The organism is Janthinobacterium goodfellowi (assembly GCF_051380695.1).
In the GTDB taxonomy this organism is placed as follows: Bacteria; Pseudomonadota; Gammaproteobacteria; order Burkholderiales; family Burkholderiaceae_D; genus Janthinobacterium.
The window spans coordinates 1,301,047-1,357,733 of sequence record NZ_JBNYXN010000001.1 but is presented as its reverse complement, the minus strand read 5'-3'; the positions used below and the strand labels follow the sequence as shown (position 1 = coordinate 1,357,733).

The 56,687-nt window shown below is 63.6% G+C and carries 49 protein-coding genes (1 of these 49 running past the window's edge); 18 read left to right on the top strand and 31 right to left on the bottom strand.

Annotation, left to right across the window (positions count from 1 at the left end; genetic code table 11):
• Window positions 1–51: 51 nt before the first annotated feature.
• From ACQ4WQ_RS06170 to ACQ4WQ_RS06110, 13 genes are all read right to left on the bottom strand, one after another.
• Window positions 52–1,332, bottom strand: coding sequence for a hypothetical protein (locus ACQ4WQ_RS06170; protein ID WP_436495394.1), 1,281 nt, complete (start codon window positions 1,330–1,332; stop codon window positions 52–54).
• Between the two features lie 3 nt (window positions 1,333–1,335).
• Window positions 1,336–2,190, bottom strand: coding sequence for a hypothetical protein (locus tag ACQ4WQ_RS06165; protein WP_436495392.1), 855 nt, complete (start codon window positions 2,188–2,190; stop codon window positions 1,336–1,338).
• Window positions 2,187–2,831 (bottom strand): DUF4376 domain-containing protein, encoded by a 645-nt coding sequence (locus tag ACQ4WQ_RS06160; RefSeq protein WP_436495390.1) that lies wholly within the window; start codon window positions 2,829–2,831, stop codon window positions 2,187–2,189. Before ACQ4WQ_RS06160 ends, ACQ4WQ_RS06165 begins: the two co-directional genes overlap by 4 nt.
• A gap of 8 nt (window positions 2,832–2,839) precedes the next feature.
• Entirely contained in the window at window positions 2,840–3,631 is a 792-nt protein-coding gene (locus ACQ4WQ_RS06155) for a hypothetical protein (RefSeq protein WP_436495388.1), read from the bottom strand.
• Entirely contained in the window at window positions 3,628–3,870 is a 243-nt protein-coding gene (locus ACQ4WQ_RS06150) for a hypothetical protein (RefSeq protein WP_436495386.1), read from the bottom strand. The genes ACQ4WQ_RS06155 and ACQ4WQ_RS06150 overlap by 4 nt, the downstream gene beginning before the upstream one ends.
• 38 nt (window positions 3,871–3,908) lie before the next feature.
• The gene (locus ACQ4WQ_RS06145) at window positions 3,909–5,900 is read right to left on the bottom strand and encodes a hypothetical protein (protein ID WP_436495384.1); all 1,992 of its coding nucleotides are present in this window, start codon (window positions 5,898–5,900) and stop codon (window positions 3,909–3,911) included.
• A complete protein-coding gene (locus tag ACQ4WQ_RS06140) occupies window positions 5,897–7,366 on the bottom strand; it encodes a hypothetical protein (protein WP_436495382.1) in 1,470 nt (489 codons plus the stop codon). Before ACQ4WQ_RS06140 ends, ACQ4WQ_RS06145 begins: the two co-directional genes overlap by 4 nt.
• Window positions 7,363–11,928: a tape measure protein gene (locus tag ACQ4WQ_RS06135; protein WP_436495380.1), complete on the bottom strand. Its 4,566-nt coding sequence runs from the start codon at window positions 11,926–11,928 to the stop codon at window positions 7,363–7,365. The genes ACQ4WQ_RS06140 and ACQ4WQ_RS06135 overlap by 4 nt, the downstream gene beginning before the upstream one ends.
• Window positions 11,929–12,043: 115 nt before the next feature.
• On the bottom strand, window positions 12,044–12,379 hold the full coding sequence (locus tag ACQ4WQ_RS06130) for a phage tail assembly chaperone (RefSeq protein WP_436495378.1): 336 nt from the start codon (window positions 12,377–12,379) through the stop codon (window positions 12,044–12,046).
• A gap of 8 nt (window positions 12,380–12,387) precedes the next feature.
• On the bottom strand, window positions 12,388–12,888 hold the full coding sequence (locus ACQ4WQ_RS06125) for a hypothetical protein (protein ID WP_436495376.1): 501 nt from the start codon (window positions 12,886–12,888) through the stop codon (window positions 12,388–12,390).
• Between the two features lie 27 nt (window positions 12,889–12,915).
• The gene (locus ACQ4WQ_RS06120) at window positions 12,916–14,121 is read right to left on the bottom strand and encodes a phage tail tube protein (RefSeq protein WP_326456949.1); all 1,206 of its coding nucleotides are present in this window, start codon (window positions 14,119–14,121) and stop codon (window positions 12,916–12,918) included.
• Window positions 14,122–14,489: 368 nt separating this feature from the next.
• Window positions 14,490–15,032: a DnaJ-like cysteine-rich domain-containing protein gene (locus ACQ4WQ_RS06115; RefSeq protein WP_070280380.1), complete on the bottom strand. Its 543-nt coding sequence runs from the start codon at window positions 15,030–15,032 to the stop codon at window positions 14,490–14,492.
• 25 nt (window positions 15,033–15,057) lie between these two features.
• Window positions 15,058–15,471: a FeoC-like transcriptional regulator gene (locus ACQ4WQ_RS06110; RefSeq protein ID WP_326456950.1), complete on the bottom strand. Its 414-nt coding sequence runs from the start codon at window positions 15,469–15,471 to the stop codon at window positions 15,058–15,060.
• A gap of 149 nt (window positions 15,472–15,620) precedes the next feature.
• Between ACQ4WQ_RS06110 and ACQ4WQ_RS06105 the strand changes: the two genes are divergently transcribed.
• Complete coding sequence (locus ACQ4WQ_RS06105) at window positions 15,621–16,334, top strand: S24 family peptidase (protein WP_326456951.1); 714 nt, start codon at window positions 15,621–15,623, stop codon at window positions 16,332–16,334.
• Window positions 16,335–16,369: 35 nt separating this feature from the next.
• Here ACQ4WQ_RS06105 and ACQ4WQ_RS06100 read toward each other — a convergent pair whose 3' ends face one another.
• The 7 genes from ACQ4WQ_RS06100 to prpB form a co-directional block, all read right to left on the bottom strand.
• The gene (locus ACQ4WQ_RS06100) at window positions 16,370–18,265 is read right to left on the bottom strand and encodes a propionate--CoA ligase (RefSeq protein WP_436495373.1); all 1,896 of its coding nucleotides are present in this window, start codon (window positions 18,263–18,265) and stop codon (window positions 16,370–16,372) included.
• A gap of 93 nt (window positions 18,266–18,358) precedes the next feature.
• Window positions 18,359–19,510, bottom strand: a complete 1,152-nt coding sequence (locus tag ACQ4WQ_RS06095) for a hypothetical protein (protein ID WP_436495371.1) — start codon at window positions 19,508–19,510, stop codon at window positions 18,359–18,361.
• Window positions 19,511–19,606: 96 nt separating this feature from the next.
• The gene (locus ACQ4WQ_RS06090; RefSeq protein WP_436495369.1) at window positions 19,607–21,160 is read right to left on the bottom strand and encodes an MBOAT family O-acyltransferase; all 1,554 of its coding nucleotides are present in this window, start codon (window positions 21,158–21,160) and stop codon (window positions 19,607–19,609) included.
• A 144-nt stretch (window positions 21,161–21,304) separates the two neighbouring features.
• A complete protein-coding gene (gene prpF / locus ACQ4WQ_RS06085; RefSeq protein WP_436495367.1) occupies window positions 21,305–22,495 on the bottom strand; it encodes a 2-methylaconitate cis-trans isomerase PrpF in 1,191 nt (396 codons plus the stop codon).
• A gap of 121 nt (window positions 22,496–22,616) precedes the next feature.
• Window positions 22,617–25,211, bottom strand: a complete 2,595-nt coding sequence (acnD, locus tag ACQ4WQ_RS06080) for a Fe/S-dependent 2-methylisocitrate dehydratase AcnD (RefSeq protein ID WP_436495970.1) — start codon at window positions 25,209–25,211, stop codon at window positions 22,617–22,619.
• A gap of 11 nt (window positions 25,212–25,222) precedes the next feature.
• Window positions 25,223–26,377, bottom strand: coding sequence for a bifunctional 2-methylcitrate synthase/citrate synthase (gene prpC, locus ACQ4WQ_RS06075; RefSeq protein ID WP_326456956.1), 1,155 nt, complete (start codon window positions 26,375–26,377; stop codon window positions 25,223–25,225).
• An 88-nt stretch (window positions 26,378–26,465) separates the two neighbouring features.
• Window positions 26,466–27,353, bottom strand: coding sequence for a methylisocitrate lyase (gene prpB / locus ACQ4WQ_RS06070; RefSeq protein WP_326456957.1), 888 nt, complete (start codon window positions 27,351–27,353; stop codon window positions 26,466–26,468).
• A gap of 50 nt (window positions 27,354–27,403) precedes the next feature.
• Between prpB and ACQ4WQ_RS06065 the strand changes: the two genes are divergently transcribed.
• Window positions 27,404–27,616, top strand: a complete 213-nt coding sequence (locus ACQ4WQ_RS06065; RefSeq protein ID WP_436495364.1) for a hypothetical protein — start codon at window positions 27,404–27,406, stop codon at window positions 27,614–27,616.
• A gap of 97 nt (window positions 27,617–27,713) precedes the next feature.
• Here the strand turns inward: ACQ4WQ_RS06065 and ACQ4WQ_RS06060 are convergent, their stop codons facing one another.
• Together ACQ4WQ_RS06060 and ACQ4WQ_RS06055 are read right to left on the bottom strand one after the other, a co-directional pair.
• Window positions 27,714–27,962 carry a hypothetical protein gene (locus ACQ4WQ_RS06060; protein WP_034751890.1) on the bottom strand — a complete coding sequence of 83 codons (249 nt, stop codon included), beginning with the start codon at window positions 27,960–27,962 and terminating at the stop codon, window positions 27,714–27,716.
• Between the two features lie 122 nt (window positions 27,963–28,084).
• Window positions 28,085–28,321, bottom strand: a complete 237-nt coding sequence (locus ACQ4WQ_RS06055) for a hypothetical protein (RefSeq protein ID WP_070257673.1) — start codon at window positions 28,319–28,321, stop codon at window positions 28,085–28,087.
• Between the two features lie 188 nt (window positions 28,322–28,509).
• Here ACQ4WQ_RS06055 and ACQ4WQ_RS06050 point away from each other — a divergent pair, with 188 nt between their 5' ends.
• Window positions 28,510–29,367 carry an MBL fold metallo-hydrolase gene (locus ACQ4WQ_RS06050; protein WP_436495362.1) on the top strand — a complete coding sequence of 286 codons (858 nt, stop codon included), beginning with the start codon at window positions 28,510–28,512 and terminating at the stop codon, window positions 29,365–29,367.
• 123 nt (window positions 29,368–29,490) lie between these two features.
• Here the strand turns inward: ACQ4WQ_RS06050 and ACQ4WQ_RS06045 are convergent, their stop codons facing one another.
• Entirely contained in the window at window positions 29,491–30,939 is a 1,449-nt protein-coding gene (locus ACQ4WQ_RS06045; RefSeq protein WP_436495360.1) for a M20/M25/M40 family metallo-hydrolase, read from the bottom strand.
• Window positions 30,940–31,113: 174 nt separating this feature from the next.
• Between ACQ4WQ_RS06045 and ACQ4WQ_RS06040 the strand changes: the two genes are divergently transcribed.
• The 4 genes from ACQ4WQ_RS06040 (at window position 31,114) to ACQ4WQ_RS06025 (ending at window position 34,955) form a co-directional block, all read left to right on the top strand.
• Window positions 31,114–31,644: a GNAT family N-acetyltransferase gene (locus ACQ4WQ_RS06040; protein ID WP_046684115.1), complete on the top strand. Its 531-nt coding sequence runs from the start codon at window positions 31,114–31,116 to the stop codon at window positions 31,642–31,644.
• A gap of 120 nt (window positions 31,645–31,764) precedes the next feature.
• Window positions 31,765–32,211 (top strand): glycine zipper 2TM domain-containing protein, encoded by a 447-nt coding sequence (locus ACQ4WQ_RS06035; protein ID WP_086136619.1) that lies wholly within the window; start codon window positions 31,765–31,767, stop codon window positions 32,209–32,211.
• A 267-nt stretch (window positions 32,212–32,478) separates the two neighbouring features.
• Complete coding sequence (locus ACQ4WQ_RS06030) at window positions 32,479–33,825, top strand: hypothetical protein (RefSeq protein WP_436495357.1); 1,347 nt, start codon at window positions 32,479–32,481, stop codon at window positions 33,823–33,825.
• 179 nt (window positions 33,826–34,004) lie between these two features.
• On the top strand, window positions 34,005–34,955 hold the full coding sequence (locus ACQ4WQ_RS06025; RefSeq protein ID WP_436495355.1) for a PP2C family protein-serine/threonine phosphatase: 951 nt from the start codon (window positions 34,005–34,007) through the stop codon (window positions 34,953–34,955).
• Here the strand turns inward: ACQ4WQ_RS06025 and ACQ4WQ_RS06020 are convergent.
• A complete protein-coding gene (locus ACQ4WQ_RS06020) occupies window positions 34,936–35,355 on the bottom strand; it encodes a DUF2177 family protein (RefSeq protein WP_436495353.1) in 420 nt (139 codons plus the stop codon). The genes ACQ4WQ_RS06025 and ACQ4WQ_RS06020 overlap by 20 nt on opposite strands.
• Before the next feature lie 165 nt (window positions 35,356–35,520).
• Here ACQ4WQ_RS06020 and ACQ4WQ_RS06015 point away from each other — a divergent pair, with 165 nt between their 5' ends.
• The 6 genes from ACQ4WQ_RS06015 (at window position 35,521) to ACQ4WQ_RS05990 (ending at window position 43,471) form a co-directional block, all read left to right on the top strand.
• On the top strand, window positions 35,521–36,372 hold the full coding sequence (locus ACQ4WQ_RS06015; protein ID WP_436495351.1) for a class I SAM-dependent methyltransferase: 852 nt from the start codon (window positions 35,521–35,523) through the stop codon (window positions 36,370–36,372).
• A gap of 216 nt (window positions 36,373–36,588) precedes the next feature.
• Window positions 36,589–38,193 (top strand): FHA domain-containing protein, encoded by a 1,605-nt coding sequence (locus tag ACQ4WQ_RS06010; RefSeq protein ID WP_436495349.1) that lies wholly within the window; start codon window positions 36,589–36,591, stop codon window positions 38,191–38,193.
• A 485-nt stretch (window positions 38,194–38,678) separates the two neighbouring features.
• Window positions 38,679–39,272, top strand: a complete 594-nt coding sequence (locus ACQ4WQ_RS06005) for a metal-dependent hydrolase (RefSeq protein ID WP_436495347.1) — start codon at window positions 38,679–38,681, stop codon at window positions 39,270–39,272.
• Between the two features lie 115 nt (window positions 39,273–39,387).
• The gene (locus ACQ4WQ_RS06000) at window positions 39,388–39,906 is read left to right on the top strand and encodes a sigma-70 family RNA polymerase sigma factor (protein WP_326456971.1); all 519 of its coding nucleotides are present in this window, start codon (window positions 39,388–39,390) and stop codon (window positions 39,904–39,906) included.
• Entirely contained in the window at window positions 39,906–40,874 is a 969-nt protein-coding gene (locus tag ACQ4WQ_RS05995) for a FecR domain-containing protein (protein ID WP_436495344.1), read from the top strand. Before ACQ4WQ_RS06000 ends, ACQ4WQ_RS05995 begins: the two co-directional genes overlap by 1 nt.
• Before the next feature lie 113 nt (window positions 40,875–40,987).
• A complete protein-coding gene (locus ACQ4WQ_RS05990) occupies window positions 40,988–43,471 on the top strand; it encodes a TonB-dependent siderophore receptor (RefSeq protein ID WP_436495342.1) in 2,484 nt (827 codons plus the stop codon).
• A 6-nt stretch (window positions 43,472–43,477) separates the two neighbouring features.
• Here ACQ4WQ_RS05990 and ACQ4WQ_RS05985 read toward each other — a convergent pair whose 3' ends face one another.
• The 4 genes from ACQ4WQ_RS05985 to ACQ4WQ_RS05970 all read right to left on the bottom strand — a co-directional run bounded on the left by ACQ4WQ_RS05985 (window position 43,478) and on the right by ACQ4WQ_RS05970 (window position 49,486).
• On the bottom strand, window positions 43,478–44,365 hold the full coding sequence (locus tag ACQ4WQ_RS05985) for a pirin family protein (RefSeq protein WP_436495340.1): 888 nt from the start codon (window positions 44,363–44,365) through the stop codon (window positions 43,478–43,480).
• Window positions 44,362–44,760, bottom strand: coding sequence for an OsmC family protein (locus ACQ4WQ_RS05980; protein ID WP_436495338.1), 399 nt, complete (start codon window positions 44,758–44,760; stop codon window positions 44,362–44,364). The genes ACQ4WQ_RS05985 and ACQ4WQ_RS05980 overlap by 4 nt, the downstream gene beginning before the upstream one ends.
• 78 nt (window positions 44,761–44,838) lie before the next feature.
• Window positions 44,839–47,151 (bottom strand): SUMF1/EgtB/PvdO family nonheme iron enzyme, encoded by a 2,313-nt coding sequence (locus ACQ4WQ_RS05975; protein WP_436495336.1) that lies wholly within the window; start codon window positions 47,149–47,151, stop codon window positions 44,839–44,841.
• 19 nt (window positions 47,152–47,170) lie between these two features.
• The gene (locus ACQ4WQ_RS05970; RefSeq protein WP_436495334.1) at window positions 47,171–49,486 is read right to left on the bottom strand and encodes a coiled-coil domain-containing protein; all 2,316 of its coding nucleotides are present in this window, start codon (window positions 49,484–49,486) and stop codon (window positions 47,171–47,173) included.
• A 311-nt stretch (window positions 49,487–49,797) separates the two neighbouring features.
• Here ACQ4WQ_RS05970 and ACQ4WQ_RS05965 point away from each other — a divergent pair, with 311 nt between their 5' ends.
• From ACQ4WQ_RS05965 to ACQ4WQ_RS05955, 3 genes are all read left to right on the top strand, one after another.
• Window positions 49,798–50,034 (top strand): hypothetical protein, encoded by a 237-nt coding sequence (locus ACQ4WQ_RS05965; protein WP_326456978.1) that lies wholly within the window; start codon window positions 49,798–49,800, stop codon window positions 50,032–50,034.
• Window positions 50,035–50,222: 188 nt separating this feature from the next.
• Entirely contained in the window at window positions 50,223–50,945 is a 723-nt protein-coding gene (locus ACQ4WQ_RS05960; RefSeq protein WP_436495332.1) for a YXWGXW repeat-containing protein, read from the top strand.
• A 112-nt stretch (window positions 50,946–51,057) separates the two neighbouring features.
• Window positions 51,058–52,086 carry a transporter gene (locus ACQ4WQ_RS05955; protein ID WP_436495330.1) on the top strand — a complete coding sequence of 343 codons (1,029 nt, stop codon included), beginning with the start codon at window positions 51,058–51,060 and terminating at the stop codon, window positions 52,084–52,086.
• Between the two features lie 54 nt (window positions 52,087–52,140).
• Here ACQ4WQ_RS05955 and rnk read toward each other — a convergent pair whose 3' ends face one another.
• Together rnk and ACQ4WQ_RS05945 are read right to left on the bottom strand one after the other, a co-directional pair.
• The gene (gene rnk / locus ACQ4WQ_RS05950) at window positions 52,141–52,548 is read right to left on the bottom strand and encodes a nucleoside diphosphate kinase regulator (RefSeq protein WP_162835757.1); all 408 of its coding nucleotides are present in this window, start codon (window positions 52,546–52,548) and stop codon (window positions 52,141–52,143) included.
• A gap of 10 nt (window positions 52,549–52,558) precedes the next feature.
• Entirely contained in the window at window positions 52,559–52,684 is a 126-nt protein-coding gene (locus ACQ4WQ_RS05945) for a hypothetical protein (protein ID WP_264372674.1), read from the bottom strand.
• 48 nt (window positions 52,685–52,732) lie between these two features.
• Between ACQ4WQ_RS05945 and ACQ4WQ_RS05940 the strand changes: the two genes are divergently transcribed.
• Window positions 52,733–52,861: a hypothetical protein gene (locus ACQ4WQ_RS05940; protein ID WP_436495328.1), complete on the top strand. Its 129-nt coding sequence runs from the start codon at window positions 52,733–52,735 to the stop codon at window positions 52,859–52,861.
• A 267-nt stretch (window positions 52,862–53,128) separates the two neighbouring features.
• Window positions 53,129–55,021, top strand: coding sequence for a putative bifunctional diguanylate cyclase/phosphodiesterase (locus ACQ4WQ_RS05935; protein ID WP_436495326.1), 1,893 nt, complete (start codon window positions 53,129–53,131; stop codon window positions 55,019–55,021).
• Window positions 55,022–55,130: 109 nt separating this feature from the next.
• Here ACQ4WQ_RS05935 and ACQ4WQ_RS05930 read toward each other — a convergent pair whose 3' ends face one another.
• Window positions 55,131–56,687, bottom strand: partial view of a peptide chain release factor 3 gene (locus ACQ4WQ_RS05930; RefSeq protein WP_326457758.1) — the 3' portion only. 120 nt of this gene lie beyond the right edge of the window; 1,557 of the gene's 1,677 nt are visible here — the last part of the coding sequence; the start codon falls outside the window, past its right edge; its stop codon occupies window positions 55,131–55,133.

The window sequence follows — 56,687 nt, the reverse complement described above, 5'->3', positions numbered from 1 at the left end:
GTGGAAATGAAAAAACCCGCCGAGGCGGGTTGGAGGTGAATTGCTGGTCTGCTACACGGCCTTGACCATCACGTAGGCGCGACCGTCCGGCTCGATCGAAATGACGCGGCCGACGGCATGCAGGTACTGCTTCATGGTGAGGTCATCTTCACGCACGGCGATACCCTTGATGCCTGCGCCGTCCTGCACCGGCACGATATAGTCGCCCGGCTGGGCGCCCAGCACGTTCACCGGCACGCGGCCGGCGATGGCAATGCGGTCGACCTTCTGGCGTTCGGCTTCGAGCGCGGCGTCAAAGGCGGCCATGGCTTCGGCATCCTGCTGCGTGGCGGCATCGTGTGCGGCCAGCGCTACAGCGTAGGCAGCCTGTTTGGCAGCCCATTCGGCGTCGGTGTCGCCAGGCGTCACCACGTCCTGATATTCCGGGGGATTTGTGCCGGGCAGAGGCTGCTGCACGATTACATCGACCAGACGCGGTGGCTGCTTGGGAGCTTGTCCTGCCTTAGCTATAGGGCGTGGCCCAACGCAGCTCGCCCAAGTGTCGCCACCGACAAACGAGGGTGCCGTAGATTTGATGGCGAACAAGACGGCATCGCCCCACTGGTCGGTAACAGTATTGCTGGAAGTGATGCCGATAATCTGGCCCTTGGCGACTGTATCGCACATGGCAGATTTGACAATGTACTCAGCATAATCGTTGCCTGGGGTATTAACAGTGCCGAGCGTCGTGATACTGCTGTTCGTAGTTGAATTTTTCCCCACATACATTACCGAGGGGGCTACCGGCAGTAGAGCGCCATTGCCTGCACGTAGCACCATCGTCTCAACAGCGCCTGAAAGGCCTGCTCGCAGCAGCGCCGTCCCCTGCGTACCGGCAGGAGCAAAACCACCTGACCCGGCCAACTGCAGTAGATCGACGTCATTGTCAGTCGTTGTCCCGACCAGCATGGAACCTCGCTCAGTAAACCGAGCAACCTCCCGCCATTTCCCAAGGCCTTCTCCCGTCTCGAATGCGGTGTATCCGGCATAGCGCTTCGCGGGATCACCAGCACCAACGATTCGAGTGCCGTACCCATCACCACCAGGATAGCCAAACAGGATTGCCGTACCGGCAATACCTGGCACACTAGTATTCGTGAGCAATGCTAATTGTTCAATGATGCCGAGTTGACCCAAACGAACGGCTGTTATGGTCGAGTTCGTCGTCACCGGCCCAGTCAAAGCCCCCCCCGTCAGCGGCAACGCATTATACGGCCCTGCCGCAAACGCATCCGACATCTGGTTCAGTACTTCGACGACGTTTTTCATGCCTGCGTAAAATTTTGATGCCATTTTTCAAATCCCTTCGATTTGCAGTGGTGCGGAATAGGTTTCGTAATACGGCGCGGACACCGCATCGAGGTTGCTTGCCTTGCCATACAGCATGTGGTCCTGCTCCAGGAGCGGGTCGGGGTTTTCCGGATATAAGCTAAACAGCACTGCACGCTCCTTGCCGTTCTCGCGCAGAATGCGCATGAACCGGGCGCGGTCTGCCGGCGTGAGGTGCGCCAACTGGATGCTCAGCTTGTCGCTGGACGTGCCCACGGCGGTTTTCAAGTCGCCCGCAGCCGTGCGGTAATCCTCGCTGCTGTCCTGCAACTGCAGCTGGGCGCCGTAATCTGCGTTGTATTCAGGCGACCAGTAATTGCCCGCCACCAGGCGCGATAGCTCGATGTAGCCATCCGCCGTATCGGGGCAAAACACGTCGATCACCATCCGGCGTACGAAGACTGGAGCGAACCATGCCACCGCATCGGCGCCACCGCCGCGTGCCCAGCTGTTCACGCTGCCCCACCGGTAGGCGTTCCAGCCCAGCGGCAGTTCACCGAACGGATAGGATTCCAGCGGCGCCTCGGGGCAAGGCATCGTCCAAGCGGAATCCAATACCGGCACAGCATCGCCCGGCTGGGCAAAGGCCCGCACGCGCATGCGCGCGCTGCTGGTCAGGTTGGTAAAGATCAGCGCCACACAAGCGATGGCCTCTTGCGTCGGCCAGGTGGCCGTGATGGTCTGCACCGTACCGGTGGCGCGCAGCACGGCCGATTTACTGTCGCGCTGCAGGTTGGCCGGGCCCAGCGCGCCGGCCTGGCTCGATGCCGTCAGCACGGCGCGGTCGGCGGCATTGTCGTAGAGGATGCGCAAGTTACTCATGCGCCCTCCGGCACCGGCCACACGATGGCGTCCAGCGCCTCGGTGGATGTGGCGACGGCAATGCGCGCGCGCAAGTCACGTCCGATGGCAAAGACCGCGGCGATATGTGCCCCCAGCGCGGCGCCCACGGCGACCATGCCGGCCGCATCGAGCGTCACCTGCGTGTTGTCCGACAAGGTCCAGTCGATGCTGTACGGCTGGCCGGCGGCTTGCGCCAGCAGGGCCTGCTGCGTGGCGCCAGTGATGCGGTCCTTGTCTGCCTGGTACAGGGCGCCGTCCCACGCGAAATCCGCAGTCTCGGCAAGCGCGCGCGCCTGCTTGATGCGCGCCCATGCGCGGGTCCGGGCCGTATCGAGCGTGCCGCTGCGGTCCGCGACAATGCTGCCGCCGGCAAACGGACTGGCCGCGTCAGTGGTCAGCCACCGCTCGGCAATGCCGCCCAGCTCTCCTTGCAATTGCAATAATGGCATCTGCAGCGGGGTGTTCCAGGCCAGGCCGGAACCGGCCAGATAAGCCGCTTCGCTGGCGTAGCTATGCACGGAAAGCTGCGCAGTATCGAATGGCGCATTGATTTCAATTCGCTTGAGCAGATGAACGCTGACCGCCACGCCATTTGGCGTGGTGAAATTTTTGAGAATCATCAGTTTTCCTAGTCGTAAAGAGATGCATTTATGATGGGCATGCTCAGATCTGAAGTATTTCCCGAATGCGAGCTGGTATCCCGGTCATATTCGGCGCCCCTGAAATAGTAGGCAGCCACATTGGCCATAGCAGTGGAAAAAGTCGCCCCATTTCTGCGCACCCCGCCCCGGTTCTCGTAGAACTGGGAATTGCCCGACCCGGGATATCCCGGCGCATCGCCCACCGACACGTCGCTGAGTTGGTAGGCATCAGGCAGCAGGATGGCGGCACTGGATGCGGCGGGAATAACGTAATCGCTTATTTGGTAGCCAAAGGATATGGACAAGAATGACTCTATCTTCAGAGACAAATTGCCGCTATCGAATATCAGCTTTCCCGCAGCATCCCACGAACGCATGCCAAAGGTATTGGGGGAGGCAATGGCGCGTCCGATGGCAAAGCAATAGCCAATTGGCAAGGTGGGCAACACGCCTGCGCTGCGCCGGTAGATATTCATGCCAGACATGCTGCCGTTGCCTGGAGTGTCCACGGAGAAAGTGGGATAAAACCAGATATCCTCCCCATTGGCATCCGGATAACGCCAGAACGTCATGACGGCGCGGCCGCCCGAATCCGGCATCGAAGTAACTTGATGGGAATTCGTATAGTAAGGTTTGGCGCCGACATCCCCGCTGGTAAACAGGCCGGAAATATGCGGCGCGGGATTCAAGGTCACCTTGCCAATAAACTCCGGCACCATGAATTCTTCATCGATGACCCGGCTTCCCTTTTCCGTATTAAACAGTATGCCGTTCGTCATGATGCAAATACCAGCAAGATCAGATCGCCGCCATAGGCATCCTTGTATTCAAACGAGAAAGTAATCGTGGGGTTGCCATGGCCATCCTGCCCGACCACCCAGGCAAAGACGCCGCCCATTACCTGAAATACCCGCAAGGACATGCCGCGCAATCCGGAATACACGCGTACCGCAGGTTGCTCGGGGCCTTGCCGCCACGTTTCCACATAGATGCCGCCTGCGCCATCGGGGGTGATCATGGGCGTGCCATTGGCTTTATAGGTCGTAATACCCATGCTCATCGTGTCAGGTCTCCTATCTGTACGCGCAGCATGTTGTTGCTGTCGTACACCTTAATCACGTTGTCCCAGATTTCCGTGCGGGCTCCCCAGGTAGCGTTGCGCAAGGTACCGATGACGGCTGACATCGCCGACAAGGAATTGATACTGGCGGTATTGATCAGTGCCAGATCGATCGCCGCGCCCTGGATATATGTGCCGATGTTGGCCCGGCTCATCTGTCCGCCGATATTCACGCCAAAGGTAGCGCCTGCTGTCGCATTCGCCGGGGGCTTGGCGCCGATCACCTTGCTGTAATCGATGCCGCTGGCACCTGCGGCAAGAATCACGCTGTCATTTGCGCCATAGATCGTGACCGCCTTCATCACCGCCTGGCCCGCCGCATTGACGGACCAGTTGCCAGCAGCGTCACTGATGGTGCCGGTCACGAGCAGCCTGCCTGTCTTCGTATTGACCGCTTCCAGGCTGGTGACGTTCAAGGCCTTGGCCGCCACCGTGCCCTCCACCAGCAGATTGCCGTTCAACACGGTGCCGAGATCCAGCCAGGTATTGTCCACAAAGAACTTTGTCACCGCATGCGTGGCGTCGTACAAGGTCACGACGTCGCGGTTGATCGGCGCGCCATAGCCGGCGCGTCCCAGTTCGTACACGGCAGAAGCATCGGACCATGCGGAATAGCCCGGCGCGGTGATGGTGACGGTACCGCGCTGGCCCGACGCGCCCGGCACGCCCTGCCCTCCCCGGAATTTCGACCAGGCGTAATCGGCCTTGTTGCTGCTTGCCGCCAGGCTGGTCTTGTTGACAGCCAGGCCCAGATACAGGGTGCTGTCACGGGGAACGTCGTACATTCCCGTGCCATCGGCAGCATCCGCATACTTGATCCAGGTATAAGTGCTTTTGCCATCCGCGCCCGGCGTACCGCTGACGCCATCCGCGCCCTTGATCAGCGACCAGCTGTAGTCGCCCGGATTATTGCTTTCTTCCGGCGTGGGCTTGTTATACGCAAGACCGATATAGCTCATGCCTGCCGGCGCATCCGACAGTCCCCCGCCTGCCGCGGAAGCGGCATATTTCACCCAGGTGTAGGTAGTCTCGCCGTCGGCAGCCAGACGGGCCGCCGAAGCCCACTCGCCAGGGGCGATATCGTCGACGGCAGTGCGCGAGGCTGCCGTCGCCCCGGACGTGAACAGATAAGCGCCGCCGTTTGCAGGCACCTGGCTTGACCAGCCGTTGTTCAGGCCCGCCAACTCGCCCGTGGCAAACGTGAACGTGCATGTGGCGCTGGGCAGTGCCGGCGCGATACTGCTCGGGCCCCGCTGGTAGATCCGCACCGATGCCACATTCAAGCCGTCGGCGCCATTCTGCGCCAGCTGTACGGGCGCCGTCCATTCGCCTGCGGCGATGCCATCCGTCGCATTGCGCGAACTGGCGGCGGCCACGCGCACGTACAACGGCGCCGTGCCGGCCGGGATATTCTTCGACCAGCCATTGGCCAGGTCGTTGCCGGCCGGCGTCGTGATGGCGGCAGTGGCGAAGGTAAAGATAATGTCGCCCGGAGAATCGCCAGGTGCCGCAGCGGCGCGCTTGTAGGCGAAAGCCTGGCCCGTATTCAAACCGGCCAGGCCCGTCTCGCCAGCGGCGCCGTCGAAGACCTTGCTGACCATGTAATTGGCGATGTAATCGACGCCAAACTCACTGATGCGCGCCTGCACCAGCGCCGTGTCGGTCGTCATGCTGGCAAAATCGACCGTGGCCACGTTGCCGTTGACCCGCAAGGTCGTGCCGGACGATACCGAAAACACGATATCGCCCACCACGTTCACGGGCTTGGCCGTGATGGCGATCGAACCAGGCGCACCCTCGCCCGCGCTATTGACGCGAAACACGGGCGTGCTGGCGGCCATCAGGATCGCCTTGCCATCGGCAACGGTACTGAAACGCTCCGCCGTCGCCTGCAGCAGCCTGTCGCGTTCCCCCACTATGGCGCTCATACGAGCACCCCCACCGTCACTCTGCCCGTCAGCCAGAAGCGCGACAGCATCACCACCACGCCCGGCACGCCATCCTGCAAGCCGAAGCGTTCGGCGCGCAGCCGCACGGGCTGTCCCAGTTCCAGCATCATCATCTCGGGTTCTCCATCGAATTCATAAATGGTGCGCGGCACCTTGTTCAGGGCCAGGCGCCGCTGCGCTTCCGCGCGGGCGTCGGCCCGCGTCTTCAGGCAGGTATCGATCTGCACCGGGTCGTCGCTCAGGCGATAGCGTGTGCGCACCGCCTCATCGACAACCGTCTCCGTCAGCCATTCCGTGGCGTACAAATCCGCATGCGCGGGCGGAATGCTCGTCGTCAGGCCTGCCTGCAGCGTCCAGTTGCGGTCGAAGCCGATCTTCACGGCCGCCGTCACGGGCACGCGCTGCGCGGGACGCAGCGAGCGTTCGCGCATCTGTTCCGGACCGATCTCCACCGGCACGCCGGCGGCCGGCAGCGCAATCTGCACCAGGCGCAGCTGGCCGGTGCGCGACATGAGCGCCTGGGCGCCCACGCTGGCCGCCAGCTGCTGGATGGCCTGCGCCTGGTTCGTGCGGTCCGCAACATACAGCCCCACCGGCTGCGGGTGGGCCGCATCGAAGGCGGCCAGGTTGACCAGGTCCAGGTCGTCCGGGGTAAAACGGTCGGCCGCCTTGCCGTAGGCGGTGGCGATGCGCTGCACCAGCGGGGCGATGCGCGGCGCATAACCGCCGCCCTTGTCGCCCTGCACGCTGGCCGTGATCGTGGTGGAAAACGGATCGGTCGTCAGGTTGAAGCGTCCCGCCTGGTCATTGAGCGCCACGGCGATCGGCTTGCCGTTGGTGCGCACCTCGAACGTCGATTCGATCGCGCCGAGAAAACCGTATTCCAGGGTGGCAGGATTGGTCAGCAAGGGCGCCACGTTGTGGCACTCGCCAAACGGTATCGGCAGGATGGCGTCCTTGTTCGGCGTCGCCCCACCCAGCTTGGCTTCGGAAATTGGCGTATTCAGGCGCTGCAGCTTGTCGCGCAGTACCAGGTTGACCGACTCGCGACCCGCACTGGCCACGTCGGCGATGATGCCGTCGAAGACCAGCCGGAAGTCGGCGCGCGGCCACGATGCATCGCCGGCCCAGGCCTTGATCGGCCGGTTCATCCAGACGTCATCCAGCCAGCCATCGAGCGCCCCGTCGGCGTTATCGAGTTCGATATCGCCGCCCGACAGCCCCGCCTCGCCGGACAGGCTGACCTGCTCCGTGAAAGCCAGGCCGCCCTTGGCCAGCGGCTGGTACGCGGTATTCGCCGGCACCTCAACCGGCCCGGTGACGTAGGGCCGCGAGGCGATATACCGCGTCACCTCGCTGCCGGCCACGTTCACCTGCGCCTCGATCAGCACCATGCGGATGGCCGACGGGCTTTGCAGCCAATCCTGAAATTGCGCATCGGTCATGCGTATTCTCCTTTCACTGCATTGGCCCAGGCGGATGCCCGGGACGATTTATCCACGCCATCGACCACCGTCCTGGCGGCGTTGGCATTCGATTCAAAGGTGGCCTGGATGGTGGCGCCCGTTTGCGCCCGCTGGTCGGCGCGCAAGCCTTCCAGTTCGACACGCATGGCCTGGTTGTCTTCGCGCAGGCCGCGGATTTCGGCCACCAGCACCTCGGAGCCGACGTTCGCCACCGACGAGTAGCGCATGGGGTCGAAGACTGCTGGTGCTTCCACCGCGGCTTCTCCGAAAGAGGCGGCGACAGACATGCCGGCGGCAGGCGAAAACCGCATGCCGCCCGTGATATCGGTCTGCCCGCCTGCCCGCAACGCCGCACCCAGCGCAGCGACCGCTTGCTCGATACCGACCGCCGTCTTGTTCAGGTTAATCAACTGCCCCACCTGCGTATCGAGTGCCGTCAGCTGCTTTTGCGCATCATTCAACTGCGTGCCCGTGATCGCCGCCAGCGCCGCCAGCTCGGACTGGACCCTGGCCGCATCGGCGGCATAGCTCGCGCTTGCAGCGTTCACGACCTGGCTGGCCGTCAAATACGCGGTGGCAGTACCTGTCAGCGCCGACTGCGCCGCCGCATCGCCCGTCTTCGCCTTGGCCAGCGTCTCTTCATACTGACGCTGCGCCTCTACCATCTTCTGCATCGGCGTCAAGGTCGACAGGTTGCCCAGCAACAGAGAATCCTTGAAGGTGCGGATGCCGTCGCCAAACGATTTCAGACGCTCGATGGTGGACTTGAGGGCCGAAGACTCCGTTTCATAGGCAGTTGCAATATCCTGCCGCGCCTGCAACTGGTCATACAAGGCCAGGTTAGCGGCATCGACCGCTGTACGCTCCCTGGCACGCAATTGCGCCGTAGTCATCGTCATCTGGTCAAGCTTTTCCTGGATACCCTTGCGCTCGTCGGCAATACTCTGTTCCGACCTGGTCAGGCTTTCCGTCGCCGCATGCGTCTTCGCGAACGCATCGGCCAATGCCATCAGGCCCGCATACTGGTCGGCCCCCGTCTTGGTAGCCAATGCGCCAGAATTGACCAATTGCAATACCGTGTCCTTGAACTGCGCTCGCGTAGTCACACTGGCATAGCCCAGGGCCGCCATCTGTTCCGTCACGTGTTTTTGCACGGGCGCCAGACGCTCGGCTTCGGTCAGATAGTTTTCGGCAAAGAATGCAGTCCGATTGCCCAGTGCTTCCACGCCGCCGGCAGCCTTGACCAGCTGCTCGCGTGCCGCCAGGGACGCCACGCCAACGGCGCCGAATGCCTGCTGCGATGTGCTGCCCAGGGTAGCCAGCACGCCATCGACAACCGCGTAGTTGCCCGCCAGGCGCTGCAGCGCAGCGCTGGCCGATTCGCCCTTCTGGCTCAGTTGCGACAGCGATGGCACCAGTTCCTTTGCCATCGCATCGCCGACGCCGGTAAAGAAATCGGCAATGGCTTTCTGGTTCGCGGCGTCATCCTTGGTCATGACGATATTGAGCGACTGCGTGCGCGTGGCCAGGCTATCCGTGTTGACGCCCAAGGTGCTGGCGAAAGCGCCCGTCACCGCCTTCATCTGCGCATACGTATCGCCAAGCGAGGCCGCCAGCTCGGCATCGACTTCAGAGCGGTCGGTACCTTTTTTATTCTTGCGGAAAAGGCCGCCCTTCTGGGTCCAGTTCGAATAACTCTCACCCGTAAAGCCATCGGCACCGAGGCTGCCGGAAATACCGGCACTGCTGACCTTTTTTTCGCCCATGCCGAACAGGCGGTTCGCTGCTCCCCCCAGCAAGCCGCCCACCAGCGCGCCCACGGCAGTACCTACCACCGGGAAAACGCTGCCAACGACAGCCCCGATCGCCGTGCCAGCATTGACGATGCCATTACGGCCGTACTCCCCTGAAATCATCTTGCCGCCATATACTCCGCCCATGACGCCGGCGGCAACGCTTGCCGCCGCACCCGCACCGGTGGCGAATGCGCCATTGGCCCCGGCCGTGTAAGGAGTGCCTTGCAGCATGCTCATGCCACGCTGCACGCCATTGGCCACTGATGTACCAATACCGGAAAGTCCGCTGGATAGTGAATCGTAGATGCCCTTCGCCGAACTCAGGAACGACTGGATGCCCCCGCCGTTGGCCACACTGCCCTGCGCTTGCGCCGCGCCCGGATTCAGGAATGAGGCAAAGCCGGCCGCGATGGGCGACATGATCGGTTGCAGCACGAGGTTGTTGAACATGTTCTTCAACTTGTCCTTGAACATGGTCGCCAGGTTCTTGCCGCCTTCGAAGCCGTTCATGAACGCGTCAGTCAGTGACTTTTCGATGTCCTTGGCGCTGGCGGCCCAGTCATCGGAAGCCTTCTTGGCCGCCGCCGCAGACGCTTCCTTGGCGGCCAGTTCTTCCGTCGCCGTCATGCTGCGCTGCTTGGCATCGATCAATGCATTCAAATACTCGATCTGGGCCGCGTTTTCCTTGCCCACTGCCAGCGCCGCGCGCTGCTCCTTCAACAGCGCCATTTCATTCTGCGCGATGGCGGTCTTGCTCATGCCATACACCGCCACCAGCTTTTCGCCAGCCTCGGCTTCCTTGACGGCATCGGCAACGGCCTGCGTCCGCGTCTCGGACAGCGCTTTCGCGTCTGCCAGCGTCTGCTCGGTCACAGCCTTGGCTTGCTTGCCCACCTCGATCTCATCGACGCGGGCCTGAATTACCTTACGCGCAACCTCGAATCCCGCCTGCTGCGACGCAGTCACTTTGTTCGTCCGATCCGCCAGGAGTTCCTTCAACTGATAATCGAACTTTTGCGCCTCGTTCATCTCGGCATAGCCGGCAGCTTCGCGCTTCAGGTCGCGGGCCTTGCCGCGCATCTCATTCATCATGGACTCAAAAGGCGTGGGGGGAGCGGGAAGCGCCGGCATGCCGGTAGCAGGCCCGTTCTTCGGTTTGCCGGGCGCTTCTTGTTGCTCAAGCTGCTTGAGCTTGCCCTGCACCATATCCAATTCGCCCTGCAGCCTTGCCAGGTTGCTGTCCACCCCGGCCTTGTCCAGGGACTTGTATTTTCCCGTGCGATTGCGCACGGCATCCATTTCCGTCGAAATCTCCAGCATGCGCTCGCCAGCCGGGGTATTCAGTCCTTTCTCCGACACGCCCAGCTTTGCCAGCTCATTGCGCTTTGCAAGCTGGACCATCTGCTTGTCGAGTTCAGCCACGATTTCCTTGGTACTCTTGCGCATGGGTTCTACGGCTTTCTCCGCATTGTCCTTCGCTGAACTCCCCCACATGGACCAGGCGGTTGCACCCAAGCCCAGCACCGTGACAATCAATCCGATCGGACCGCCTAGGAAGGCCAACGCACCGCGCAAAACGCCAGCGGTAACAGACGCGGCACGCATTGCCGCTGTCTGCGCCACCAAGGCTCCGGCATGGGCTTCGGCGGCAACTGCAGCACGGGCCTGGGCCGGGATCAAGCCATTGGTGGTCAACGCCAGCGCCACGTCGGCCTGGCTGGCGCGTATCGTCGCTTGCAATTCAGCCACACGCGCGGTCGCCAGTGCCGAGGTGGCGGCGGTCGCCGTCACGTCGGCATTCGCCGCCGCCAAAGTGGAGGCAAGCAAGGCCCGGTTAGCCGCGACCTTGCTATACGTAGCCACGACGACGCCGGCGGCCCAGGTGCCAAATTTCGCGGTGGTCAGCGTTTCGAGCACGCCAACGACGAGAGTCAGGTTATTTGACAAAAATTCGAGACCGCTCGTCATCAGGCGCACGGCGCCGGTAGACTCCGCCTGTCTCGCCGTGAATTCCATCACGTTATTGCTCAAGACGGTAAAGCTGCCACCGATGGTTTCGAACTGCACAGCTTCCTTGCGCAACTCGCCCAGCGCGTTCGGCAGTGCGACGGCCATCACGTCGGCAGTAATCAATCCAGCGCCGGCAAGCCCGGCGAGCGCTTCTTTCGACACGCCCAGGCCGGCGGCCATGGCTGCCATGACTTCAGGGGCGGCTTGGCTGATATCGTTAAATTGCTGGCTGCTCAGGGCGCCATCGGCGAAGGCATTGGACAGCCCCTTGAAGGCGGTAGCGGAATCGGCCGCCGAGGCGCCGCTAATCTTGACGCCAAGATTGAGCGCCTCGGTGATGCCGGCCACTTCGGTCTGGCTGATGCCCAGTTTTTTGGTCGCATCGTTCATTTGGGCATACAGACCCGCCGTGGCGGCAAGGTCCGTCTGCCCCGAGGCGGCAATGCGCTTGACGTTGTCGTACGCCTCGCCATATTCCTGCGTCGAGCTGGTCGACATGCGCAGTTGCGCTGTCAGTTTGGTATATTCATCTGACAGTTTGACGATCTGGCCGATATTGTTGGAAATACCCAGGTTGGAGAGTATCTCCGTGTATTTTTTCGTGACATCTTCGAGTTTGAAAGTCGACTTGGCAGCCCGCTCGCTGGCCTCGCGCATGCGTTCCAGATCATCTGCCGCGATGCGCACATTGAGCGTATCGATGCGTATCTGTAATGTTTCAATTTCAACGGTCATAATTTACCCATAAAAAAAGCCACCGCAAAGGTGACTGTGCAATCGAGGCCACCTTCACGACGGCTGTTGTGTTTTCCGTGTCACCTCTGCTGTAAAAATCAGGGCAAAACCAGGGCTAAGGCGAACTGTTTTGATGGGAGATATACGCTGCGTCAAGCTGATCGACCAGCTCCTCTTCCCAAACCGCCAAACGGATACGATGCCGCAGTTGCCATGCCAGGATATCCAGGCTGCTCAAGGGATTGACCGCCATGCCGTTTTGCCGCTTGCGACTCATCTGCACGAAAAACTGCCACACATGCGCCAGTTCAAACGGCAGTTGCGCGCGAACGAGAGCCTGCGGCTCCCGGTAGAGTGGATGGCGCTTGGCGGCATCCAGGTGGTCGCCTTTCGCATTACCATCAGCCGCCTTTGCCGAACGCTCGAACTGTTCCTCGGCAAAAAGCAGCAAGGCGGCGGCTAGACCGTCAAAAAATTGCCGTCCGCCTCGAGTGCGGCCAGCACTTTTTCCTGCCAGGACGGCATTTTTTCAAAAATCGCCTTCAGCAAAGCCGGGGAAGGCTGTACCGGGACGCCCTTGTCGACGAAACCAGGCATGCCCACCACCACCGCGATGGCGATCTTCATGTTGCGGTTTTCCGCCAGGTCATACAGTTCCGCGGCGCCTTCGTCGGTCTTCGCGTCGATTTGCTTGCTTTTTTGCACCGAGCGCTTGATCGCCACCACCGACGTTTCGCGAATCACGGCACGGTACTGGTCGGAATTTTTGCTGACGATGTCAAAGCCCGCCTTGTGTGCCCCGTCTTCGTCAAACAACACCGACACCAGGTGCACCTGATCCACCGATTTGTTGCCATCATTCAACAGGGAAATATCAAAACCAGCCGAGGCGATCATTTGTGCGTTGTTCATATGTATTTGCTTTCTTGATTGAGGTAAAAGTAAAAAGGCCGCCATCAAGGCGGCCCCGGTACAGACGCTAGTCGCTTACAGCGCGCTGTCCTGGATGGTCAGGGTGGTCGCTTCATGCTGCGCATCGGCGCCCTTGTAGCGCAGGACGTCGAAGGCGCAGGTGACGATCTTGTTTTTCTCGCCGTCGTCGATCTTGGCCGAGGTGATCTTGATGCGGCCCATGGCCAGCGCCAGCACGTCGGCTGCCGGCGCCGTGCCCGATGCCATGGCGTAGGCGAGCGGGATTTCCGTCTCGGACTTGAAGTAGTCGAGGTAAGTGGTGTCCTGCAGCAGCACCGTGAACTGGCCCGAGCCCATGACCTTGCCGCGCGAGGCGGCCGTGGCGTACTTCGAACCGATCACCGGGTCGACCTTGACCTGGCCGTCGAGCGAGACGGACATGCCGGTGCAGATCTGCGACGGGATGCCGTTCACGGACAGCATCGCCGTGGCGCCCGAAAACTTGCCGGTGCCCGGCGCGGCCAGCGGCGTGGGGAAGTACGGCACGGCCGTGGTCGGGCCTTCCGCCTTGCCCATCAGCGTGAAGTCCAGGCTGGTGATGCCGTTCGGCTGCACGGCGATATCCATCTTGCTGACCAGCTGGTCGACGAAGCTGCGGTGCACGCCGATCTTCGGGTCCTGCACTTCGGCCGTGAACCAGTCGGTGGTGTGGCCGCTCAAGGGGGTGAAGCTGCGCTTGCCCACCGCCGCCACGCCGACCGAGTCGCCGGCCGCCTTGACGATCATGGCGGAACCGTCCATGAACTGGCCGTTCAGGTTGGTCGCCGTCACCGACGTGACGAAGAAGTTCTTCGCGTTGTTGGCGGCGGCCGGCGCCGTCATGCCGGTGATGCGCACCACGCTGCCGGCGCGGAAACCTTCCGCCAGCCAGGAACCGGCGCTGCGCGTCAGGCCGGAGGCGGCGGCAGCGATGGTGGTTTGCGCGGCAGCGACGCCGCCGGCCGTGAAGTCGCGGCGCAGCAGCGCTGCCATCAGCGGCGCATAGGTGCCGCACGCCGCTTCGGCCTTGATGGCGCCCGTGGTGCGGAAATTGCCCAGGCGGGTATCGCCCTGCTGCTGGCTGGCGTCGATTTCGGCGCTCGCATATTTGTCCGCTTCCGTGTCGAAGGTGGCCGTGACGCGGGGATAAATCTGGCCGCCGCCGGCGGCGGCCTTGCTGCCTTCGGCGCTTTGTTTGCTGATAACGATCAAGCTGTCGATGCCGTTTGCTGTCGATGCCATAAGTAATACCTTTCGTGGGATGAAAACCGCCGGAGCGGCCTTGTGGAAAAAACTGGAAAATGGGAGATGAAACGAAAAAGCCCGCGCGCGGTGAGGCGGCGGGCTGGCGTCCGGATGGCACGGGGCCGTGCCGGACGAAAGATGGGCGAAGGAGCCATGAAGGCCGTTCGCTGCGCTGATTTCCCCTATCGGTGTCGCGCCAGAGACGCGTCTATTACGAGTGGAGAAGCATGTGGTCCTGCGGTGTTGCGGTGTTGCGGTGTTGCGGTGTTGCGGTGTTGCGGTGTTGCGGTGTTGCTGTTGCTGCGTGATCGAAACTCTATTGTAGGGGCGTTTTTTTCAGCGCCAGGCATATTGCAAAAAACTTTTCAGTGACCCAGGCGGCGCATGGCGCGGGCCCCGTGCGACTGGAAGATACCTTCCAGCTCGCTGACCATATCCTTGATGCGTTCGAGCTCGAAGCCGCCGGAGCAGCTGATGGCCGCTTCGCCGGCACCGTGGCACGCCTTGCAGACGACCGGTGCGCCCGCCTGCATGGCGGCGACGACGCCCGTACCGTGGCAAACCTTGCATTTGCTGTCGAGCCAATGCGCGAGCGACGCTTCGGCCACGCGGCGGTACAGGGTATTGGCGGCCTGCGCATCCCAGGCCGTCTGCGCCTTGACCCAGCGCCGCGCGCGGCCCTTCTGCGTCACGGCCGCCGTCCAGGCGCGCAGCAGCTGCGCCAGGTTGCCGGCATTGCCCTCGAACAGGCGGCTGATGGTGCCGTCCGCGTATTTGACGCGGCACAGCAAGGCGCCCATGTCGCCGGCCAGCGCGGCCGCCGCGATCACGTCCAGGTCGTGGTGGACGGCATCGTCGCGCAGGTTCTGCGACGACAGCGATGCGATGAATTTTTCTGCAAACCCCATGATTTTCTCCTCGTTGATACTTGTCTTAGTTGTCCTGCGCCGGCCCGAACAGGGCCGCCACCAGCGGATCGCGGCGCGCCGCACCGCGTGGCCAGCTGGCCGTGCGGCGCACCTGCGGCGGCAGTTCGGCCCAACCGTCGACCTCGTCGTCCTGCTCGCCCAGCGCGTACAGGGCGGGCCGCTGGCGTCCCGGCTCCGTGCAATGGCGCTGCGCCAGGTGGATCTGTCCCATGCCGCACATGTGGCGCAGATAGCGGCTCATGGTGCCCGCATCGAGTCCCAGCAAGGCGGACAACTGCGCCGCGCTGGCCTGGCCCTGCTCGCGAATGTACTGCGCGATGCGGGCGATATGCAGCTGCGACTTCTTGCTGCGTCCCTGTAACTGGCGCCCCTGCCGCGGCACCGCCCTGCTTTCAACCGACTGACTGCTGTTCAACATCTGCCTGACCTCCCGTGGTGTCGCCAACCGGCAAACGCTGTAGTACGTTTGCGACAGGCAACAAGTAGACTTTATCAATCGATAATGTTAAAGTCAAGCATTTGGTAATTTATCAAACGGTAAATTTCAGGTTTAATGTGGAGATGGATATGTATCAATACAGACGCGACCGCCTGCTGGCCCTGATCCGCGAGCACTACGACAACACGCGCAAGAAAATTTCCGACGTCAGCGGCTGGAGCGAGGCGCGCATCTCGCAAATCCTCTCGCCCACCTACCGCGAGGGACGCGCCTTCAGCGAAAAGATCGCGCGCAAGCTGGAAGCGGACCTGCAGCTGGGCAGCATGTACTTCGACCAGGGCGCGGCACCCGACCAGGCGGCCATGGCCGCGCGCGCACTGGCCGGCGTACGGCCCGTGGTCGTGGAAGATGGCGAGGATGAACGTTTCTACCCGATCCGCAAGGTAAAACTGCGCCTGTCGGCCGGCATCACGGGCTTTGCCATCGAGCCGGAAACGCACGACGGCAGCACCATCAGCGTGCCGCGCAGCTGGGTCGAGCGCAATGGCTACCACCCTGAAAAACTGGTGGCGATCAAGGTCAAGGGCGAGAGCATGGAGCCGGCCCTGTACGAGGACGACGTGGTGATCATCAATACGGCCGACAACCGGCCGGCCGACGGCATTGTGTTTGCCATCAATTACGAAGGCGAGCCGGTGGTCAAGCGCATGGCGCGCGATATCGGCGAATGGTGGCTGACCTCGGACAACCCCGACCAGCGCAAATATCACCGCAAGCTGTGCCGCGGCAATGAATGCCTGATCGTGGGCAGGGTCGTACGCAAGGAAAGCGACCGCATTTGAAAATGAAGTTTATCGATTGATAAACTTCGTTCCCGTCATGGCGCTGACGCCAATGCTGCCTGGATCTGCTGCAGCGATGCCGGATCGTCCATCGACGTCAGGTCGCCCGGACTGCGTCCTTCGCAGATGGCCTGGATCGAACGGCGCAGCAGCTTGCCCGAGCGCGTCTTCGGCAGCTGCGCCACGAACAGCACGCGCGCGGGCCGCGCCACGGCGCCCAGCTGGCGGTCGACGACGGCCATCACTTCGCGTTCCAGCGCCGTTTTCGCCTCAATGCTGTCAAAACCCCGCGGGTCCTTGAGGATCACGAAAGCCATCGCCACCTGACCTTTGAGCTTGTCTTCCACGCCCACCACGGCCACTTCCGACACGTTCGGATGGCTGGTGATGCTTTCCTCGATTTCGCGCGTGCCCAGGCGGTGGCCGGCCACGTTGATCACGTCGTCGGTGCGGCCCAAAATAAAATAATAGCCATCCGCGTCGCGCACGCCCCAGTCGAACGTGGAATACACTTGCCGCCCGCTGAAGGTGGACCAGTAGGTGTCGACGAAACGCGCGTCGTCGCCGTACACCGTCTGCATGCAGCCGGGCGGCAGCGGGCCTTCCAGCACCAGCACGCCCTTCTCGTTGGCACCGCACTCCTCGCCCGTCGCCTCGTTGAGCAGCCTGACCTGGTAGCCGTACATGGCCAGGCCCGGGCTGCCCAGGCGCGTCGGCGTGTCGGCGATACCCTTGGCCACCGAGAGAATGGGCCAGCCCGTCTCCGTCTGCCAGTAGTTGTCGATGATGTCCACCTTCAGTTCGTCGGCGATCCACTGCGACGTCGTTTCATCGAGCGGCTCGCCCGCCAGGTACAGCGCTTTCAAGGAAGACAAGTCATATTTGCGCATCAGTTCCACCGGGTGCTTGCGCAGCACGCGGATGGCCGTCGGCGCCGAGAACATGCGCGTGACCTTGTATTTTTCAACGATGCTCCACCAGATGCCCGCATCGGGACAGATGGGCAAGCCTTCGTACAGGATGGTGGCCATGCCGGCGATCAGCGGGCCGTACACGATGTAGGAGTGTCCCACCACCCAGCCGATATCCGAGGTGGCAAAGAAGGTTTCGCCGGGCTTGCCGCAGAAGTTGTACTGCATCGACGACGCCAGCGCCACCGCATAGCCGCCCACGTCGCGCTGCACGCCCTTCGGTTTACCCGTCGTGCCCGAGGTGTACAGCACGTACGACGGCGCGTTCGATTCGAGCCAGGCGACGGGTACCCGCGCGTCGATGTGCCGCTCGCGCAGCGCCGCATAATCGACGTCGCGGCCCGGCGCCAGTTCCATCGGCACCAGTTGGCGGTCGACCAGCAGCACGTGCTGCGGCTTGTGCGCGGCGATGCGGATGGCTTCGTCGAGCAGCGGCTTGTAGGCAATCGCCTTGCCATTGCGCGAACCGGCATCGGCGGAGAATACCAGCTTGGGTTGCGCATCGTCGATGCGGCTGGCTAGGCTGTTGGCGGCAAAGCCGCCGAACACCACGGAATGCACGGCGCCGATGCGGGCGCACGCGAGCATGGCAAACGCCGCCTCGGCGATCATCGGCATGTAGATCAATACGCGGTCGCCCTCGACCACGCCCAGCGACAGCAGCATGGCGGCGCAGCGCTCTACTTCGCGCTGCAGCTCGCGAAAGCTGTAGCTGCGCTCCGTGTTCGTTTCGGTGGAAATGGCGATCAGCGCGGCGGCATCACCCTGGCTGTCCACCCAGCGGTCGACGGCGTTGTGGCACAAATTCGTGGTCCCGCCGACGAACCATTTGGCGAACGGCGGGCGGGAATAATCGAGCACTTGCGAAAACGGGGTGTTCCAGTCGATCTTGTCCGCTTCCTCGCGCCAGAAAGCGTCAGGCGTGTCGATCGAACGTTGATAAAATGCTGCGAAATTCATGTCTCCTCCGGTATGCGTGCAATCTGTATCGGGCCTGGGCGAACGGGTCTGGCCACTTTATGTGTAGAGCATCTGCCTGCGTATTTCTGTCGTTTATCTGCGTATGCGTGCATCCTCCAACGATTTTTCAAACAGTTTTTTCGAGAACTCGAACATCTCCGGCTGCGCCGCCACGCAGGCGCGGCGCTCGGCGGCGATCCTGTCGCGATTCGCCGCCAGGGTGGCGCCGGTCAGCGGCATGCCGAACTGGCCATCGTCCGGCGCGCCCCCCTTTTGCGTCATGACGCGCTGCATGACGACATCGCCCAGCGCCTTCTTGAAATGTCCTGCTTCCCAGTACCAGCGTGTGCTGGCTTGGCGCTGTTGTTGAGTGGGTATCGGCTCGCAGTTGTAGCGGCCGAAACCGCTGAAATCGGTCACGCTGATGCTGGCCGACGGATTCTCCTTTTTCACTGCCGCCACTTGCTGCACGACCTGCTGTTTCCACTGCTCGAACAGGGGCCACAGGCCTGCTTCTTCGAACAAGGTGAGCATCTGCGCGTGATAGGGATAGATCACCAGCTTGATATCAGCTTGCGTGGCGGACATCGCCAGCAAGAAGTCGTGCAGCGATTGAAAATCGCCGTCGGCAAAATCGGTCTTCGACATTTTGACAAATCGAGCGGTGCTTTTCTGCGCCCGATGCTTGAATACCTTGTAATAGCCATCGCGGGCCGCTTGCGCCCCAAGCTCCTGCGCGGGATTGTGGCCATCGGGCGCCATGATGAATGCTGCCCTGTCATGCTGGATGAGCGGGGTCTTCACGGCGTCCTTGACCGAGGCCAGCGAAAACAAGGTGTCAAAACGCCAGAATCCCGGAGCATGGGCGCGCGGCGCTTCTGCTTCCGCAGGTGCCGACGGCGCGACTGCCGGGGTCAGGAAGTCGAGAAATTCAAGGCCCACGATCACCACTCCGGGCTTGATACCTGCCTGTGTCAGTTGCTTGAACTGACTGATGGCCGTGGCCATCCCAGTGCCGGGAATTCCCATATTGTAGCCAGCACCCTGCATCGCGCTAAATGCAGCGGTATGCGGATCGAAACCGATCTCCGCGCGCGAGTTGCCCAGGATGATGAACCGCGGCTGCAGCCGCAGCGCGTGTTCGTGCTTGATCTGGCTCTGGTAGCGCTCCAGGCCAGGCTTGACGGCATTGAAGTTTTCGCGCCTGGCCACGCCATACAAGCTGTATGGATCGACGATGTACACAATGACGCATAGCAGGCATGCGCAGGACAGCAGCACCAGCGTGAGGATGGACAGATAACGGCCATAAGATAGTCGGGTCATTTTCAGCGCTCTCCGTCAGAACTGGAAATACAAGAAATCGGCGGGCCGGTTCAGACCGAGGATGCTCGCCAACGCCAGCAACGCGATGGCTGCGGCCCATGCGGTCGAAGCGCGCCACGTCAGCAGGCGCGTCATGTTCAGGCCTGCCGCACCTGCAATGCGGGCACGCTGAAAATCCAGTGCCGGTGCGCAGCGGCGCATGATCTGCTGCGTGTTCGGAAAGGCGAAGGCGAGCAGCGCCGCTATGCTTATCCACGTCCAGGTCTTGACGAACTGGACACCTTCACCCAGGTAAAACGTCACGCCCATCGTCTCCAGCAAGCGCTGCAGCGATGGCACGCGGCTGGCCAGCGCGTCGGGGATGGCAATGCCGTTACCGCCGGCCATGCCCTGCAGTATCGACCATGACGTCGCCATGTCCGGTGCACGGAAAAAGACCCAGGCAACGCAAACGGCGGCAAAGGTGATGAAAATAGCGGTGATCTTCCACGCCCGATTGTCGAGCGGCAGATGCAAGCGCCGAGCTAGCCCGCTCCAGCCCTTGTGGACGCCCAGGTAAGCGCCATGCAGCGCCCCCCATACGATGAAATTCCACCCGGCGCCATGCCACAGGCCGCCCAGCACCATGGTGATCATCAGATTCAGGTAGCGCCGCACGGGCCCGTAGCGGTTGCCGCCCAGCGGGATATACAGGTAATCGCGCAGGAAGCGCGACAAGGTCATGTGCCAGCGGCGCCAGAATTGCGCGATATTGCGCGCTTTATAGGGCGAATCGAAGTTCAAAGGCAGGCGCACGCCGAACAGGCGCGACAAGCCGATGGCCATGTCGGAATAGCCGGAGAAATCGAAATACAACTGGAACGCGTACGCCAGTACCCCGCCCCAGGCGACCAGCAGCGATGGCGCGGCCGGATCGCTGAACAGCGGCGCCGCATACGGGCCGATGTTATCGGCGACCAGCACTTTCTTCGCCAACCCGATGATGAAAATGGTCGCGCCGATGGCCACATTCCTGGCCGACAGGCGGAAAATCCGCTTGTCGGCAAACTGCGGCATCATTTCCTTGTGGTGCAATACGGGGCCGGCGATCAGGTGCGGAAAATACGTGACGAACAGCAGGTAGTGGACAAAGCGGCTTTCCTGCGCCTTGCCCTGGTAGGTGTCGACCAGGAAGGCGATCTGGGTAAACGTGAAAAACGAAATCCCGATGGGCAGCACCACATGCAGGACGGGCAGCGGCTGCGCCAACAATTGCGACAGGCTGGCAACAAAGAAACCCGCATACTTGTAGTACGCAAGCAGGGCCAGATTGGCGGCGATGGCCGCGATCAACAGGCCCTTGCGGTGGCGGATACGCCCAGGCCCCAGCCGACCCGCGCACGTGTAGTTGAAGACGACGGAGCCGAGCAGCAGCGGCAGGTAGCGGTAATCCCACCAGCCATAGAAAAACAGCGAGGCGCCGGCCAGCCAGGCGGCGGCCCATAACTGGCTGCGCCGTCCCAGGATGAAAAATCCGGCCACCGTGATGGGCAGATAGGCAAACAGGAAGACGTAGGAGTTAAATAGCATCGGGGTTCACCAGTCAGGAAGCATGGGAGGCCGCCACCGCATGCGCATCGCGGCTGACGCTCCCCCATTTTCCTTGTCGCTCAGTTACTTTGCTAGCAGAAATATCAACTGATCTGCATGCGCATCGGCCTAATTGACCTGGCCTTAAAACGCGTCGCCGGGAATGCGCACGCTGCCTTCCATCAGCACGCGCGCGCTGCGGCTCATGATGGCCTTGGTAACGCTCCAGGCGCCATCGACCAGCGCCGCTTCCGCGCCCACCATCAGGGTGCCGGACGGGTGGCCGAAGCGCACCGAGTTGCGGGGACCGCCTCCGGCCGCCAGGTTGACCAGAGTACCGGGAATGGCCGCCGCCGTGCCGATGGCAACTGCCGCCGTGCCCATCATGGCGTGGTGCAGCTTGCCCATGGACAGAGCGCGCACGAGCAGGTCGATGTCGCCCGCCGCCACCTTTTTCCCGCTCGACGACACATAGCCGGCCGGCCTGGCGACAAAGGCCACCTTCGGCGTGTGCTGGCGCTTGGCCGCTTCATCGAGATGGGAAATCAAACCCATGCGCAGCGCGCCATGCGCGCGGATGGTCTCGAAGCGGCCCAGGGCGGCCGGATCGCCATTGATGGCATCCTGCAGTTCCGTGCCCGTGTAGCCGATGGCGTCCGCATCGACGAAAATCGTCGGGATGCCGGCGTTGATCATCGTGACTTTTAAAATTCCAATGCCGGGCACGTCGAGGTCGTCGACCAAATTACCGGTAGGAAACATCGCGCCGCCGCCGCCCTCTTCCTCCGCGGCCGGGTCGAGGAATTCCAGCTTCACTTCCGCGGCCGGGAAGGTTACGCCATCGAGTTCGAAATCGCCCGTTTCCTGCACTTCGCCATGCGTCATGGGCACGTGGGCGATGATGGTCTTGCCGATATTGGCTTGCCAGATGCGCACCGTGGCGATCCCATTGGCAGGCACGCGGGCCGCGTCCACCAGGCCGCTGGCGATGGCGAACGAACCGACGGCGGCCGACAGGTTGCCGCAGTTGCCGCTCCAGTCGACGAAAGGCTTGTCGATCGAGACCTGGCCGAACAGATAGTCGACGTCGTGCTCCGGCTTCGTACTTTTCGCCAGGATCACCGTCTTGCTGGTGCTCGACGTGGCGCCGCCCATGCCGTCGATCTGCTTGCCGTAGGGGTCGGGGCTGCCGATCACGCGCAGCAGCAGCGCATCGCGCGCGGCGCCCGGCACTTGCGCGCTGGCGGGCAAATCCTGCAGGCGGAAGAACACGCCCTTGCTGGTTCCGCCGCGCATATAGGTGGCGGGGATTTTGATTTGGGGGGTGTGGGTCATGAGTTTTCCTGGAAAGAGGCAGGTCGGATTAGCGTGGCTTCGCCACGCGTAATCCGACACATTGTTGGCGCGTTTTGGCAGACAGCGTCGGATTACGCGCAAGCGTTAATCCGACCTACCGTTACGCGGCTTTCGAAGATTCGAGGAAATCTTGGGCAAATCGCTGCAGCACGCCACCGGCCTCATAGATCGACACCTCTTCCGCCGTATCGAGGCGGCAGGTGACGGGCACGTCGACCGTTTCGCCGTTCTTGCGGTGAATGACGAGGGTCAAGGTGGAGCGCGGCGTGCGCTCGCCCACGACGTCGTAGGTTTCGCTGCCGTCCAGGCCCAGCGTCTTGCGGTTCACGCCCGGCAAAAACTCCAGCGGCAAGACGCCCATGCCCACCAGGTTGGTGCGGTGGATGCGTTCAAAACCTTCGGCCACGATGGCTTCCACGCCGGCCAGGCGTACGCCCTTGGCGGCCCAGTCCCGCGAGGAACCCTGGCCATAGTCGGCGCCGGCGATGATGATCAGGGGCTGCTTGCGCTCCATGTACACCTCGATGGCTTCCCACATGCGCGAGATTTTTCCTTCCGGCTCGATGCGCGTGAGCGAACCGGCCTTCACTTTGCCGTCCTCGATGACCATCTCGTTTTTCAGGGTCGGGTTGGCGAACGTGGCGCGCTGCGCCGTCAAATGGTCGCCCCGGTGCGTGGCGTAGGAATTGAAGTCTTCCTCGGGCAAACCCATCTTCGCCAGGTATTCGCCGGCCGCGCTATCGAGCATGATGGCGTTCGATGGCGACAAGTGATCGGTCGTGATGTTGTCGCCCAGGACGGCCAGCGGACGCATGCCTTTCAAGGGCCGCGCGCCAGCCAGCGCGCCTTCCCAGTACGGCGGACGGCGGATATACGTCGTTTGCGGACGCCAGTCGTACAGCGGGCTGACCTTGATGCCGTCATCCGCCTGCGCGGCAAACATCGGGATATACACCTTGCGGAACTGCTCCGGCTTGACGCTGGACGCGACGATGGCGTCGATTTCCTCGTCCGACGGCCAGATATCTTTCAGCAGGATAGGCTTGCCGTCCGCATCCATCCCCAGCACGTCCTTCTCGATATCGAAGCGGATGGTGCCGGCGATTGCGTAAGCCACCACCAGCGGCGGCGAGGCGAGGAAAGCCTGTTTCGCGTACGGGTGGATGCGGCCGTCGAAGTTGCGGTTGCCCGACAGGACGGCCGTGGCGTACAGGTCGCGCGACACCACTTCATCCTGGATCAAGGGGTCGAGCGCGCCCGACATGCCGTTGCACGAGGTGCAGGCGAATGCCACGACACCGAAGCCCAGTTGTTCCAGTTCCGGCATCAGGCCCGCTTCCTGCAGATACAGTTCCACGGTCTTCGAGCCGGGCGCCAGCGACGATTTGACCCAAGGTTTACGCGTCAGGCCCAGGCGGTTCGCATTGCGCGCGATCAGGCCGGCCGCGATCATGTTGCGCGGATTGTTCGTGTTGGTGCAGCTGGTGATGGCGGCGATGATGACGGCGCCGTCCGGCATCTTGCCCGGTTCGTTTTCCACCACGCCGGAAATCCCGCGCGCGGCCAGTTCCGAGGTCGGCACGCGGTTGTGCGGATTCGACGGCCCGGCGATATTGCGCACGACGGACGACAGGTCGAACGTCAGCACGCGCTCGTACTGCGCGTCCACCAGGCTGTCGGCCCACAGGCCCGTCTCTTTGGCGTACAGCTCCACCAGTTTCACCAGTTCGTCATCGCGGCCCGTCAGTTTCAGATACTTGATGGTTTGCGCATCGATGTAGAACATGGCGGCCGTGGCGCCGAATTCCGGCGCCATGTTGGAAATCGTGGCGCGGTCGCCCAGGGTCAGGTGCGATGCACCCTCGCCAAAGAATTCCAGGTAGGACGAAACGACCTTCTGCTTGCGCAAAAATTCCGTCAGCGCCAGCACGGTATCGGTGGCCGTGATGCCCGGCTGCGGCTTGCCCGTCAGCTTGACGCCGATGATATCGGGCAAACGCATCCACGAGGCGCGGCCCAGCATCACGCTTTCCGCTTCCAGGCCGCCCACGCCGATGGCGATCACGCCCAGCGCATCGACCATCGGCGTGTGCGAATCCGTGCCCACCAGGGTGTCGGGATAGGCCACGCCGTCCTGCACCTGGATCACGGGCGACATGCGCTCGAGATTGATCTGGTGCAGGATGCCGTTACCGGGCGGGATCACGTCGACATTTTTAAAGGCCTTCTTGGTCCAGTCGATGAAGTCGAAACGGTCTTCATTGCGGCGGTCTTCGATGGCGCGGTTCTTGGCGAAAGCGTCCGGGTCGAAACCGCCGCATTCGACGGCCAGCGAATGGTCGACCACCAGCTGCGTCGGCACCACCGGGTTCACCAGGGCCGGGTCGCCGCCCTGGGCCGCGATGGCGTCGCGCAGGCCGGCCAGGTCGACCAGGGCCGTCTGGCCCAGGATGTCATGGCAGACGACGCGGGCGGGAAACCATGGAAAATCGAGGTCGCGGCGGCGTTCGATGAACTGGCTCAGCGAGGCGTTCAAGGTGGCCGGGTCGCAGCGGCGCACGAGGTTTTCGGCCAGCACGCGCGAGGTGTAGGGCAAGGTGGCATAGGCGCCTGGCTGGATCGCGTCGACGGCGGCGCGCGTGTCGAAGTAATCTAGCTGGGTGCCCGGCAAGGATTTGCGGTACAGGGTATTCATGGGGGTACTCATTATTTGCGGTCCTTGATCGGCACGAATTCCAGGTCTTCCGGGCCCACGTAGTTGGCGCTCGGGCGGATGATCTTGTTGTCGATGCGCTGCTCGATGATGTGGGCGGCCCAGCCCGAGGTACGCGAGATGACGAACAGCGGCGTGAACATCGCCGTCGGCACGCCCATCATGTGGTAGGACACGGCCGAGAACCAGTCCAGGTTCGGGAACATGTTCTTGATTTCCCACATGACCGATTCCAGGCGCTCGGCGATGTCGAACATCTTGGTCGATCCCGCTTCCTGCGACAGCGAACGGGCCACTTCCTTGATGACTTTATTGCGCGGGTCCGAAATCGTGTAGACGGGGTGGCCGAAGCCGATCACCACCTCCTTGTTGGCCACGCGCTCGCGGATATCCGCTTCCGCTTCGTCCGCGTTGTCGTAACGCTTCTGGATGTCCAGCGCCACTTCGTTCGCGCCGCCGTGTTTCGGGCCGCGCAGTGCGCCGATGGCGCCAGTGATGGCCGAGTGGATGTCGGAACCCGTGCCGGCGATGACGCGGCTGGTGAAGGTCGAGGCATTGAATTCGTGTTCCGCGTACAGGATCAGCGAGGTGTGCATGGCTTTTTCCCACGACGCCGATGGTTTTTGGCCGTGCAGCAGATGCAGGAAATGGCCGCCGATCGAGTCGTCGTCCGTTTCCACCTCGATGCGCTTGCCGTTATGGCTGTAGTGGTACCAGTACAGCAGCATGGAGCCGAACGACGCCATCAGGCGATCGGCGATGTCGCGCGCGCCCGGCGCGTTGTGGTCGTCCTTTTCCGGCAAGGCGCAGCCCAGCACGGACACGCCCGTGCGCATCACGTCCATCGGGTGGGCGGCGGCCGGCAGCGCTTCCAGCGCCGCTTTCACTGCCGACGGCAAGCCGCGCAAGGACTTCAGCTTGGCCTTGTAGCCTTTCAGTTCCGCAGACGTCGGCAGCTTGCCGTGCACCAGCAGGTAGGCGATTTCCTCGAATTCGCAGCTGTCGGCCACGTCCAGGATGTCGTAGCCGCGGTAGTGCAAATCGTTGCCGGTCTTGCCGACCGAGCACAGCGCCGTGTTGCCGGCGGTGACGCCGGACAGGGCGACGGATTTTTTAGGCTTGAAGGTGGCGGCTTGCGGTGCGGTCATTGTGTTCTCCAGATTGAATAGTCTCGGGTACGTCACTGCGGGACCGGCATGCGGTCCCTGCTTTTTGCTTATTTTTGCTTATTTCTGCTTATTTCTTTTGCGCGGCGAACAGCGCGTCCAGTTTCTGCTCAAAATCATGATAGTTGATCGATTCATACAGTTCCATGCGCGTCTGCATGGTGTCGACGACATTCTTTTGTGTGCCGTCGCGGCGCAGCGCCTGGTAGACGTTTTGCGCCGCCTTGTTCATGGCGCGGAAAGCCGACAGCGGATACAGGGCCAGGCCCACGTGGGCGCTGCGCAGTTCGTCCAAGGTGAACAGTGGCGTGGAACCGAATTCCGTGATGTTGGCCAGGATCGGCACGTTGACGGCCTTGGCGAAGGTGGCGTACATGTCCAGGTCCGTGATGGCTTCCGGGAAGATCATGTCGGCGCCCGCTTCGACGCAGGCGACGGCGCGTTCCAGTGCCGCTTCCAGTCCATCGACGGCCAGCGCATCGGTGCGCGCCATGATGACGAAATTCGGATCCGTGCGCGCATCGACGGCCGCCTTGATACGGTCGACCATTTCTTCCTTGCTCACGATCTCCTTGCCCGGACGGTGGCCGCAGCGCTTGGCGCCCACCTGGTCTTCGATGTGCAAGCCGGCCGCGCCGAACTTGATCATCGATTTCACCGTGCGCGCCACGTTGAAGGCGGAGGCGCCAAAGCCTGTGTCGGCGTCGACCAGCAGCGGCAGGTCGCACACGTCGGTGATGCGGCGGATGTCGGTCAGCACGTCGTCCAGGCTGGAAATGCCCAGGTCTGGCAAGCCCAGCGATCCGGCCGCGACGCCGCCGCCGGACAGGTAGATGGCTTTATAGCCGGCGCGCTTGGCCAGCAAGGCGTGGTTGGCGTTGATGGCGCCGACGACTTGCAACGGGGATTCTTCCTGGACGGCCTTGCGGAATGCGGCACCTGCGGAGTATTGAGTCATGTGTTCACCTTATGGGTTTCGGATGGTCCCTAATGTTTCACGGAGTGGCTATGAGCATCAGTATTGCAAATGCCGTGCCAGGGCTGTCCTGCCAGGCGGAAAAGCCGCTGCCGCAGAGCGAAAACGCAGGGAAGATGCCCGTCACGCGGCGCATCGCAGCTGTCACGCCGCGGAACAGCGATGTCACGTTTGACGTCAAAAACGTTTCGCTATTGTTTCATGCAACGCATTTTGAAACATTAGATGAAACATGCAACAGGTAGGAGGACAGCACGATGAAAAAGACGCGCAATAAAAACAGCCGGCGGGTGCCGGCTGAGTGAGCTATACAACTGAGACAACTGCAACTACAAGGGAAAACTAGGCCAGTCGTACCAGCGGATTGGCGATGATGTTGTCGATCTGGCGCACGGCCTCCTCGCAGGCGGCGGCAATGGCGCCCTCCTCGTCGTCGCGCACGAACTGCATGGTCGAGCCTTCGAACACTTCCAGGCCTTCCGCGGTGGCGCGTTCGATGTCGCAACTGGCCGACCATTTTCCATCGGTGGTGGGCACGGCCAGGGGAACGATTTCCCAGCCTTTATAGTGAATTTTAGAACTGCTATTCATGGGGTGCCTCCTTTGACTGACTCAATACTGGAAATCGTAGCATGAAGCGGGACCGCTAGCGACGTGTTTCACGCGCCAGCGCGCGGTCAGGCCGACTTTCAGGCTAAACGATTTACGCTGGCTCAAGGACGCAGCAGATTATCCACTTCCGTCCTGGCCACTTCCAGGCCCGCCGTGCAAGCGGTCTCGGGCGCCGCGTAGCCGCCCAGGGTGCGGCTGCGCGTGATGGCCTGCGCTTCCGGCTCGCCCTCGCGCTGCAGGCGGTAGGTAAAATCCCATAAATCGTCGTTGTCCTTTTGCGGGGTCACGGAAATGGTAAAACCGCGGTACTGTTCGCTGCGTGCAGTGATATCGTTCATGAATTCCTCCTTGGAAGAATGAGGTTACCATGCTGCAAGCGCCAGGGTGCGCACGACTGTGACGGGCGCATGCATGACCGCATATCTGTTTTTCGCATGTCAAATGTCAATTTTCAGCATTTTTTTAGCGAACTCTGGCGATATAATGCCATTCCCTGTTCCTCCCTTGCCCGTTCCTTGCCGCCGCGATGACTCCACAAATCCAAGCTTTCTTCGACCCCGCCACCGCCACCGTCACCTATGTTGTCTACGAGGCCGATGGCCGCGACTGCGCCATCATCGATTCCGTGCTCGACTACGACCCGAAGGCGGGCCGCACCTCGACCGCCTCGGCCGACAAGGTGATCGCCTTCGTGCGCGAACACGGCTTGCAGTGCCGCTGGCTGCTGGAAACCCACGCGCACGCCGATCATCTTTCCGCCGCGCCTTACCTGCAGCAGCAGCTGGGCGGCGACGTGGCCATCGGCGCCGCCATCCAGACGGTGCAGCAGGCGTTTGCCCAGGTCTACCACCAGGACGGCGCGCGGGCCGACGGCTCGCAATTCGACCAGCTGTTCGCTCCCGACCAGGTGTTTCATATCGGCAAGCTGGAAGTGCGCGCGCTGCACGTGCCCGGCCACACGCCGGCCGACCTGGCGTACCAGATCGGCGACGCCGTCTTCGTGGGCGACACCCTGTTCATGCCGGACGTGGGCTCGGCCCGCTGCGACTTCCCCGGCGGCTCGGCCACGCTGCTGTACCGCTCCGTGCAGCGCCTGCTGGCGCTGCCGCCGCACACCCGGCTGTTCATGTGCCACGACTACCCGCCCAACGGCCGCGCGCCGCGCTGGGAAGTGACGGTGGCCGAACAGCGGGCCAGCAATATCCATTTGCGCGACGGCATCACGGAAGAGCAATTCGTGGCCATGCGCACGGGCCGCGACGCCACCCTGGACATGCCGACCCTGATCCTGCCCGCCATCCAGGTCAACATCAACGCGGGCAAGCTGCCTGAGCCGGAAGAGAACGGCGTGCGCTATTTGAAGATACCGCTGAACGCGATCTGACCGCCCCGGCGGTCCCCGCCCGCCGCTTCTCCTTTCTTGACAACACGCAAGTCCCACCCCGGGCATTCCGCATACAGTGCAGATTGCCTGGACTCGCCTGGGCGCCGCCTTTTCCTGTTGAACTTACTCCAACTGCTCCGGCGCCCGCCCGATCTCGCCATCGATATTGGCCAGGAACCAGGCCAGCGACGACATCAGCGCCACGTTGCGCTTGAGGTTATCCGGGTCGACCTTGTCCAGCGTGTCGGCCGGCGTGTGGTGGTAATGGAAGTAGCTGTGGCTGTCGACCAGCGGCTCGAAACTGGGCACGCCGCCCGTTTCCAGGCGGTGCAAGTCGCCCGTGCCCAGCGCGTCGCGGCGCGTAAACGCGTGCGCGCCCATCGGTTGCAGGGCGGCGCGCAGCGGGGCGAACAATTTTTCCGACTTCGGCCCCACGCTGGCGAGGATGCCGAACGGGCGGCCGGCGCCGCTGTCCATTTCGATGGCCGCGTATTGTTTGCCGAGCGCCTGCTTGTTGGCCTCGAAGTAGGCCTGGCCGCCGCGGCCGCCGTTTTCCTCGTTCATCCAGGCGATCACGCGGATGGTGCGGCGCGGGCGGTAGTCGAGCTTTTTCAGGGTTTCCACCACGCCCATGGCCGCCACCACGCCGGCGCCGTCGTCGTGCGCACCGGTCGCCAGGTCCCAGGAATCGAGGTGGCCCGAGACCACCACCACTTCGCCGGCCTTGTCCGTGCCCGGCCAGTCGGCGATCACGTTGTAGCTGTCCGCTTCCGGCAGGTTTTGCGGCGTCAGGGTCAGGTGCATTTTCAAGGGTCCGCGCGCGGCCAGGCGGCCGATCAGCAGGGCGTCTTCCACGGTGACGGCGGCGGCGGGAATGCGTTTATTGTCATCGAGGCCCGTGGCGCCCGCGTGCGGAATGCGGAAGTTCGCGCCGCCGATCGAGCGCACCAGCGCGGCAGCCGCGCCCAGGTCGGCCGCCGCCTTCGGTCCATTGAAACGGAAGCGCGAACCCTGGCCGTAGGTCACGCCAGCCAGGCCCCGTTCGGCCATCTCCTGGTCGAACGGCGTGTCGATCAGCACGATGGCGCCCTTCACTTCCAAAGCGCGCGCCTTGAGTTCGTCCAGGCTCTTGACGATGATCACGGGTGCCGTCAGGCCGGCGGCCGCAGTGGCGCCGGAGCCGCCCAGGGCGGTCAGCACCACGCGCTGCGACACGCCCTGCGGACGGCCCGCATAGTCGACGATTTCCGCCGTTTCCACGCCGCGCACCCAGTGCGGCACTTTCACGGGCTGCAAGGTGACGGTGGCGCCCAGCTGGCGCATGGCGTCGGCCACCTGCTGCACGGCGGCCGCCGCGCCGGCGGAGCCGGACAGGCGTGGACCGATCAAATCCGTCATGTCGGCCAGGCGGGCATAGGCCCAGTCGCTTTGCAGCGCCGTATCGCGCACCTGCGCCAGCGCTTGCGGCGTATTGCCTGGCGCAGCGGCAAAAGCGCCGGCGCTGACGATGCAGCCAAGGGCGATGGATAAAACGGAACGGCGCAGTGGCGCGCCAGTCAGGATGATTTGCATGTGATGTCAGTTCCAGTCAACGAGGTCGAAGCGGGTACGCCGTGGCCATGGGCAAGGCGCGGCTTTCTACGATAGCGTATTTATTCTGTCATTGCAGCAACTTTTACGGGAGCGATTGCTTCTTTCCCCCGGAGTCGATTACCATGCAGATCGTGATTGCTACCGGATACCGCCATGCTCAAGGGAACACTCTGTACCGTCCGGCATCTGCAGGCCGCCGACTTGAATACCTATATTTCCCTCGTCAACGACCTGCCCTCGCGCGGCGAGTTTTTCTCCATGCAATTCAAGTCGCCCGAGGCCATGCGGCGCGACTTCCTGCAATCGGGCTTTGTCACCGAGGACAGCGAATTGTTTCTCATCGAAGATCATTCGCAGCACATCATCGGCACGATCACGCACTTCAAGAGCCGCACGCCCGCCTCGCGCGAGATCGGCTACCGCCTGTTCGACCGGCAGCGGGACGGGCGCGGCTACATCAGCGAAGCGACGCGCCTGGTGGTCGATTACCTGTTCAGCGCCTATCCGTATCACCGGCTCGAGCTGCTGATGGACCCGCTGAACATCGGCTCCGAGCGCATCGCGCAAAAGAACGGCTTTACCCAGGAAGGCTTGATACGCCAGGCTTTCTTTATCAACGGCGTGATGCGCGACGCCAAAATGTACAGCCTGCTGCGCCCCGAATGGCAGGCGCGCCGGCGCTGACTTGTTACCGCCCCGCCCCGATTGTAATAAGTTGTATTAGACGTGGAACAAGCTTGCGGCAGCAGATATAGTCCAGTCCATGCAGATCATTGTGATCTCGCCGGAATGGAAGGAAATGCCATGTTGAACAAGAAACTCCTGGGTGCGGTAATGGTAGCGGCAGTGGCTGTGTCTTCGGCCGCAGTCGCCGGTGACCGCGACTTCAATACCGTTGCAGGCGCCGTTGTCGGGGCGGCCATTGGCAACAGCACCGGCGGACGCAATGGCGCGATCGTCGGTGGCGTGCTGGGCGCCGCCGTCGGCAACAGCATCAGCACGAATGACCGCTATTACGACCGTGGCGGCTATCGCGGCGGCTACCGCGAAACCTATTACGCGCCTGCGCCGCAACCGGTGTACTACGCCCCGGCACCGCAGCCCGTGTACTACGCGCCGCCTCCGCGCTACTACGGCCCGCCAGCTGTCGTCTACGTGCAACCGGGCCGCGGCTACTACCGCGACTATGACCGCCGCGACTACTACGACCGTGGCCACGGTCACGGCCACGGCTGGGGCCATCGCCGTTAAGCACCACCTGCCCCTGCACCATGAAAAACCTGCGCCAGCCTGCTGCCGCAGGTTTTTTTCGATGAAAACGAAAAATATGGCAAATTCCGCACTACGGATGCGCCGTGCATCCGGTGCCATCCCGGCAAAGTTCCAATTTCTCCGGACGCAATACGTATATTTGGCGCCACACTGATTTAACGCAGGCGCTATTGGACCAGCAATGGCGTCATCTGCCAGTTGCTCCTAATCTGGAAGCTGGCTTTGACTGCCTCCCGGATAACAGCCATGTGCGACCTCGCCTCCATCCGTGCGCAACTTGTTGCATTGAGCAACGATTTTTTTGCAGGCCTGCCGAGCTATGGCAAGAGAGTGCGCGTCAAAGGCAAACACAGGAGCCAGCTCCGGCGAAGAGTCGACGGGTATCAGCTGGCGCGCTTCGTTCACGCCTATTTTTCCCTCTATTTCGAAGGCATCGAAGCCTATGGTGAGGCTTTTAATGAGACAGCGCACTATTCTCACGTTGACTTCGGCAACCTGGATGTCAAGGGCGCATTCGAACTTACGGAGCTCCCTGCCCATTTTGTCCGGCACTACGGCATATTGCTGCAATTCCACGCCTCCCGTTTTGACACCTTCGACGCCGGATACCCTGAAGAGGCAGGCATCGTCATGGATATCGCCTTTGATGGCGGCCATATCGAACGCCTTTGGACTGTACGCTGCCATTTCAATGCCCGCGACACCTGGATCGGCACGGCACATCCGGATACGTCGTTCCAGCTTAGCGCCTGCAAAATTGAGTTGCTGTACGCATCCAGGGTGCGGTTTTCCTCCTTGAAACTGATCGATACGGTGGTTGCCGACGAAATCCAGCTGAACTATTGCATAGTCGAAGAGGCCGTTTTTGACCGGCTCAGCGTCAACAAGCGCGCCGCCTTCCTTGCCTGTACATTCTTCCAGCCGCCCAGCACCCATGGGGCGATTTTCCCCGGCGATACGACGTTTCATGCCAGTGAGTTTGGTCCCCACGTCGGATTGCTTTCCCCGTTTCGGCGCTCTGGCACCTGGGATGGGTTGTATCAGCGATACCGGGCCCTGCGTGTCATCATGAAGACTGCCGGCGCTGTCCGGGAAGAGGCAATGTTTTTCGGTATGGAAATGCGAATGCGGCGATTGGCATTCGCCGCGCATGGCAATCCATACGTCAAGCTGTTGCAAATAGATTTTTTGCTCTCTTATCTATATGACGTCGTGTCCGGGTATGGCGTCTCGATCAGGCGGGCCATCGTTACACTGCTGAGTTGGAATCTTCTGTTCTTTTTAGCATTTCTGTTGCTCTTGCCTGCGAACTGCGCTAACACTGCAGAATGCGCGAATGCCGGCGGATCTTGCCGGGCAATCGAAGTGAAGGACGGCAAGATCACCTCCTTTCAGGATCCAGGAATATGTACGGCTGCAACGCTGGCAGTACAAAATGCCTTCAGCCCTGCCTCGGTGTTAAGCAGCGGTTCGGCGGTGCGGGTACACAGCGGCCTCTTGATTGTTCTCTCTCTGCTGCAGTCCATCGGCTCATTGAGCATTGGCGCCCTCCTGCTGCTGGCGATTCGGAATAACTTCCATCGTGGCAGCTAGCCCTGAAAAGAGCGGCCCGTCAGCCACGCGGCCGCCAATAAGATAGAGACACAAGATAGATACGCGCCAGGGAACGCGGCTTGATTATTTAATAGACAAGCAAGGTATCACCCCTGCACAATTTCGGCTAAGCTGTGTCCTACGATCAACATTGCTGGCCGCCTGGACCGCACCAACCGATGCATTTAATCAAAGACGAGCTCGACTTTGGCCCCTGGCTCGATGCCGCCGCCGGCACCAGCGTGGGCGCCGGCCCCCTGCCCCGGCGCGAAAACCAGGATAACTTCCTGCTGATCGATGCCAGCGGCCACGCCGTCTGCCTGTCGCGCCAGGCGCCGTTCCATTGCCAGGTACCGGGCTGGCCGCGCGGCCATGTGCGCGCCGCCGTGCTCGACGGCATGGGCGGCCACGGTCTTGGACGCGAAGCGGCGGAAGCGGCAGTGCAAGGCTTGCTGGCCGTACCCGCCTGCCTCGACGCGGCCAGCCTGGCAGCCAAACTCGACGAGTTGCACACGCGCTTGCAGGACACCTTCGCCAGGACGGCGCCCTCCCAGGCACGCCCGCCCGGCACCACCCTGACCTTGCTGGAAGTGCCGCCCGGCGAAGCCCCGCTGCTGTATCACGTGGGCGATTCGCGACTGTATGAAATTGCCGACGGGGTTGCCAGCATCCTCACCGTCGACCACGTGCCGGCCACCGTGTACGCCATGCGGGGCGCGCTCGACGAGACGCGCTGGCGGGCCGCCGTGCACGGCGAGCACCATCCGCAAATCTCGCAGGCTTTTATTTTAGGCAACGCCATCAGCGACAGCTTGCAGCTCGACAAGCCTCTGCGCGGCCTCGATGCGGCCACCTTGCCGCCGTTCCTGGCGCACCTGGGCGACCGCCGCGTGCTGCGCGTGCGGCGCGGCGCCCACTATCTGCTGGCCAGCGACGGTTTCTGGGCCTGCGACGATCCGCTGGCGCTCACGGCCCGCTGGCCCGCCTTGTGTGCCGGCAAGACCGCGGCACAGGCCGTCAGCGCCCTGTTCGACGACTTTCTTTTCCACCCGCCAAAAGGCTTGCATAGCGACAACATTACCGTGGTGGCGCTGCGCTTCGATGCGGCATTCACCGTCCCAGGCGGCTAGCGGCCAGGTAGCCGGCCGTGGCCGACACGGCCGACAGCACGGTGCCCCAGGCCATGTCGATCGCCGTCAAGGCCAGCGGCCAGTCGCGCAAGGTCGCATAGTTGCTCAAATCATAGGTGCCGTAGGCAAGCAGCCCCAGCAGCGCGCCCAGCGCCGCCGCCGTGCGTCCGCGGCGCGCGCGCAGGCCGGGCAGGATGGCAAACACCAGCAGCCCCGCCACGTACAGCAGATAAAACAGCACGGCCGGCGCCCAGCGGGGCGTGTCCGCCAATAGCGGCCCCAGCGCCGCACCGTACACGGGCTTCATCAGCACCGCCAGCCACAAGGCATCGATGGCCAGGAATACACACAAGGTGGCGCCATAGGCAATGGCAAGCTGGAGCGGGCGTTGGACAGGCATGGTCATCTTTCGGCATCAGGCAGCGTTGGGGGGCAACAGTTGCGCCAGCATAATGCAAAATGCCGCCACGCTCACGCCGGCCCGCATCAATGCGGCATGCCGTGAACCATGCCAGGGGCGCGCGGTCTGACGGAAGGACCTCGCCAACGCCACCAGGAGCATGCCATGAGCAACACCACCCCGACACCGCAGGCCGGCACCGCCGGCGCGCCCGATTACGCCGCCATCAAGCAGCGCCAGCAAGCAGGCTGGGCCAGCGGCGACTTCGCCGTCATCGGCGTGACCCTGCAGCCGGTTGGCGAGTCGCTGGCCGAAGCCGCCGACATCCGCGCCAACGAAGACGTCATCGACATCGCCGCCGGCAACGGCAACGCCACCCTGGCGGCGGCGCGCCGCTTTGCCCGCGTCGTGTCCACCGATTATGTGCCGGCGCTGCTGGACAAGGGCCGCGCGCGCGCCGGGGCGGAAGGGCTGGCCGTGACCTTCCGCGTGGCCGACGCCGAAGCCCTGCCCTTCGCCGATGCCAGTTTCGACGCGGCATTGTCGACCTTTGGCGTCATGTTCACGCCCGACCACCGGCGCGCGGCCAGCGAAATGCTGCGCGTGCTGCGTCCCGGCGGACGCATCGGCATGGCCAACTGGACCCCGGATGGCTTTATCGGACAGCTTTTCAAGACCATCGGCACATATGTGCCGCCCCCGGCAGGCGTGGTGTCGCCCGCCCGCTGGGGCGAGGAAGCGTATGTGCGCGACCTGTTCGGCCAGGCGGCCGAGCAGGTGCACAGCCAGCGCAAGGTCTTCCATTTCCGTTATGCCTCCGCCCACCACTGGGTGCAGGTCTTCCGCGATTATTACGGCCCCGTCCACAAGGCCTTTGCCGCGCTCGACGCGGCTGGCGCCGAGGCGCTGGAGCAGGAACTGTTCGCCCTGCTCGAACGCCTGAATACGGCGGGTACCGACTCGCTGGTGGTGCCGGGCGAGTATCTGGAAGTCATCGTCGACAAACGGCGCAGCTGAAAATACATACCAAAATAACATATCCATAAAGACATAAAATGTGTTTTTGAGCAATAGTTTCCATGACATGCATGACAAGCTGTGACCAGGGACATGAATTTGGGCAAAAAGAGCGCATTCGGACGCCGCGAAAGTTGCCAAGCAGGCGCAAAAGCGCGTAAGCTCTCATGTATAACAGAGGGCAAAATGTCCCCGCTCGATTCGAGTCAGAATGTCATGAAAAAATGCAGCAACCCGGAGCACCCGCACTGTACGTTCTGGGTCTTGCCTGGGGAAACAGTCTGCGCGGGCAACCACCCGCAAGCGACGACTGCTCCCAGCAGCTACGACCTGTTGACCGCACTGCGCAGCGTCCGTTCCGAGCCATCGGCAACGGCGCTTCCGCACGCCCGTGCGCATGATGCCGGGATGCGCGATGCGGTGATTCGCAATGCTGCTCAAGCGGTGACCAGCCCCGTGCCAGCCTCGGCCTCCGCCAGCCTGCCGGCAGTTACCCCGGTGCCAGTTGCACAACCCGCCACTGCGCCCGCCTATCAGCCGGTGCAAGCCCATCTGCACATCAGCGGCTTCGATCCCCGCGCGGCAGGCGGACGGCAAACCCTGAAAATGGAATTGCGCGGCATGAGCGCCGCCTGCGCGCCGCAGCTGACCTTGCGCCTGCGCTCGGACCTGATCCCGCGCGGCGCCGTCCAGCATGATTTCGTGCGCACCACGCGCGGCGACTGGCGCCCCGTGTTTGTCGAGTTTTCCTCGCGTAACAAGGAACACGGGCAATACCAGATCGAGGTGGAAGTGCACAGCCACGTCGATGGCGCCGTGGCGCAGAAATGGGTATGCACGTTTGTCATCCTCGTGCCGCGCCGCGACGCCACCCTGACGGAAATCCATCAAATCTTCCTCAGCACGCACAAGAACGTGCGCGTGATGGCCGACGACGCCTCGATCGCCCGCGTGACGGGCGGCGACGGCTGCAACCTCGACGTCACCGCGCGCAATGCCGGCATCGCCCACGTGGATTTGTCGGCGCCGCAAGGCAAGATCGACATGGGTTTTACCACCATTGCCTGGGACGAGGAGCTGATCGAAGTCGACCTGCCGGCCGCCAGCCACTGCCATCCACACCCGAGCCAGGCTGCCTGCCTCGTCAATGCGGCGCCGGAAGCGGGCGAGCAGCGCCAGATCCGGCTGTTCGCGCTGGAAGAATGCATGCTGGGCCGCTTCGAGCTGGTGGACCCGGAAGCCGATGTGCTGCTCAGCCATTTCAGCCCCGACGGCCAGGACAACAATGGCTTGACGCGCCGCCTGTCGGGCCGCCACGCCATCATCCGGCGCAGCCAGCAAGGCTTTGAAATCGAGGATGTATCGCGCTACGGCGTGCTGCTCGACGGCGTATGGCCCGGCAAGCACAAACCCGTCGCCCTGCGCCTGGGCATGCGCATCGAATTGTCCGCCAGCATCAAGGGCATCGTCGTGCTCAGCGTCACGGCCCTGCTCGCGCACGGCGTGATTCTGCACCGCATCGACCACGGCGCCCGCGCCGAGTGTTTTTACCTGCTGCTGCCCGACACCCAGCCCACGCCGGCAAGCCATCTTGCCACGCCGCAGGCCAGCTGCCTTCCAGTCCTGTTCCACCGCAACGGCGGTTTCTGGCACCTGGACACGGCCAGCGGCAAGGAAACCGCGCTGGCCCCCGCCACGGCGCTCGACAAGCTCAGCGGCTTCGCGCGGCACAACCGTTTCGCCAGCGAACCGTATCCGGAATGCTGGATCATCCGCACCGAAGGCGCGGCGCTGTGCGATAGCACCATGCAAACTGCCTGATACAACGCCTCCCGCCACCTGACCGCTAGCGTCTGAAAAATGGTCAGAGCAAGGCGCGCTGCCGAAGACAGTACGAATGTACGGCAAGGCAGTGCAACGCAGCCATGGCCTTTTTTCGGACGCTAGCGTGGTACCAGTACGAGAAAAATCATCGACAACCCCAGAATAAACACCGCTTCCAGCGTAAACACGATGGCGGGAATCTGCAATTCGCGCGGGATTTTCATGGCGAGACCTCTTCAAAACGTAGCACTGCTTTCAGCATAGCGCGCCCTGCGCCAAATACATTGTCAGTCGCACAACACACTTGACCGGCAGGTATGACTCGCCGAGTTCGCTGGCAAGGCCATTCCGACACAGAATTTAACACTTTAATAGCAGATATTGCGCAAATAGCCCCCATCGACGCCCTTGTGTACTGTATATTCATCCAGTTAATATTTCCCGTATTTCACAAAGCGCCCAGAGGGCGTTTTACATTTCCTATGGCTTCCAACAAAGCGCATCATGCGACCGGTTGGGCTGCCGGCGTGATCGCCGCGGCCCTCGTCGCGCACGCTGGCGCCGGCGGCCCCTATCAAGTGCTGAGCATGCTCGCCTTTGTCATGGGGGCGCTGGGCGGCACGGCGCCGGACTGGCTGGAAGTGGCCTGGTGGGCGCGCACGCACAAGCTGTGGATCACGCACCGCACGTGGACGCACTGGGGTCTGGCCTGGATCGCCCTGCTCGTCTACACCTACCTGCAATTGCCGCACCACCTGTGGGCGCCGCCCCTGTTCGGCTTTGCCGCGGGCGGCATCATGCATCTGCTGGCGGACTGGCCCAATCCGCTGGGCGTGCCATGGATTTTCCGCCGCCACTCGCTGCGCTGGTGGAAAAGCGGCCGCCACGACATCATCGTCATCATCGCCGCCTGGCTGGCCGCCACCATCGTGGCCGACCACGTGTTTTTTGACGGCATCCACTGGCAACGCAGCGTGCTGGCGTTCGAGGGCCTGCTGCGCTGGTCCGCCACTGCCCTGCAGCAAGCCTGGGCGGATCTGCATCAGTGGCAGGAGCGCTGGCGCCTCGGTGGCTGACGCCGATTGACGCCGGCACCGTGGCAATGTGATAATGAGTATCATTCTCAAACAGCCCAGCCAGCCGGCACCCCGCGTTCCGTCAGCCCAGCCCATCCCTTGCCTGGAGAACGCAGTGAGTACCGTCAGTCCCACCCATGCCAGCCACCTGAGCACCTTGTACAGCGAACACCACGGCTGGCTGTATGGCTGGCTGCGCGGCAAGCTGGGTAACCGCGCCGAGGCGGCCGACCTGGCGCAGGACACGTTCTTGCGCCTGCTGGGCAAGCGCGAGGTGACACCGCTGGCACCCCTGCGCGAGCCGCGCGGCTACCTGGCGACCATCGCGCGCGGCTTGCTGATCGACCGCTACCGGCGCCAGGCGCTGGAACAGGCCTACCTGGAAGCGCTGGCCCAGCAAGCCGAGCCGATATCGATCTGCGCCGAAACGCACGCCATCATCATCGAAACCCTGCTCGCCATCGACCGCCTGCTCGACCGCCTGGGCGCGCGCACGCGGGCCATCTTCCTGCTGGCGCAAATCGAGGAGCTCAGCTATGTGGACATCAGCCGGCGCCTGGGCGTGTCCCTGCCGACCGTGAAAAAGCACCTGGTGCGCGCCTACACGGAATGCCTGATGCTGGCGGCCGGCTAATGTTTTCCCCTTCCACCCCGCAGTCAGCGCCAATCGCCCGCAAGGTGCTGGCCGCCGCCGCCCACTGGCATGTGGAACTCCAGTGCGGCAGCGCCGACCCGGCCGCCCTGCAGGCATGGCGCGACGCCAGCGCCGAGCATGAACGGGCCTGGGAGCTGCTACAGCACATGGACGGCCAGCTGGCCACGATACCGGCAGCGCTGGCAATTCCCGCCCTGCAGGCGGCGCAGCAGCGCCGGCGCAGCGCCGCGAAAGTGCTGGCCATGCTGGTGGCGGCCGGCGGCGGCATCGTGCTGGGCCAGGCGGGCTTGCAGTCCGCCCCCTGGCAAGCGTGGACGGCCTCCTTGCGCACGGCGCCGGGCCAGCGCCGTCACGTGGCGCTGGCCGATGGCGGGCGCATGGAGATGAACACGGACAGCGCCGTCGACGTCGATTACAGCGCCGCGCGCCGCCGCATCCGCCTGCATCACGGCGAAGTCATGCTCACGACGGCGCCCGATGCGCGCCCCTTCCTCGTCGACACGCCGCACGGCGTGATCCGCGCGCTGGGCACGCGCTTCGGCGTGCGCTGCGATGACGGCGGCAGCGTCGTCAGCGTCTTCGAACACGCCGTGGAAGTGCGCTGCGCGGCGCGCCCGGATGCCGTGCGCCGCCTGGAAGCGGGACACCGGCTGCGCTTTGGCGAAGCTGGCATGGAAGCCGTGCAAGCCATGCCCGCGCACCAGGACAGCTGGCGGCGCGGCATGCTGGTGGCCGCCGACTGGCCCCTGCAACAGCTGGTGCAGGAGCTGGCGCGCTACCGGCGCGGGCGTCTTGTTTGCGACGCGAGCGTTGCGCAACGCCCCGTCACGGGCACTTACCGGCTCGACGATATCGACGCCGTGCTGGAAAGCCTGTGCGCCTCGCACGGACTGCAAGTGAGCTACTTCACGCGCTACTGGGCCACCGTGTCGGCCAGGTCAACGTAATTATTTTCAGGTTTTTTGCGCCAGGGGTTGGTGTTTCGCTGCGCTGCTTCGGCTTGACAGGTAAGAAGCCGATTCATCCACCATAGCCCTTACCCTGAGCAGAAAGACCAAGCATGCAGCTGACCACCCCCGTCCTCCATCCCGCCGCGCGCGCCATCCGCCTGGCCGTCCTCGCCATGGCGTGCGCCGCCCCCGCCGCCTTTGTCGCCGCGCCCGCGCTGGCGCAAGGCCAGGCCGCCGCTTCAAGCGCTGCGCCGCAAGCCTACACCATCGCGGCCGGCCCGCTGGCCACCGCATTGAACGATTTTGCCGTCGCCGCCGGGGTCAGCCTGTCCACCGATCCCGCGCAGACGCGCGGCCTGCGCTCGCCCGGCGTGCGCGGCAGCCACAATGTGGCGCAGGGCTTTGCCCAGGTGCTGGCCGGCAGCGGCCTGGAAGCGGTGCAGCTGCCGAACGGCGCCTACGTGCTGCGCCAGGCGGCGCCCTCCTCCGCGTCGGCGGCCGGCGTGGAAAAGACCATGGCTCCCGTGGTCGTGAACGCCAGCATGGAGCGCGACCCCGTCAGTGAACACAGCAACTCGTATGCGGCGCTCGCCGTCACCGTCGGCAAGGGCGTGCAGACCCTGCGCGAGATTCCGCTATCGGTCAGCGTCGTCACGCGGCAGAAGATGGATGACCAGAACCTCAACACCATCGATGCCGTGCTGGCCAATACCACCGGCATCACCATGTACGACAGCCCCATGGGCGGGCGCTATGTCTATTCGCGCGGCTTCATGGTCGACACGTACCAGTTCGACGGCGTCAACCGCGCCATGTACTACCCGCAGGCGAACAGTTTCACCAGCAATACGGCCATGCTCGACCGCGTGGAAATCGTGCGCGGCGCCACGGGCCTGCTGCAGGGCACGGGCGCGCCCGGCGCCGCGATCAACATGGTGCGCAAGCGCCCGCTGGCGGAAAAGCAGGTGCAGCTGGCGCTCGGCGCGGGCCGCTGGAACGACGTGCGCGGCGAAGTCGACGTCACCGGCCCCTTGAACGCATCGGGCAGCATCCGCGGCCGCGCCGTGGCCGCGCATGAGCAGCGCGACTATTTCTATGACGTGGCCGACAGCCGCACCGACGTGCTGTACGGCGTGCTGGAATTCGACCTGGCGCCGGGCAGCAAGCTGACGACGGGCGCCAGCCATGAAAAACTGAAGTCGACGCCGTTCTTCTCCGGCATGCCCCGCTACCTTGATGGCAGCGATCCGCAGCTGCCCCGCTCGACCTTCCTGGGCGCCGACTGGAACCGCTGGGCGAGCCGCCAGACGGCCGTCTTCGCCGAATTCGAGCACCGCTTCGACGCCGACTGGCTGTTAAAGGCCAGCGCCAACTACACGCGCGAGCGGCATGACGTGAAATACATGTTCAGCCAGGGCGCGATCGACCCCGCCACCCTGGCCGGCATGATGATGTACGGCGGCGTGTTCGACTACGGCAGCACCAACAAGGGCCTCGACCTGTCGCTCGACGGCAAATTCAACGCCTTCGGCCGCCGCCACGGCTTCAGCGCCGGGATCAGCACGAACCGCCTGGAAAGCGACAGCGATTTCAGTCTGGCCCTGCTGCAGCAAGCGAACAATCCGCTGCAGCCCAATCACGGCGTGGCCGAACCGAGCGACGCCTGGTTCCGCGAACACAGCTACCGGGGCGATCCCAGCGTCACAAAAATGACGCAGACGGGCGCCTACGGCGTGGCGCGTTTCAGCGTCAGCGATCCGCTCACCGTGGTGGCGGGCGCGCGCGTATCGAACTACAAATGGAGCAGCGTGTACCGCGACACGGGCGAGGTGTACATCGACCCGTACCGCGAGCACGGCGTCGTCACGCCGTATGGCGGCGTGATCTACGCCTTCGACAAGCGCTGGTCCGGCTACGCCAGCGTCTCCGACATCTTCCAGCCGCAAAACCAGCGCACGGCCGATGGCGCCCTGCTCGATCCGCTCAAGGGGCGCAACCTGGAAGTGGGCGTCAAGGGTGAACTGTTCGGCGGCAAGGTGAACACCTCGCTGGCGCTGTTCCGCATCGAGCAGCGCAACCGCGCCGAACTCGACCTCGTCAACAACTGCTCCAGCGGCACGGAGTGCTATTTCTCGACGGGCAAGGTGCGCAGCGAAGGGCTCGATGCGGAAATCAGCGGCGAAGTGGCGCCGGGCTGGCAGCTGTTCGCCGGCTACACCCTGAACAATTTCAAGTACCTGGAGCAGACGTCGAACGCGGGCGTGATGTTCGCCAGCACCTACTCGCCGCGCCACATGCTGCGCGCGTGGAGCGACTACCGCCTGCCGGGCGCCTTGCAGCAGTGGAGCGTGGGCGGCGGCGTGAACTTCCAGACGGAGAGCTCGCGCATCACGCGCGACGTGACCGTGGCGCAGGGCGCGTATGCCTTGTGGAGCGCGCGCGCCGCGTACCAGATCGACCGCAACTGGACGGCCTCGCTGTCCGTGACGAACTTGCTCGACAAGCGCTACTACCAGACGGTGGGCGCGCCGGCCTGGGGCAATTTCTACGGCGAGCCGCGCAAGGCGCAACTGACCTTGCGCGCGCGTTTCTAAGCCAGCTTATGCCGGAGGACGCAATGGCGCCTTCGGCAGCGGGATGAATTCCGTCTCGCCCGGCACGCTCCCCATGCGCTGTGCGCTCCAGTCTTCGGCCGCCTGCGACAAGCGCTCCTTGCTCGACGAGACGAAATTCCAGAACAGGTAGCGGTGGCCATCCAGCGGCTCGCCGCCGATCACGACGAACTGCACCGGGCCGCCGCCTGCCGTCACCACGGGCGCGTCGCCTGACTCGAGCAGGGCCATGGTGTGCGGCGCGAGCGCCACGCCGTCGACGAATACCTCCCCGCTGATCGGATAGATCGCCGCTTCCGCCGGCAAGCCTTCCAGGCGCAGCACTTGTCCCGCCTGCAGCGCCACGTCCAGGTACAGCGTCTGCATGTAGGTGCGCACGGGCGAAGTCTGGCCAAACGCCGTGCCAATGAGGACTTTCACCACGGCGCCATCGAGCGTCACGACGGGAATGTCGGCCTGCGGCGTGTGCGTGAAACTCGGCGCATCCTCTTCGTGCGCCTTCGGCAGCGCGGCCCACAGCTGCAAGCCGTGCGTGCGGTGCGGCTTGCCGGCCAAGTCGTGCGGCGTGCGTTCCGAATGCACGATGCCGCGCCCGGCCGTCATCCAGTTGATGGCGCCCGGTTCGATGCGCTGGCAGGAGCCGATGCTGTCGCGGTGGTCGATCGCGCCCTCGAACAGATAGGTGACGGTGGCCAGGCCGATATGCGGATGCGGGCGCACGTCGTGGTTGGCGTCGGGCGCCACGTCGATGGGGCCGAAATGGTCGAAGAAGATGAAGGGGCCGACGGCCTGTTTTACTGCGGAAGGCAGCAGGCGCCGCACGACGAATCCGCCGCCCAGGTCTTTCTCGTGGCTTTTCAGGATGGCCGCGCTCATGCCAGCACCGTCGTGATTTCCGTGGTGACGGCCGTCATCAGCTTGTGGATCGGGCATTTGCCGGCCACGCCCAGCAATTCCTGGCGCTGCGCATCCGTCAGCTCGCCCGTCAGGTGCACGGTGGCGGCCAGGCGGTACACGCCCTTGCGCTCTTCGCTGGCATCGCGCTCGGTCGACACTTCCACGTGTTCCAGCGGGATGCCCTTGTGTTTGGCGTACCAGACGACGGTGAGCGCCTTGCAGGCCGACAGGGCCGCGTCGTACAGGTCGTGCGGCGAAGGGCCGGCGTCGCCGCCGCCCTCCTCCACGGAGGCGTCGGCGGAAATGATGTGATCGCGCACGTGCACGATGTGGCGCATGGGTTGCGACTGGTCGCGGATGGCTTTGATGGTCATGGCGTTCCTTGGTGCGTTTGGAAAGCCACAATTTACACCGTTTGCCCGCTTGGCGCAGCCCGCTCCCTGCCAACTTGCCTAATCGAGCGTGCGCGCCACCCGGAATCCCACGATGTCGTTCGACAGCACGGTGGAAAAACCGTTGCGCAGGGCCGAGCGCAGGTAGCGCGGATGGTATAGCCACGAGCCGCCGCGCAGGATGCGCCGGCTGCTGTCGCTGCCCTCTTCCCATGCGCTGCCATCGACGGGCGCGCCTTCGTAATTGTCGTGCACCACGTCCTGCACCCATTCCCACACATTGCCATGCATGTCGAACAGGCCCCAGGAATTCGGCGCGAAGGTACCCAGCGGGCTGGTGCCGCCCCGGTACACGCCGCGCGGGCCGCCGTTGTACACATACAGGCCGTCGTAGTTGGCTTGCTCGGTGCTGATCGTGTCGCCCACGTTGAAAGCCGTGCGCGTGCCGGCGCGGCAGGCGTATTCCCATTCCGCTTCGCTGGGCAGGCGGTACTTGCGCCCGGTACGCTCGCTCAGCCACGCCAGGTACTGCTGCGCGTCATTCCAGCTCACGCCCACCACCGGGTGCTGGTCGTTCTGCACGAAGCCGGGATTGTCCCAGTCCGTCTCGGAACCGCCCGCCCAGCCGGTCGCCTTGACGAAGGCGCGCCATTCGCCCACGCTGACGGGATGCCGGGCCAGCGCGAACGGGCGCTCGATGCCGACCCAGTGCTGCGGCATCTCGCGCTCGAGCCAGGCCTGCTGCGAGCCGGCCTGGATGGCGGCCTTGTGTTCCGTCTCGTGCGCGCCCATCTGGAAGCGGCCGCTGGGAATGAGCACCAGTTCCGGCCCCTGTCCCGAGCCATCGAGAAAATCGTCGCGCAAGACGCCTTCCGCATTGGGCACCGGTTCCACGTGTTCCGCTTCCGGCGCGGGCGCGGATGCCGGCGCCGGGACAGCGGCTGCGGCGGCGCGGCTGGCCTCTTCGCGGCGCGCCCGTTCCTGCTCGGCGCGGTAGGCCGCCTCCGCCTTGGCGACGATGGCCTTGCGCTGCAATTCCTGGTGTTCCTGCAGGGCGGTGGCCGCATCGGCTTCGCGGCGCGCGCGCAGCTGGCCGCGCAGCGCCTCCTTGCGCAGCTTGCGCGCCTCTTCCGCTTCGAAATGGCGCTGCGCCTCCTGCTCGCGGCGCAGTTTGTCCAGTCGCTGTTTTTCCAGCGCCGCCGCCTGGATTTCGGCCTTGCGGCGCTGATCCAGTTCTTCCTGGCGCGCACGTGCCTCTTTGAGCGCCGCCTCGCGGGCCTGTTCGGCGGCCAGCGCCGCCTCCTTTTGCTGCTGCGCCGCGCGCGCCTGCTGCTGGCGCGCCTGCTCCGCCAGTTCTTCGGGCGACGGCCCGGCCGCGCGTTCCAGGTTTTCCAGCAAGGCTTGCACCGATTGCGGACGCAGTTCCGGCGTCAGCGAAAAACCGTTCTGCAGCACTTGCCACTGCTGCGCATTGAGCGCTTGCGGCGCCGACGGCAGATGGCTGGCGCTGCGCGCGTCGTCGAACGGCATGCGCCCTTCGAGCATCTGATAGATCATCACGGCCACCGCATACACGTCCAGGCGCGGGCTGGGCTGGCGCTGGTTGGCGCCGGCCTCGGGCGCCCGGTAGCCGTGCGTGCCCGCGTTCGGCATGTCCAGCGCCAGGCTGCTGTCCGCATTGCGCACGCGCGAAGCGATGCCGTAATCGAGCAGCTTGACGTCGCCCTTCGCCGTCAGGAAGACGTTGCCCGGCTTGAGGTCGCGGTGCACCAGCTTGTGCTTTTCCCACGCATACGACAGGGCGTCGGCCACCGGCTGCAGCAGTTGCTGCACGGTGGACAGGGGCAGCGCGCCCTCGCGCGCCAGATAGTGCTCGAGGTCTTCGCCATCGAGGCATTCCATGATGATGAAGTAGCTGGCCGTGGCCGGGTCCTGCGCCCATTCGTAGACGCGCACGATGTTTTCATGCGCGAGCTTCCTCGCCTGGGTCGCTTCCTCGATCAGCAGCTTGGCGTGCGTGGCGCTTTGCGTCAGCTGCGGCGGCAAAATCTTCAGCGCCACCATTTCGCTGCTGCCCAGCTCCGCGTGCGTGGCCAGGTCGGTCGCCTGCCATACCTGCCCCATGCCGCCCGTGCCGATCAGCCGTTCGAGCCGGTAGCGGCGGTTTTGCGGGCCGATTTCCTGGCCCGTCATGAAGCCCAGCTCCGTGCCCTGGCGTACAGGCAGCGGCGCGGCCACGGGAGCGGCGCCGGGCGGCGCGTACTCGGCGTCGAGGATGGCGTTCTTGCGGCGTTCAAATTCCTGCTCGCTGAGCAGCCCGTCATCGTGGAGGGCGCGCAGTTCCCGCAGTTTGTCTCGTGCTTTTTGCATCATCTGGGGTGAAACGCTTCCATCAAGGCTGCAAGGCGACGCCGCAGGCGGCGCAGAATTTATCTTCGGGATGGCCCGCGCGCTGCGCATGGCCGTTCTTGCAGCGCAACGGTGCCGCGCTGGCGACGCCGGGCTGCAGCGCCTGCGCCACGGCCACGCCCAGCTGCGCCTGCGCCGACAGGCCGTGCGCGTGCGCCGCGTTCTGCAGGTTGATCAGGTCGAGCTGCTGGCGCCGTTCGCGTTCCGCCTGGCCTTCCAGGTAGCTGCGCTCCTGCGCCACGCTGTCCTGCGCCATGCGCAGCGCGTCCAGCGGCGCGACGCTGTTCTCGGCCGCCGCCAGCGCCGCCAGCGCGTGGATCTGCTCGGCGCTCATGCCCGCCTGCAGCTGCACTTTCAGCACTTGCGCCAGCGCGGCAGCGTTCTGCCCGGCGGCCATGGCCACCTTGCCCGTGTCGCTCAGGGAGCCGATTTTCTCGATGCGGTCGATATCGATGCGCGCCAGTTCGGCCGCATGCGCCTGCTGCGCCAGCAGGGCTTCATATTCTCCCTTCCAGCGCGCGTAATCGCTTTCGCGCTGCTGCGCCATGGCCAGCAAGTCGCGCTGCCATTGCGCCTCCTGTTCCAGCTGGCGCAGCTGCTGGCGCTGTTCCTCGATGGCCAGCGCGTCGAGCTGCGCCAGCTGCGCTTGCTGCTGCAGCTGGCGCGCGTGCACGCCGTCTGCCTCAATGGTGCGCAGCAGCTTTTCCTGCTGCGCGATGGCGTCCTCGCGCGCGCCGCCGCGCCGCAGCGCCGCCACTTTTTCCGCGATTTCCGCCGCCTGCACCTGGGCTGCCTCGTCCTTGTGCGCCTCGGCGCGCAGCAGTTCGCGCTGGCGCGCCAGCTGCATCTGGTCTTCCCACTCCTGCACCCGCTCTGCCTCGCGCTTGCGCGCCGCATTCGTCAGCATCAGGCCCTGCCAGGCCGCCTGGTGCTGCTCCGCCTCCAACTGCGCCTCGCGCTGGGCCGCATCCGCTTCCGCCTGGCGCAGGCGCGCCAGCTGGGTGCGGCGGCCCGTCTCGTCGTCGATCAGCAGCGCGCTTTCCACCTGCTGCGCGATCGACTGCAAGTGCACCTGATGGGTAAAGCGCTGCTGCGCCAGCTGGATCTGCTCGCGCCCGTGCAGCTGCGACAATTCCAGCTCGCTGCGCATCTTGATGGCGGCCAGCGCGCGCACGTGTTCCCAGTTGGCCGCTGCATCGGCGCGTTGCGCGCCCTTCTGCGCCAGTTCCTGTTCCAGCTCGCCCAGCGCCAGCGCGGCGCCCTGGTCGAGCGCCTGGCGCCGCGATTTCGCTTCCAGGATGCGGCCGTACAGGTCGATCTGGCGTCCGCGCAGCGCCTGCAGACGCTCCGCTTCCTGGTGGTTCAACTCCGCCTTTTCCAGCGTCGCGTCCTGCCGCAGTTCGGCGCGCCGGTGCGCGTGGCGCGCCGCCAGTTCCTCGCGGCGGATGCGCTGCCACTCTTCCTCGTCATACAGCTGGTCGAGCTGCTTCATGCGCTCCAGGCTGTGCTGTTCCAGTTCCTGCGCCGGCAAGCCGCCCAGCCACAGGGTGCCGATAGCGGCATCGCCGTTGCCGTCGCGTTTGTCGTGGCGCAAACTCAACGTTTCCACGCGCGCCACGGCCAGCCCGGACGGCGCCAGGCGCTGCGTCAGGGCCGATTGCAGGCGTTCGTTCAATTCGGGGCGCAGGTCGGCATTCGCGTCCATCTCGCGCAGCGCGCGGCTGCCGATGAATTCCAGCGCAATCTGGCGCACGGATGGCAGCAGCAAGGCGTGCAGGTGGGCGCGCGTGACGGCGCCCGGCGCGCGCATGAACTGGCGCGCGAACGCATCGGGCTGGCCCAGCGCGATATCCACGCGCAGCGCGGCGGCGACATCCAGCAGCTCCGTGCTGGCCAGCCCGGGCAGGTCGAATTCCAGGCTGACGGCGTCGGCGCGCGCGATCAGCACTTCGGCCGGGCGCGCCGGCAGCAGCGCGGGCAGGCGCGCGAAGAAGGCGGCGCTGTCGTAGTCGCCGGCAGGTATCAAGGTGAAAGCGTCCGATTGGACGATCCAGGCGCGCGACTCGGCGGGCACCTGCAGGCGGCGCGCCGCGCTGCCGAACAGCGAGGACAGCTCGCGCACGCCGAAGAACAGGGCCAGTTGCCCATCAGCAAGATGCCATTGATTGGCATGCAGCACCGCGTCGCTGTCGGGGGCGCCCAGCGACAAGCCGCATTGCGCGCAGTAGCCGGCGGCAGCGCCGTTCTTGTGCTCGCAGCGCGGGCAGCGGGCGCCGCCAAAACCAAACAATTGGAACATGTGTGACTCCTGATGAGAATGATTGCGTGCGCGCTGGCTACCGTAGCGATTCTAGCAGGAGCGCCGACGGCGCACGCTACACCGCGCAGTATCAAATAATGCCACGCGGCAAGTACATTCATATGCAGGGATACAGGGCTAATTAGGCCTCAATTCAAGCGGTCGCCCGCCGGCCCCGTGCGCAGGCATTTCAGCGCCGTTTTTTTGCAGGCCATCCCGCCAAAACCACGGCTGGTCGCATGCGCATGGCGGGCGGGCGCGCGCTTGGCTACAGTGCATGCATACCCACCCGCCACCCGAAAGGAACGATCATGAAAGCCTTGAAAAACATGGAAGCCATCTTCACCGTCGCCGTCGCCATCGCCTGCGGCGCCAGCTATGCCAGCTTCATGCAGCCATCGGCAGCCAGAACGGCCGCTGCGGCGCAGGCGAACGCCATCCCCGTCGTCGTCGTCAGCGCCAAGCGCCTGACGGAACAGGAAAAGAAAATCTCGCTGATCGAGGAACGCCAGGCCTTGCTGGGCAACGCCACCGCCAGCACCCTGTGAGGCGCCCATGCTGACCCCACGCCGCCTGGCGCCAGTTTGAACACGACCGCGCCAGGCCGCCATTTGTATCCGCCACGGATACACGGACACACAGCATTGTGTCAATTGTAATAAGTTGAATCAAAGGCGAAAAACCGCCAGCAAGCGCCTATAGTCCATTTCACGCAATCACCGAAATGGAGCACACCATGAAACCCATCACACTCTACGCAGCAGCCATGCTGGCCATCAGCACCGCAGCCTTCCTGCCCGTGCAGGCCATGGCACAGAATCAGCTCGGCGTCAGCATTGTCGTCGGCAACGCCCCGCCTCCGCCACGGTTTGAAAGCGTGCCAGCGCCGCGCGCCGGCTATGTCTGGGCGCCAGGCTACTGGAACTGGGATGGCCAGCGCCATGTCTGGAACGACGGCGAATGGCTGCGCGAACGGGGCGGCAACCAGTACCGCCGCGCCGCCTGGATACAAGAGAACAACCGCTGGCGCCTGGACCGTGGCGGCTGGGTCGCCGCGCAAGTACAGCCCGTGCGCTATGACGAAATCCGCATCGCCCCGCCGCCGCCGCGCCGCGAAGCCATCCCGCGCGCGCGCCATGGCTACATCTGGGCTCCCGGCCACTGGGAATGGCGCAGCCAGCGCTACGCCTGGACGCCGGGCGTGTGGATCGCCGAACGCCCCGGCTACGTCTATGCGGCGCCCGCCTGGAACCAGCGCGACGGCCGCTGGCAGATGGAACAAGGCCGCTGGTCGCCACGCGGACCGAACGGCGACCGTGACCACGACGGCATCCCGAATCGTTATGACCACGACAATGGCAACCGCCGCGACCGCGACAATGGCAACCGCCACGACCGCGACGGCGATGGGATTCCCAACCGCGACGACCGGCGTCCGGACAACCCGAACCGCAGCTGACGCGCTGTAGTTACCACCAGGGCCACCCTCGCGGCGGCCTTGTCATTTTCCGGACATATCCGTGTATTAAAATCGCGCGACGATCAATCACACTGCGCGAGAAAGATTCACGATGGCGATGGAAACTGCCGGTTTCACCTACGGCTCGGACACCTCGGGCCTCGTCTGGGGCTTCCTGTTTGGCCGCGAGGCGCAGCCGCTGGCGCTCGACTCGACGGCCGCGCTGGCCTGGCTCAATGTGGGCGCGGCCCAGCCGGCGCAGGAATTCGTCTGGCTGCATTTCAACCTGTCGCATGCGGCCAGCGAAAAATGGCTGCTCACGCATACGCAGCTGGCCGATGAATTCTATGAAACCCTGCACCAGGGTTCGCGCTCGACGCGCATCGAGCAGGCGGAAAACACCCTGATCGCCGTGGTCAACGATGTGGTGCACAATTTCTCGTTCGAAGCGTCCGATATTTCCACCATGTGGGCCAGCGTGGCGCAAAACCTCGTCATCACGGCGCGCCGCGCGCCGCTGCAGTCGATTGAGCGCCTGCGCCAGGCCGTCATCAAGAACCACGAGCCGATCCGCTCGTCGGTGGAGCTGCTGATCCACCTGCTGCGCGACCAGGCCGACGTGCTGGTCAACATCGTGCGCGACGCCGTGGCGCGGGTCGACGATATCGAGGATCACTTGCTGGCCGGGCGGCTGGTGCCGAAACGCGAAGACCTGGGCGCCATGCGGCGCGTGCTGGTGCGGCTGCAGCGGCTGCTGGCGCCGGAACCGGCCGCCCTGTTCCGCCTGCTGCAGCGTCCGCCCGCATGGGTGTCGGAACTGGACAGCCTGGAACTGCGCCAGTCGACGGAGGAATTTTCGGTGGTGCTCAGCGATATGTCCTCGCTGCAGGAACGCATCAAATTGCTGCAGGAAGAGATTGCCGCCAGCGTCAACGAGGAAAACAGCCGCAGCCTGTTCGTGCTGACCATCGTCACCGTGCTGGCCTTGCCGATCAATATCATCGCCGGCATGCTGGGCATGAATGTGGGGGGCATTCCGCTGGCCCAGCACCCGCAGGGCTTCTGGATCATCGTCGCCATCATCGTCACATTTACCGTCGTGGCGGGATGGCTGGTGGTGCGCGTGCAACGCAATAGTTAATTGCTGGAAACACGGCCTGGCAGGCGAACGGCAGGCGCCGTCCGCCATCACGACTTAGCGGTGGTACTCGCCGGCCCGTTCAGGCTGGTAGACGATTTCCTCGATCTTGACCTTCACCACGCCGCCCGGCATGGGCCAGGCGATGCTGTCGCCGACGGACAGGCCCAGCAGCGCACTGCCGACGGGCGCCAGCACGGAAATGCGGTCGGCCTGGCCTTCCACATCCTTCGGATACACGAGCGTCAGGCAGAATTCCTCCTTGTTTTCCACCGTGAAGCGCACGGTGGAATTCATCGTCACGACGGTCGGGGGAATCTCTTGCGGCTCGAGCACCTCGGCGCGGCCCAGCTCATCGAGCAAGGCGGCCTTGTCCGGCGACAAGTTATTACCCAAGGCATACAACAACGCTTCCAGTCGTTCCAGGTCTTGTGACGACAAAATAATTTTTGGTTTTTTTTCCAAGATATCCTCACTATTGATCATTAGGGCGACGTCCGGTTTTGCTGGCGGCAGCTTGCTTGGCCGCGGCAGACAAAACAAACAGCATCAGAACGTCCATCATCAGCGGATTATGGACGAACTCGCGGAGCAAGGCCATAGCGTTCTCGCATTCTTCATTAAAATTTATTAAAATCAATGACTTGCAATGGCCGATACGGTCAAAAAGTTAATCCGTGCCGGGATGGGCGCAGGCATTGAAGTTATTCTTGATGGCATTTTGTTTGCCGTCAGCATGTTTTTAGAGAAAAAAACCAGCGGGCAAAAAAAGGATTAAAATTCAATTTGAATTATTATTAGAAAGACACGCCCCGCCTTTTCCGCCTGTCTTGTCGTCTTGCCCGCTGCCAACGGCGTGCTGCATGGATACTAAATTGCCGCGTACCCTGTACTTTCACGCTGCAAAATGACAATATGTCGGCCTTAACAACACGTTGAGAGTTCCGGCTCACTTCGGTTTTCATCAGACTGGAACGTAAAGTATGGCAGGGCGAGGCAGGATCACACGGGGCGGCGGCAAGCGGGGCAGGCAGGAGAATGCGTCATGATGACGCCCTTGATGCTGCCTTCCGCACAGCTGCGCGGCGACCGGATAGCCCGGCTGAACTTGCTGGCCGCGGCGGGCATGCTGGCCACGGCCAGCCTGCTGCTGATCCTCTTCCAATTGTTTTCCCTCCAGGCATCCTTCCAGCGCAACCTGCACATCCAGGCCGACATGCTGGCGCCCGCCGCCGCCCAGGCCATGCGCCAGGACAACCGTCTTGCAGCGCAACAACTCCTCGCTCCCCTCGCCGCCGCCCCGCATATCCGGCAAGCACTGCTCTACAGCCCCTATGGCACGCCGTTTGCCCGCTATGCGCGCAGCAGCATCGATGCCGTGCCCGCGGCGCCGCGCAACGGCCTGCACATCGATTACCTGGACGGCAGCGCCGCCATCCTGAAGGCCTTGCCCGGCGGCGGCGCGCTGTACCTGCGCGCCAGTCTGGCGCCGCTGTACGCCAGCCTGGCGCAATTTGCCGCCTTCACCCTGCTCGTCTGCCTGTGCGCATTCGGCCTGACGTTCCTGATGGTGCGCCGCACGCGCACCGCCGCCCAGCATGCGGAAAACCATTTGCACTACCTGGCCCACGTCGACTCCGTCACGCAGCTGCCGAACCGCCATGAATTCAACGACGCCCTGGCCTACGCGCTGGCGCGCGCCGACCGCCAGGACAGCAGCGTGGGCCTGCTGCTGCTGGACCTGGACAACTTCAAGATCGTCAACGATACGCTGGGCCACCATTGCGGCGACCAGCTGCTCAAGCTCGTCGCCGAGCGCCTCGTGGCCATCCTGCGCGGCACCGACATCATCTGCCGCATCGGCGGCGACGAATTCGTCGTCATCGTCGAGCCGGCCGACGACAGCTCGGAAATGGCCAGCGTGGCGCGCAAGATCCTCGCCGTGCTGGCCGCGCCATTCGACCTCGAAGGCCACCAACTGTATGTCAGCGCCAGCATCGGCGTGAGCCTGTATCCGTTCGACGCGCAGGACGTGGCCACCCTGACGCGCAATGCCGATACGGCCATGTACCACGCCAAGCACCAGGGCAAGAACCGCTACGCCGTGTTCAAGGCCGAAATGGAATTGCGCGCCCAGCGCCGCCTGCGCATGGAAGCGAACCTGCGCCGCGCGCTGCAAAACGAGGAACTGTATCTGCATTACCAGCCGCAGATCGACTTGCGCAGCGGGCGCATCGTCGGCGTGGAAGCGCTGGTACGCTGGAACTGCCGCGAAATGGGCCAGCTGAGCCCCGCCGAATTCATCCCTGTGGCCGAGGAAAGCGGCATCATCGTCGACCTGGGACGCTGGGTGCTGCAAAGCGCCTGCCGCCAGGCGGCCCTCTGGTGCAAGGCGGGGCTGCTCGATTCGCTCGAGCACGTGGCCGTCAACCTGTCGGCCTGCCAGGCGCGCGACCCGGGCCTGATGGACGACATCCGCGCCATCCTGCACGAAACGCAGCTGCCGCATGGCTTGCTGGAGCTGGAAATCACGGAAGGGGTCCTGATGGACAATATCCACGCCAACGTGGAGCTGATGCGGCGCCTGCAGGAAACGGGCATCCATTTGTCCGTCGACGATTTCGGCACCGGCTATTCGTCGATGTCCTACCTGAAGCGCCTGCCGATCGACCAGCTGAAAATCGACCGCAGCTTCGTGCACGACCTGCCCGGCGAGGGCGAAGCCATCGTCACGGCCATCATCGCCATGGCGCACAGCCTGCACCTGAAAGTGGTGGCCGAAGGGGTGGAGACCTTGCAGCAGGTGGAGTTTTTGAGAACGGCGGGCTGCGACAACGTGCAGGGCTTCTTCTTCGCGCGCCCGATGACGGCGGCGCAGCTGACGGCATTGCTGCTGGAGCGGCGCGACTGGAGCACGCGCACGATAATGCCTGCTTGAGGTCTGGCCAACGATATTGTCGGATTACGGCCTTCGGCCTAATCCGACCTACGTCATGCACAGGCAGGTCGGGTTAGCGCGAAGCGCATAACCCGACGCCGCCGCTACATCAAGCCAGCTTGGCCGAATGCTCGCGCGTCGCGTGGAAGGTCAATTTCGGCCAGCGCTCTTCCGTCAGACGCAGGTTGACGCCCGACGTGGCCAGGTAGGCCATGTTGCCGGCCGCATCGTAGGCCACGTTGTGGCCCAGCGCGTTCTCGAAATCCTGCAGGACGCGCTTGTCGTCGCAGCTGACCCAGCGGGCGCTGCTGATGCTGGTGCCTTCGAACACGGCGTCGACGCCATACTCGTTGAGCAAACGGCTGGCCACCACTTCGAACTGCAGCACGCCGACGGCGCCCAGTACCAGTTCGCCGCCCTGCACCGGCTTGAAGACCTGCACCGCGCCCTCTTCGCCCAGCTGCTGCAAGCCCTTGTGCAACTGCTTGATTTTCAAGGGATTACGGATGCGCACGGAGCGGAAGAAGTCGGGCGCGAAGTACGGGATGCCCGTGAAAGTCAGCATCTCGCCCTCGGAAAAGCTGTCGCCGATCTGCATGTTGCCGTGGTTCGGCAGGCCGATGATGTCGCCCGCGTACGCTTCTTCCACCTGTTCGCGCGAGGACGCCATGAAGGTCACCACGTTCGACACCTTGATTTCGCGCCCCAGGCGCAAGTGCTTGACCTTCATGCCGCGCTCGAAACGTCCCGAGCACACGCGCAAAAAGGCGATGCGGTCGCGGTGCGCCGGGTCCATGTTCGCCTGGATCTTGAAGACGAAGCCGGTAAATGGCTGTTCGGTCGGATCGACGGAACGCACGGTCGCGTCGCGCGGGCGCGGCGCCGGTGCCCAGTCGACCAGCGCGGAAAGAATCTCGCGCACGCCGAAGTTGTTGATGGCCGAACCGAAGAACACGGGCGTCTGCACGCCGGAGAGGAATTCCTCCAGGTTGAACGGGTTCGACGCGCCGTGCACCAGTTCCACTTCCATGCGCAATTGATCCATCTCCAGCGGGAACATCTCCTGCAGGCGCGGATTGTCGATACCCTTGATGATTTCGAAGGCGCCGTCGGCCTTCTCTTCACCGGCCTTGAACAACATGATCTCGTCGTTCAGCAGGTGGTACACGCCGCGGAAGTTCTTGCCCATGCCGATAGGCCAGGTGACGGGCGCGCACTGGATCTTCAGCACCGATTCGAGTTCGTCGAGCAGGTCCAGCGGATCGCGCGTCTCGCGGTCCATCTTGTTCATGAAGGTGACGATGGGCGTATTGCGCATGCGGCAGACGGCCAGCAGCTTGATCGTCTGCGCTTCCACGCCCTTGGCCGCATCGATCACCATCAGCGCAGAGTCGACTGCCGTCAGCACGCGGTAGGTATCTTCCGAGAAGTCCTGGTGGCCCGGGGTGTCGAGCAGGTTGACGACGTGGTCGCGGAATTCGAACTGCATCACCGAGGAAGCGACGGAAATGCCGCGCTGCTTCTCGATTTCCATCCAGTCCGACGTCGCGTGGCGGCCCGATTTACGGGCCTTGACGGTGCCGGCCATCTGGATCGCGCCCGAGAACAGCAGCAGTTTTTCCGTCAGCGTGGTTTTACCCGCATCCGGGTGGGAAATGATGCCGAA

What these genes read in the sequence shown, in the direction of transcription:
- ACQ4WQ_RS06170 (WP_436495394.1), bottom strand. Translation starts at nt 1,332, where the DNA reads ATGGCATCAAAATTTTACGCAGGCATGAAAAACGTCGTCGAAGTACTG.
- ACQ4WQ_RS06165 (WP_436495392.1), bottom strand. Translation starts at nt 2,190, where the DNA reads ATGAGTAACTTGCGCATCCTCTACGACAATGCCGCCGACCGCGCCGTG.
- ACQ4WQ_RS06160 (WP_436495390.1), bottom strand. Translation starts at nt 2,831, where the DNA reads ATGATTCTCAAAAATTTCACCACGCCAAATGGCGTGGCGGTCAGCGTT.
- ACQ4WQ_RS06155 (WP_436495388.1), bottom strand. Translation starts at nt 3,631, where the DNA reads ATGACGAACGGCATACTGTTTAATACGGAAAAGGGAAGCCGGGTCATC.
- ACQ4WQ_RS06150 (WP_436495386.1), bottom strand. Translation starts at nt 3,870, where the DNA reads ATGATCACCCCCGATGGCGCAGGCGGCATCTATGTGGAAACGTGGCGG.
- ACQ4WQ_RS06145 (WP_436495384.1), bottom strand. Translation starts at nt 5,900, where the DNA reads ATGAGCGCCATAGTGGGGGAACGCGACAGGCTGCTGCAGGCGACGGCG.
- ACQ4WQ_RS06140 (WP_436495382.1), bottom strand. Translation starts at nt 7,366, where the DNA reads ATGACCGATGCGCAATTTCAGGATTGGCTGCAAAGCCCGTCGGCCATC.
- ACQ4WQ_RS06135 (WP_436495380.1), bottom strand. Translation starts at nt 11,928, where the DNA reads ATGACCGTTGAAATTGAAACATTACAGATACGCATCGATACGCTCAAT.
- ACQ4WQ_RS06120 (WP_326456949.1), bottom strand. Translation starts at nt 14,121, where the DNA reads ATGGCATCGACAGCAAACGGCATCGACAGCTTGATCGTTATCAGCAAA.
- ACQ4WQ_RS06115 (WP_070280380.1), bottom strand. Translation starts at nt 15,032, where the DNA reads ATGGGGTTTGCAGAAAAATTCATCGCATCGCTGTCGTCGCAGAACCTG.
- ACQ4WQ_RS06110 (WP_326456950.1), bottom strand. Translation starts at nt 15,471, where the DNA reads ATGTTGAACAGCAGTCAGTCGGTTGAAAGCAGGGCGGTGCCGCGGCAG.
- ACQ4WQ_RS06105 (WP_326456951.1), top strand. Translation starts at nt 15,621, where the DNA reads ATGTATCAATACAGACGCGACCGCCTGCTGGCCCTGATCCGCGAGCAC.
- ACQ4WQ_RS06100 (WP_436495373.1), bottom strand. Translation starts at nt 18,265, where the DNA reads ATGAATTTCGCAGCATTTTATCAACGTTCGATCGACACGCCTGACGCT.
- ACQ4WQ_RS06090 (WP_436495369.1), bottom strand. Translation starts at nt 21,160, where the DNA reads ATGCTATTTAACTCCTACGTCTTCCTGTTTGCCTATCTGCCCATCACG.
- prpF (WP_436495367.1), bottom strand. Translation starts at nt 22,495, where the DNA reads ATGACCCACACCCCCCAAATCAAAATCCCCGCCACCTATATGCGCGGC.
- acnD (WP_436495970.1), bottom strand. Translation starts at nt 25,211, where the DNA reads ATGAATACCCTGTACCGCAAATCCTTGCCGGGCACCCAGCTAGATTAC.
- prpC (WP_326456956.1), bottom strand. Translation starts at nt 26,377, where the DNA reads ATGACCGCACCGCAAGCCGCCACCTTCAAGCCTAAAAAATCCGTCGCC.
- prpB (WP_326456957.1), bottom strand. Translation starts at nt 27,353, where the DNA reads ATGACTCAATACTCCGCAGGTGCCGCATTCCGCAAGGCCGTCCAGGAA.
- ACQ4WQ_RS06065 (WP_436495364.1), top strand. Translation starts at nt 27,404, where the DNA reads ATGAGCATCAGTATTGCAAATGCCGTGCCAGGGCTGTCCTGCCAGGCG.
- ACQ4WQ_RS06060 (WP_034751890.1), bottom strand. Translation starts at nt 27,962, where the DNA reads ATGAATAGCAGTTCTAAAATTCACTATAAAGGCTGGGAAATCGTTCCC.
- ACQ4WQ_RS06055 (WP_070257673.1), bottom strand. Translation starts at nt 28,321, where the DNA reads ATGAACGATATCACTGCACGCAGCGAACAGTACCGCGGTTTTACCATT.
- ACQ4WQ_RS06050 (WP_436495362.1), top strand. Translation starts at nt 28,510, where the DNA reads ATGACTCCACAAATCCAAGCTTTCTTCGACCCCGCCACCGCCACCGTC.
- ACQ4WQ_RS06045 (WP_436495360.1), bottom strand. Translation starts at nt 30,939, where the DNA reads ATGCAAATCATCCTGACTGGCGCGCCACTGCGCCGTTCCGTTTTATCC.
- ACQ4WQ_RS06040 (WP_046684115.1), top strand. Translation starts at nt 31,114, where the DNA reads ATGCTCAAGGGAACACTCTGTACCGTCCGGCATCTGCAGGCCGCCGAC.
- ACQ4WQ_RS06035 (WP_086136619.1), top strand. Translation starts at nt 31,765, where the DNA reads ATGTTGAACAAGAAACTCCTGGGTGCGGTAATGGTAGCGGCAGTGGCT.
- ACQ4WQ_RS06030 (WP_436495357.1), top strand. Translation starts at nt 32,479, where the DNA reads ATGTGCGACCTCGCCTCCATCCGTGCGCAACTTGTTGCATTGAGCAAC.
- ACQ4WQ_RS06025 (WP_436495355.1), top strand. Translation starts at nt 34,005, where the DNA reads ATGCATTTAATCAAAGACGAGCTCGACTTTGGCCCCTGGCTCGATGCC.
- ACQ4WQ_RS06020 (WP_436495353.1), bottom strand. Translation starts at nt 35,355, where the DNA reads ATGCCTGTCCAACGCCCGCTCCAGCTTGCCATTGCCTATGGCGCCACC.
- ACQ4WQ_RS06015 (WP_436495351.1), top strand. Translation starts at nt 35,521, where the DNA reads ATGAGCAACACCACCCCGACACCGCAGGCCGGCACCGCCGGCGCGCCC.
- ACQ4WQ_RS06010 (WP_436495349.1), top strand. Translation starts at nt 36,589, where the DNA reads ATGAAAAAATGCAGCAACCCGGAGCACCCGCACTGTACGTTCTGGGTC.
- ACQ4WQ_RS06005 (WP_436495347.1), top strand. Translation starts at nt 38,679, where the DNA reads ATGGCTTCCAACAAAGCGCATCATGCGACCGGTTGGGCTGCCGGCGTG.
- ACQ4WQ_RS05995 (WP_436495344.1), top strand. Translation starts at nt 39,906, where the DNA reads ATGTTTTCCCCTTCCACCCCGCAGTCAGCGCCAATCGCCCGCAAGGTG.
- ACQ4WQ_RS05990 (WP_436495342.1), top strand. Translation starts at nt 40,988, where the DNA reads ATGCAGCTGACCACCCCCGTCCTCCATCCCGCCGCGCGCGCCATCCGC.
- ACQ4WQ_RS05985 (WP_436495340.1), bottom strand. Translation starts at nt 44,365, where the DNA reads ATGAGCGCGGCCATCCTGAAAAGCCACGAGAAAGACCTGGGCGGCGGA.
- ACQ4WQ_RS05980 (WP_436495338.1), bottom strand. Translation starts at nt 44,760, where the DNA reads ATGACCATCAAAGCCATCCGCGACCAGTCGCAACCCATGCGCCACATC.
- ACQ4WQ_RS05975 (WP_436495336.1), bottom strand. Translation starts at nt 47,151, where the DNA reads ATGATGCAAAAAGCACGAGACAAACTGCGGGAACTGCGCGCCCTCCAC.
- ACQ4WQ_RS05970 (WP_436495334.1), bottom strand. Translation starts at nt 49,486, where the DNA reads ATGTTCCAATTGTTTGGTTTTGGCGGCGCCCGCTGCCCGCGCTGCGAG.
- ACQ4WQ_RS05965 (WP_326456978.1), top strand. Translation starts at nt 49,798, where the DNA reads ATGAAAGCCTTGAAAAACATGGAAGCCATCTTCACCGTCGCCGTCGCC.
- ACQ4WQ_RS05960 (WP_436495332.1), top strand. Translation starts at nt 50,223, where the DNA reads ATGAAACCCATCACACTCTACGCAGCAGCCATGCTGGCCATCAGCACC.
- ACQ4WQ_RS05955 (WP_436495330.1), top strand. Translation starts at nt 51,058, where the DNA reads ATGGCGATGGAAACTGCCGGTTTCACCTACGGCTCGGACACCTCGGGC.
- ACQ4WQ_RS05945 (WP_264372674.1), bottom strand. Translation starts at nt 52,684, where the DNA reads ATGGCCTTGCTCCGCGAGTTCGTCCATAATCCGCTGATGATGGACGTT.
- ACQ4WQ_RS05940 (WP_436495328.1), top strand. Translation starts at nt 52,733, where the DNA reads ATGGCCGATACGGTCAAAAAGTTAATCCGTGCCGGGATGGGCGCAGGC.
- ACQ4WQ_RS05935 (WP_436495326.1), top strand. Translation starts at nt 53,129, where the DNA reads ATGATGACGCCCTTGATGCTGCCTTCCGCACAGCTGCGCGGCGACCGG.